Below are 57,671 nucleotides of genomic sequence, written 5' to 3' on the forward strand. Positions count from 1 at the left end.
TCGCCTCATATAACGCAAGATCAGCGCGGTGTAACCAGGCCTCCCAGCTTTCATCAGCTTTTTGCATGGCGACGCCGATAGAGGTAGTAATTTGCGCGCCGTCAGGCAGTATTATCTTGCGCTGTACGCCAGCCCGGAGCTTCTCAGCCAGGCGCTCTAAATCTGCCTGCTTAATATCGGCAACCAACACCACAAACTCTTCGCCACCAAAGCGGAATACCTGGTCGCTCTGGCGCAGCATAGATTGCAATACCGGTACTAGTTCAATTAGGATCTGATCCCCTACCTTATGGCCGTAGTTATCATTAATCTGCTTAAAATGGTCTAAATCCAGCAGGATCAAACCATATTGCCGCGACAGGCGGGCAAACTCCGAGATAGCGACCGCCAACTGATCATTAAGTGTACGCCGGTTGCCGGCACCGGTCAGGCTATCGGTGGTTGCTAAGCGCTGCAGTTCACGGCGTTGCAACTGGGCGCGATACGCAAATATAAATGCAAACAAGCTGGTAATGCTGGTGGTAACAAAAAACGCCAGCATCTGAAACCGACTGGCGAAAATAAGTTGCGGATACAAATTAGCAATAACAAACAACGACCCAAGCATCAGCGCCAGTAATACAAAAGCACGGATTGGCGCAACCAGAAAGAAAATAAACACTAAAAAGGGGTAAACCCAGAATAAGCCATCTACACCCAGGTTAATGCATACCAGCAGGGCTCCGGCACAAAATACCAAAGCCATAAATAAGCCAGGTTTTACCGTATCGCCACTGCGCCAAGCCATGCGGGTTGCAGCAATAGCGCACAACACCATAATCAGGTCGGCTGCACCAACAATGTAATTGCCACTGTATAACCTATATATCCCGTAGGGAGTGACACAAAGCACTATGATGCAGCCAACCAGTGTCAGCATTGCCAGATAGAAATCGTTTTTCAGCCGCTCTAACACTTAGCTATCCCCGACAGGCATTTTATTCTTATTAATATAGAAGCATCCTAGCGTATAAACTAACCCTAAAGCAAAGCCGGCAATTGGCAGCTCGTTGTTATGTCACCGGACTAACATACTGCTCAGTTCATCAAAATGATAAAATGACCAACTGGCCTGCGGCGCAAAATGACTATTATGTTCATTAAGATACAAACAGGACCGCATACCTGCATTGGCAGCTGTTTGTAAATCGAACAAGTAATCGCCAACGTAAATCATTTCGCTGACATCCAGTTGCAATTGCGCAGCAATACGCAGCAACCCTTCCGGGTCAGGTTTTGCTGCGCAATCTTCCCGGGTAACAATGTGCTGTATTGGGATATTCAGCCTTGATACCGTCAGTTGAGTCGCTGCACGCATATTACGTGTCAAAATAGCCAGCGGTATACCGGCCTCGCTTAACTGTTCAAGGCATTGTTGCGCACCCGGCATCCAACTGGCTAGCTCGGCACCGCGCATTTCATGACGACAAATAATGTCCGTAATACGCTGCCTTTCATGGAGCTCTTCAACCGTAGCGAGCTTCTCGAGCAATGGTGTGCCTCGCGGCCAGCCAACATCATCACAGATCAGAGCAAAATCTAACGCCGAGTCAACCAAAGTACCGTCTAAATCAAATACCACTGCTTTTATACCGTTAAATACCATCACTCTTCCTGCTGCTTCGTGTTTTTCACCACTCAGTGGTGAAATAGACCTCTGCCGTAAAACCAGAATAAATATAAAGCTTTGATTTTAAATTAATTTAAATATGGCACAAGCCGTGCTTCTCACTACCAGGCTATATCACAAAGGACATAATACATGAGTGTACTGCGTTTAATCTTCAACATACTGTGGTTTGTAATGGGTGGCTTTATTATGGGTATACTGTGGTGGCTTGCCGGGATTATCAGTTTCGTCAGTATCATAGGTATTCCATTCGGTCGTAGCTGTTTTGTGATAGGAGAGATGGCGTTCTGGCCATTCGGGCAGGATGCCGTTAACCGGCGTTACATTAACCGCTATGATGATATTGGTACCGGTGGCTTAGGTATACTGGGAAATATCATCTGGTTTTTATGCTTTGGTATCTGGCTGGCACTTGGGCATATAGGTCACGCCATAGTGTGTTTTGTCAGTATTATTGGTATCCCTTTTGGCATACAACACTTAAAGCTGGCATTATTAACGCTGGCTCCAATTGGTAAAACAGTCATTTCGCGACAAACTGTATAACAGCTCAGGAATAACCATGGATGAAAGCAAATACCAACGTATCTGGCAGACCGTACTGCAGATCCCAGCCGGCAAAGTAGCAAGCTATGGCCAGATTGCCGATCTGGCGGGGCTGCCGGGCAGAGCCAGATTAGTTGGTAAAGCTCTTGGTAAAGCACCTCCTGAGTTGGAGGTACCGTGGTTCAGAGTACTCAGAAGTAACAGAAGCCTAGCTTTCACGCCAGGCTCAGAAGTTGCCGAGTTACAACGTCAGAGTTTGTTAGCGGAAGGGGTATTAGTGAAAAATAATCGCGCACCGCAACAGGATGTCTGGCAACCAGATCTGGCAGAGTTGCTATTTAAGCTAAATTACTAAACACGTTTTAAACGACTTTTTGCGCGTAACAATGCTTCCTGCTCAAACTCTTCCATATACTCTGCCAGGTCGCCTTTCCATTGTTCATCAATAGTTTCTGCACCATCTTTGAGCAAACCTACCTCCAGCTGATCCCGGCGCACCAGCAGTTGATGCGCACGGCTATGCATCTCAAGTTCTACCTCTGCCTCAATCTGACTGATTGAGCGCAGTAGCAGTAGCTTTCTGTATGCTTTAATTGCAAGCACATTGATCAATAACAGTATCAGTGTAAGTAATAAATTCATCCCATGACCGCCTGGGCAGGTTTGTGTTCAGCTTTAATGTTTGCAACCCATAACACGACAATCATTGGCACCAACATGATGTTTATCAGCGGTACGCCATACTGATACACAGACTGCAACAACTCAGTGTTACTGACAAAGCGATCAACAAACCGCAGTGATTGAATTGATGCCAGCATCAGAAATGCCAAACCGATGACATTAGCAATAAGACTGACATTCTGTCGTAGCATTGCATGAAATTTATAAAGAAGAAAAATCGCTATCCCGTCAATGCAAACAAATACGGCGTACCAAAGAAATTTGTATATCAGGCCCTGAGAGCTGGCGAGCTGATAAAGCAACGGAGTTAAAGCCGTCATAGCCCCGTTTGCCACAGCCAACACCATCAGCGAAATAACAAGAGATGAAACCTTACGCTCGAACGCTACGGATAAAACAAACAGAACAAAATAGGCTATGAAGACACTTTTCCCAAGCTCAAATAGTAATGCTTCAACGGTATCCCATCCCATAATACCCTCTCAATAATCAGTTTGTTAGGTTTTCGGTGGCTCTATGCCTTCGCCATTACCTAAAGTTACCGGAGGTTCAATACCTTCGCCATTGCCGGTAATCGTTTTTGGTGGTTCAATACCCTCACCATTTCCCAGTGTTACCGGAGGTTCTATACCTTCGCCATTACCGGTAATTGTCTTGGGTGGTTCAATGCCTTCACCATTGCCCTGAGTTACTGCTGGTGTATCTCTGGCAAGCAACAACCGGGCTCTGTCACTAATCTGCACGGAATCACTACCAGATGCTAATGCTGTTGCTGGAGTCTGTGTTGTTTGTTCTGCTTTAGTACTTATTGCATTTTTTTCCTGAGCATAAAATTGCAACTGTGCAGCACCATTATTATTAACATTACCGATCGACATCATTAACCTCGTATCTGAGTTGTTGACAACTCCATACTAAGTACTGGTCAACAATAACGCCAGTAAAGATGACAAGTTAAAGTTGACAAAAAAATGATATTTAGCAGAGCATTGTATTAAAAGCTAACAAGGACTCATCGTGAACTATCTGGCGCATATTGCACTGTCGCAGCCGAATTCATATTCACTGGTTGGCAACCTGTTGGGGGATTTCTGTAAAGGAGTACAGATCGATATGTTGCCTCAGGCGGTGCGTCAGGGTTTAGCGAATCATCGTGCCGTGGATCATTTTACTGACCACCACCCTTTGGTGCGCAATGCTAAAACGCATTTCTCAGCGCAGCGCCGTCGCTTTGCCGGTATCGCGCTGGATATGCTGTTTGACCATTTTTTGATACGGCACTGGCCGGCGTTTTACAGTCAGCCATTTGCCGCCGTCAAACAGCAGATATACAGCGATATTGCCGCAGCAGAACATCTGATGCCGCCTGAGATGGCTGCCACTATGCGAAATGTGTATCAGAAAGACTGGTTCGCCAGCTATGAGCAGTTACCGAGTCTGGGCTATGCCCTTGACAGAATTGCACAGCGCATACGCTTCACCAATCAATTCAGTGGCGTGATTGAAGAGATAGAGCCAGTATATTCTAAGCTGGAGCATGATTTTCTGCAGTTCTATCCGCAACTGCAACAGCATGTTCAGCAACTGGCGCTGGAGCAGAACTAAGCATGCTTTTACTACAGATTTATCATAAGCGTTGTTGCGTTAAAAGCCTGCTATTGGCTAGACTAGCGCCCTGTTTGTTTTGATAGCCACATATACAGGAGCGCAACAATGGGCGCACAATGGAAAGCCAAACACAAAATGGATGCCGCCAATGCCAAAGGTCGCATTTTCACCAAGCTGGCAAAAGAAATCGCCGTAGCTGCGCGTAATGGCGCCGACCCGGATATGAATGCCAAGCTACGCTCAGCCATTGAAGCGGCTAAAAAAGCCTCAATGCCTAAAGATACGCTGGAACGTGCGATTAAAAAAGGTGCAGGCTTGCTTGACGGCCCGGCCAACTATGAAACAGTCGTCTATGAAGGCTTTGCACCTCATCAGGTCCCGGTCATTGTTGAGTGTCTGACCGATAACAAAAACCGCAGTGCGATGAGTATTCGTCAGCTGTTTCGCAAAGGTCAGTTGGCAACATCGGGTGCAGTGTCGTGGGATTTTAAACATTTAGGCCAGATTGAAGCCGAAGCTGACAATGCTGATGCTGATATGGAATTAGCCGCCATCGAGGCCGGCGCACAGGATTTTGAACAAGGCGAAGACGGCGAGGTGGTATTTTTAACTGAAGCGACCGATTTGGATGCCGTAGCTAAAGCCTTGCCGGAATTTGGTTATAAAGTTCTGACTGCTAAGCTGGTATACCGAGCCAACAACCCGGTAGCGCTGGGTGATGCTGAACGGGCGGAAGTTGAAGCCTTTTTAGATGCGATAGATGCTGACGATGATGTGCAAAACGTATACGTTGGTTTAGCGGGCTAAACCTGCAAAAGTATATTAAAAAGCCATCCGACAGGATGGCTTTTTAATTTGTTACATCAGCCAAACAGTAGCTGCCAGAAACTGACTTTTCGCTGCTTATGGTAATCCTTACGCAACGTATCAACCTCACGTAAGTGGCTTTTCGCCGCCTCAATATTGTTGTGCTGAGCTTCCGTTTTAGCCTGTTGCAGCTGTGTCAGCACCTGCTGCAAGCCGTGTTTAAATGATTCGGCTTTATCTTCAGCAAAGTTGCCCTGTATAGCTTGCTCAGTCAACGCAATCAGGCGTTCCAGATGCGGCGTCATGTTGCTGCCATCCGTAGTGTCGTAGGCCTGCTTATATTCAAAGGCCATCTCTTTCATCGTTTTTTCCAGATCAACAGCAGCCGTGACGGAGCAGGCACAAAACAGACATAAACTTAACCAGACAGCTCGCATAATAAGTTCTCAAAAATGGCGTTAAAAATGGCACAGCATTGTAGCGGAAAATGTCTGGCGCTTAAATCAGCAAACCGGTCTGACAAATCTTGCTGTTTCGTTTTAAAGCTGTTGAGATAAGTGCCTGAACAGACAAGAGGCAACAACATGAAACAACAAACGACTCTTTTACTCCTGACATTGTGTGCAATCGGCATATCTGGCTGCAGCAGCACAGCAAAGCAGACATCTATTAGTGCTGACAAAGCCAGACAACTGGCGCAACAGCACATTATTATCGATACCCACATAGATGTGCCGTATCGCCTGCATAAAGACTGGGAAGATGTCAGTGTGGCAACAAAGCGCGGCGAGTTTGATTATCCGCGGGCCCGTCAGGGTGGCTTAAACGCGCCCTTTATGTCGATTTATATACCGGCTTCTTATGAGCGCACAGGCGGCGGCTATCAGTTAGCGAACCAACTGATTGACAGCATGGAAGCATTAGTTGGCCGAGCACCGGGCAAATTTGCCATGGCACACAGCACGGCAGATGTAATGTCACAATTTGGCAGCGGCAAAATATCGCTGGCGCTTGGCATGGAAAATGGCACACCTATAGAAGGCAAGCTGGAGAACCTGCAGCATTTTTATGACAGAGGTATCCGCTATATCACCTTATCACACTCAGAAAGCAACCATATTGCAGACTCAAGCTATGACTTGCGCCGCCGCTGGCATGGTTTAAGCCCGTTTGGCAAAGAGCTGGTGGTTGCAATGAACAATATCGGCATGATGATTGATATTTCACACGTGTCCGATCAAGCTTTTTATCAAACAGTTGAGATCAGTAAAGTACCGGTTATCGCCTCACATTCGTCTCTGCGCAGCTACACGCCGGGCTTTGAGCGCAATATGGACGATGCCATGATTAAAGCGCTGGCAAAAAATGGTGGTGTGGTGCAAATAAACTTTGGCTCTTCATTCGTGACGCAAATGGCCAATCAGTATGGCGCCCTGCGAAAAGCTGCAGCCAAACAGGCTGGTGTGGCAGACGATGAAGCCTTTGAGCTGCAGTTTAGAAAGCAAAACCCCTATCCGTTTGCCACTTTAGATACCGTGCTGGATCATATTGACCATGTAGTAAAACTGGTTGGCATCGACTACGTTGGCATAGGTTCAGACTATGACGGTGTCGGTGATTCATTGCCAATTGGGTTAAAAGACGTTGCCAGCTACCCCAACCTGATTGAGGGCTTGCTAAAACGCGGTTACAACGAAGCAGATATTGAAAAGATTCTGTCTGGCAATTTACTGCGCGTATGGCGTGAAGTAGAAGCTTACGCCGCTAAACAAAAAGCCTGAGTGTGTTAACAAAGACCGCACCCAACGGTGCGGTCTGGTGTTGGCTTACTGCAATACTCCTGCTATCAGGCCAATAATGCCGCCAAACACGCCGCCCCAAACCACCAGCCAACCCAAATGCTGCCTGATCATCTGTTGAATAATATCTTTTACCAGCTCAGGCGTAAGTTCATCCAGACGCTGGCGCACTATGGTATCTACTTTATTACGAACCCCTTCAAGCTGCTCAGGCTGGTCCAGCTGAGCTAACACCAGTTGACGGAACTGCTCGGACTGGGAAATATCCGTCAGCGACAGCTTAAGTTTAGCGATAAATGGCTCTTTCAGCGGTTGTAGCGCTGCACTGCCGCCAAACATTCCCAGCATGCCACCAAAAGAAGACTGCTCGACAACCTTTAACAGTGAATCAAATGCCGGCGATAAATCTGTCTGTGCAATAACAGGCTCAAAATCAAATACCGGCTCAGCGCTCTTCTGCTCATCGGCTAAGAAACGATCGATATTGTCACTGCTGAAAAACTGTGTCATTACCAGCTGATAAATACCGCTTTTAAACTGTTCGAAACGCTGTGGAATCACCCCTGAACCGTACAGAAGCGGCACTTTTTCAAATAACATGTGCACAGCCAACCAGTTGGTTAGTGCGCCTGATAACGCAAAAAGCCCGACACTGAACAGCAATGGCTGCAGTAAGTACCATCCAGCAAATGTGGCAAGCGCTGCCACCCCGTTTGTAACAACATTTTTATTCATCTAAGCCTCAACTGCGCATAGAAACTCTGGCCAGGTTAACCAAAGTACCGGATACAATGCGCCGATTCTAATCAGCAGCGCTTACCGTAGCAAGTGTGCATGTTAACGCTGCATAGTTTCGCCTGATACTGCTTCGCGTTATGCTATCAGCAGACAGCCTGAACAGAGATAAAACATGAAAATTATTGTTGCCTCAGCCAACCCGGCGAAAATTCGTGCCGTGCAGGACGCATTCTGCCAGATATTTAGCGGGCAGCCACTGCAATGCAGTGGCCAGAAAACCGTGTCCGGCGTAGCTGCACAGCCAATGACAAGTGAGGAAACCTTACAAGGAGCGCTCAACCGGCTGCAGGCAGTTGCAGCTGCCGCGCCGGGAGCAGACTATTATGTTGCGCTGGAAGCTGGTTTGGATACCGACAGCAGCTTCGCCTGGGTCTGCGTATCACATCAGGGCAGGATCAGTAAAACCCGTTCCGCCAGTTTGCCACTTCCGCCTGCTGCCCTCATGGCAATGCAACAGGGAGAAGAGCTGGGTGATGTGATGGACCGTATGTTCGCGCAGCATAACGTCAAACAACAGGGCGGGGCCATTGCTATGCTAACCAACCATCTGCTGACACGTTCTGGTGTTTATCAGCAGGCGATTATCCTGGCAATGATCCCGTTTATTCAGCCGCAATTATTCAGCAGTTGAACGTTAAACAAATTAGTTGTAACCCAGCACGGCACAGTGAGCCGTGTCTGTATCCTGACGAGCTGACTTAGATAACTCCGTGTCATCTTCGGTCCATACCAGACTTAACGCCTTACGCTCTTGCTGGGTTAAATCGACCGTCTTTTGCTGCTGAAAGAAAAAACGTTGTTGCTGAATATGGCTTTGTTTAACGGCACTCATAGCAGACTCCTGCATTAACAAAATAGTGGCTGGTCAGTACTTGCTTGCAGTACATAACGGCGAATACGTGTTAAGCATAAGAGGGTCAAGCTGAGCAGCAGCTGAACTTAGTCAAAACAGGTAAAAAATAAGTACGGTTATTACAGGGTAAGATACCGCGCTTATAAATAAGCGCGGTTAAATGACTCTTTTGATTGCTGCAGGTAAGTACGCGCCTTTTGCGCATGGCTTTCCCATAACTGCTTGTCGTTATCGTCGGTAAACGGGTTCTGACTGGCATTTACCGAACGCTCGAAGCGGTCGTAGTACGTCAGCATTGCCGATGTGATCTGATTAAACTGGTCTTTATAACTTTGCGTCTGCTCAAGCTGCTCAGAAGTTTTGAGTACAAAGCGTACCAATTCGGTATTATTGCCACCATTAAGATAGCTGTTTGCCTGTAGGCTGATATTTCCCGCCACTTCCTGCATCAACTTCTGCCGTATGGTTTCATCCTTACTCAGCGCCCTGCTTAAGGCTTCCTGCGAGCGCGCCATACTGGCGTGCTGCAGCGTGTCGCGCAATTGCTTAGTCAGATGACGGCGGAAATCTTCAATCGAAAGCTGAATTTGCAGCAGTTCAGCTTCTAAGCCGGCTACCTGCACCAACTCCTTCTCCAGTTCAGATAAAAAGCGCTCAGCATCCTGATAAATTTTTAGCCCATTTTGCTCGGCAAACTTTCTGTCTGAACGGCTCAGCCCGGCATCGCTGTAGCTTGATTTATCAAAGCTGGATGCCAGAAACGATTTAAAAGGCTCCGCAAAAGCAGAATAAGCACCACCACTGACCACGTTCAGTGTTGCGGTAGCCAAATCGCCAAACGGCTTTAACATCGAACTCAACCTGGCTTGCTGCAACGGTGTGGTAACACGTTTGGTGTCATTGATAATGCTGCGAAAGCTGGCATAAGCCATCGGGTTTGCCATGCGGTTACGTTCGCCGCTGGCCAGCACCAGCGCGTTGCCGGCATAAAGAGCGTTAGCGTATTCCAGGTACTGGCGCTGCATATCCAGCTGAGCGGCGTAATTCACGCCAAGCGTACGAAACGATTCGGCCTGTAAAGCCACATTCTGATCCTGACGCAGCTTATCCAGAATACCGCTGACTATGCGTTGTTCATTCTTCTGCAGCGCAGTCGCCAGTAAAATACGTTCAATCTGCAGATCATCAATATCAATAAGGCCGTTAACGGCTTCTATATCCAGCCGTAAATAGCGTTTTGCCGGGTCATCAACCGATACCCGGTGTGCTTTATAGCCTTGCTCACCACCGTTATATTCGATAAGCGCCACTGGCTGCCACAGCGCATTGACCGATGGCAGATCCGACACCAGCACCTGAATGCGGTAAGACGTGATATCACTCTCTGGCCTTACCCACAGCTCTAGCACCCCCATTTCACTTAGTGGCTGATTGCTAAACAGCACACTGGTCCCCGCCTTACAACGCAAGGCCAGCTCACCTGAACGTGGTGTGCCCAGCAGCGCCCGACAATCGCCTAGCTGACGCCAGTGCAGCTCGCTGCCCTGCTCAAAACCATCCTGCAACACAGCCGGATAGGCCTGCGCAGCTGCTGCCGGCAACCAGGCAGCAAAAAACAACGCAATCAGATTACGCATTGATACTCCGCAAACAGTATGGGTAAACAGATCACCGGACGGTGATATTAAAGACGGGTTATTTTACCAGCAGTAAGTACTAAAACAAGTACAGCACTTTTTAAGTTTCTACAGAGAGTCAGTTGTGACTGAAGCAATATTAGACTTCAAAATCGCCGTATCGCTAAATTGTTCTTTATGAAGCAACTTACGATTTAAATCAAAGAGCTCGACACTCCAAGTAGACCCCGTTTGTTTTAAAGGCTGCATCGAGGACCATTTTTCCCGTGGGCTGCCGTAAAGCAAACCATACTGTATATACACAACATTATTATTGGCATCCCGTTCCGTCCAGCGTGATATCAAAGCCAGCTGGTGAGTGCTGTGGTTAATACCGTCAATATCAACTTTAAAAGATACCCCAAAGTACTTATTCGATAAGCTTTCCGCGTGCACATCAGTCGTGTCTTCGACTTGCAGATACCCTTCAGCTGTTTTTTCAAAGACACCAGATGAAAGCTGGTCAAAAGACGATATATGGCTATTAAGTTGATAAGTTTTCCAAACAAACTCCTTGAGTTTCTGCAATTCGTCGTCACTGAAACTACTACCTTCAATCAACGTCGCAGCAATAACTGACTTAAATGTAGACTCCAGCCCTGTATCATCCTTTCTTTTTGCCGCTGTATTGTCCTGCAAATAAGCAAGACACCGCGAGAAGTCTCGCTCTGTTCCCGGAGCCGTACAATACCATCGTCCCAGATACAGGCTGGCTTCAGCGTTGTCTTCTGTTAGACGTAAAACCTCCGCAAGGTGATATTTGGCTTTCGCAAAATTCTGAGGTAAGAACACGCCCTCCAGATATAGCTTCCCTAACCTAAGGTGCGCGTCGACATAACCTTGCTCAGCGCTTTTGACATAAAAATGTTCAGCTTTCTGCGGATCGATAGAGACTGCCTCACCGCGGTGGTAATAAGCACCAATATTAAATAGAGCTCTTTCCTCTCCAAAGGCAGCAGCTTTTTTATAGTAATGCAGGGCCTTTTCATGATCATGTGTCAAACGTTTTTCATAACTGTAACCATCTGCAAGCACTATCTGATCTTCAGCTAAAGCGCGTTTCGCATTATCACTCCACCCCGCAGCTGGCAACTCAGGAAGAACTAAAATACGTGTGATGTAATCCACTTTAGCAGCAGCTTCATGTCGGTCTCCCCACCAGTCTCTATGACCATGCCCGGTGTTATCGTAAAAGATGGTTTCTACCGGGTGTTGTTTACGTTGCAACACATAGTGAAAACGATTGGTGTGCTCGAAATCTGCAATATTGTCTTTTTTGCCGCCAAATAACAGAATGGGCGCATGCAACTTCTCGGATAAATACACTGGAGAAACGTTTATCAGACTTTCACTATAAGCACCCACTGTTTGCTCAATATGTTTGGTATAGCTATCACCGCTACGGAAGTTGCTGGTGTTAAACAACAACATAAGGTCATAAATACCAAAACCCGCAATGACACACTGATATTGCTCAGGGTGGGTCATTGCCAACATCGTTGCAGAATAACCGCCATAGCTATTTCCGACAGCACACTGATATTTGAAAGAATATTGTCGATTCACCTCATTTACTACTGCTGTAATATCACGCTCTATTAACTGGCCGAATTGGCCGACCCCCTGTTCCATAAAACTTTTGCCATAACCAGCTGAACCGCGGAAATTAACTCTGAGAACAGCAAATCCTCTGCTGGCTAAATACTGTACTTCAGGATTAAAACTATCGTTATCCCTTATATTTATCGGTCCGCCATGCGGCATAACAAGAAGCACAGAGCGGTTAATATCCTGTGGTAAAGTTAAAAAAGCCTCTATTCTCGTGCCATCTTCGGACGCAACGGTTAAAGGCTTAGACCGGATAAGCTTCTTGTCTTCCAGCTTTTTAAATGACACATCAAGCAACACAGCTCTGTTATCTGCCGGAGTGTAAAGATAGTATCGGCCTGGCTCATCTGAGCCGTTGGCATACAGAACTTCTAATCTGTCATCAATTGTTCTATCAATGACATATATCTCCCTATCCGCGAATGCGTTTTTGATTCTGGTACTTTCTTTAATACTGTCATTATCGAAATAATGGTACTTAACCAGCCCATGCTGTATGTATGTTACCCACTCCAGCTTGCCATCTGAAGTATATTTTGCTGCTTCTAAGTCATAAAGAGGATGCTGATAAACAACATTGCCTAATGTCTGGCTTGCGATATCAAATAACCTTAATACCTTTTTATCAGTGTCTTTATTGGTAATCACGGCTAGCTGGCTTTTGCCCGCAAACCCTATTGGCAGAAAGTAGTAGTCTTCCCGCTTCAGCGTAATTGCTTTGTGCCACTTGGCTTCAGTTAAGCTTTTATAAACGAAGTTAATTGAATCATCTGCATCGAACGTTTCCAGCGCAATAATTCTTTTAAACTCATTGTCATAAAAAAATCTACGTAAATTGTCATCGCCTTTAGCCAACACTTGTGCTGATTCAAAATTATTGAGCAACAAGTCATTTATATCGATTTTGTATAAGTCGAAAATATCTTTTCGCTTTGGATTGGCTCGCTGATACATCACCGTATCGGGCTGTTCTTCCAGAACGTCGACCAGTTCACCTTCGGCTCTAACTCTCTTGAAGTTAAATTTTCCACTGGAATCATCTTTAAGACCTATCAATTGAAAGGCTTTTCCACGAATCCTCACCAGTAAAAAAACAGACTTCTCATTCAGCCATTTGTAGTCAATTAAATACTGGTTCTGTTCTAACAACATTGTTGCTGCAACAGTAAGATCATCACTACTCAAGATCAGAATAGATTGACGACCTTTCTCACGCTGTAAAAATGATACATAAGTGCCTTGAGGAGATAGCTGAAAATTATCGTTATCGGGTGATGTAAAAAGGTCAGAAAGTGCTAGCGGTTCAGCGTAAGCAGAATAGTAACTGAAGAAAAAAAATATAATAAAAGTAATGATTCTCATGCTACAGAACCTCACGTCCACTCTTCATATACTCAAAAAATGGGTCCTGCCCCGGCCCTTTGTATACCAAGTTAAAGCCAGAAAGGATTTCAGGAAAGTTCTGCTCCATAAAAACTAAAGCTTCTGAAGATCTGTTCACCAACTCGAGCCTTGCAAACATGTTCCACCAAACACCGTTACTGACAAATTCGAAATGCCCCACATAGCTGATTTTTTGAGCCTCTATGCTAAATTGCCAGTAATCAGCTTCGTCTAAATCAAACTTCCAGTATCTGGCGAGACGCACTTTTTCAATGGTGTAAGTTCCTGCGGGTAAGTCGACCAACAGATAGTTAGTCCCAGCTCTTAAATCATCACAACTCAAACGGATTCTTTTTGGCCCATCAATAAGAATATAATCAAGATCGTTATTGGTTTCGATGCCTAACAACACATACCCCTGATTATGCGCAAGAGGCGCGAAAACATCTGTTTTTATACTTCTAACCTGGCTGGAGCAACCTGTCAGCAATAATACCAAGAGCAAAAAAAACCTAAACATATACATCCTTGCAACCTAACACAGCACACTCAGCAACAGTAAGACTTTGAATTAACAAAATCAAATAAAAACAGCATTGTTAGATTGCGAGTTAGCTGTGGAGGAGTTAGCAATTTAGAATGAGTAAAAAACTTAAGACCACAAAAATCGCAATCGCAATGTAACTGATGGGGTAATAGCGTAGCGGCGAGTTCTTATTCGTCCTTTAAAACAAAAAAGACCTTTAAAATAAAGGTCTTTTTTGTTTATATGGCGGAGAGAGAGGGATTATTCCGGGCTTCCTGCCCTCCCCCCCTTCGGGGCCGCACTAACGTGCGTTCAAATTCTCTCCCGGAGAATTGGTCGAACCGAAGGGTTCTCATCAAATCCTCTCTCTCCGCCAGATTAAAACAAAAACCCCGAGCTTTTGGCTCGGGGTTTTTGTTTTAATCTGGCGGGAGAGAGTCACTCGAATAATATATTTAACATACTGATTAAAATGAGTTTTTGATTTAGAGCAAACATGGGATGCCCCCAAGAAAACCCCTTAAACTAGCGTTTCTGTCCGCCCTTGGAGGATTGCTCCATGACTTTACGCTGGGCATTGTTAGCTTGCTGCAGTACAGATAAAAACACTTCTTTTTTCTGGCTGTGAGTAGCATTGCGGAAAAAATCAGAGATAGAAGCAAACCCCGCGTTGGGCGCCGTTCTTACATCTGCCATAGTAAATTTCTCCCGTTGCAAAACACTTATACGACCGTTTTAAGCAGGTCTTCTTTTAACTGGCGCGCATTATAATTCCACTCAAGGTGATCATCAATGCGCTTATCTACATTAATATACTCGGTACTGTTTATGTCAAGGTCTTTCATTAACAGCGTGACATTTACTGCATCAGCAAAGTCATGCTTAATTTGATCAATCACTTGTTTAGAGGCTAAAAATTGATCGATAAAGGTATCAAGCAAAATTCGCCGCCCTTCCTGCTGCTCTCTTGCTTCAACAAAGCCCCAGGACACTATCGGACTCTGGAATACGTACATTAGTTCAACTACGTGGCCATGGCGCAAAGCTCGGTCCACGTTTTTCCTGGCAACTTTTAAGCTAGAAAAGGTGCCATCAAGAATAAAGCTCTGCTTATTTTTGAATACCTTATCCAAAATACGCTCGACTAACAGCGATACAGCACCCTGAAACAGATGAGAGTTGCTACCATCATAACCAGGCAACAAGCTACGGTATTCATCCGCATCTATGCGTAATGTATTAGAAAACTGGGCAGCTAGAGCTTGTGAAACTTCAGTTTTACCCGCACCGGGCGCGCCAGCCATAAATACAGCAGTCGGCTGCTCCATAGTAGGATATAGATTTATATCCGTGAGTTGTTTTGCAATCCGCTCACGATTTCTCTTAGCAAATTCACAAGCCGCGTTGATTATCGCTTGTTCTTGATGCGAGTACATTAAACCAACTTTTTCAAAACGCAGGTCTCCAATGATCTATTTTGTCCACGAGTTAGACAATGTTTCAGCCTGCTTTAATACAAGCTCTACTGCCTCGGCTGCTCTGTCTGGTGGATATTTGTAACGCTGCAAAGTGCGGCGCACGAGTATTTTCAATTTGGCACGTACGCTATCACGCACTTGCCAGTCGACAGTGGTTGATTTTCTCAGCTTGTCAGTTATCTCTATGGCGATCTTTTTCAAGACCTCATCACCAAGCTCTCGCACGGCACTCTCGTTATTAGCCAAGGCGTCGTAAAAAGCAACTTCATCAGGTGTTAACCCCAGATTGGCTTCTCGTAACATTTCTTGCTGAAACTCTTTAGCTAGCTTGATAAGTTCTTCAATAACCTGAGCAGTTTCAATTGCACGATTGTTGTACTTTCTAAGCGTTTCTTGCAAGCGATCGGCGTATTTCTTTTCCTGAACGACGTTGTTACGCGTTTTCGCTTTAATGTCATCTTTCAGCAATTTTTCAAGCAACTCAACCGCTAGGTTGCGCTCCGGCATCTGTCGCACATCTTCTAAAAACTCGTCCGATAACAAGCCAATGTTGGGTTTGTCCAAGCCACAAAGCGCAAACACGTCAGCAACACCTTCAGCTATAACCGCATTATCAAGGATCTGTTTCAGTGCAGAGTTCTTCTCTTCCTGAGTGCGCTTTTTATCAACGCTGGTAAATTTGCTGATTGCGGCCTTAATAGCTGAGTAAAACGCAATTTCTTTCCTTAACGCTTTAGCCTCATCCAATGTGCTGCATAGTGAATAAGATTTTGTTGCTGCCAACACTAAATCTAAGAAACGCTTTTTACCATCCTCTAAGCCGAGTACATAGTTGGCGGCAGGCACCAATAGCTTGTGGGCTTGTGTTTCATAGCCAGAAATATCTATGCCAGCTGACTTCGGTGTTTTACCAAACATGCCTCGGATAGCGTCAATTTTTTCTAATAGAATAGAAAAAGCCTCTTCCGCATTAAGCGTAGGCTCGCCTTTACCTTTTGAGTCCGTGTAAGTTTTTAGTGCTTGCTTAAGCTCATTGGCTATACCGATGTAATCAACAACCAGGCCGCCTGGCTTGTTTTTAAAGACACGGTTAACCCGAGCGATAGCCTGCATTAGGTTATGCCCCTTCATAGGCTTATCGACATACATTGTATGACAACAAGGCGCATCAAACCCCGTTAACCACATATCCCTTACAATGACTAATTTGAGCGGGTCGTTAATATCTTTAAAACGCTTTTCTAAACGTTTTTTTGTCTTTTTGTTGTATATATGAGGTTGCAGCAATAGCTTGTCCGAAGCCGACCCTGTCATAACAATCTTTATAGCCCCTTTTTCAGGATCATCAGAATGCCATTCGGGGCGTTGCGCTACTATTTCGTTATAGAGATGAGCACAAATATCACGGCTCATCGCCACGATCATGGCTTTACCGTCCATAATAGCGTTACGTGTTTCAAAGTGTTTAATAAGGTCGGCAGCAACCTGTTTTAATCTTGGCGTGGCTCCCACTAACTTTTCAAGACGACTCCACTCCCCCTTCGTTTTCTCTCGGTTGCTAACGTCTTCTTCATCTTCAACTACTTCCTCAACCTGATCTGACAGCTGGGCGATTTCAGCATGGTTTAAGTCAAGTTTCGCTAAACGAGATTCGTAGTAGATGGGAACGGTTGCGCCATCATCCACAGCATCTTGGATGTCATAAATGGATACATAACCACCAAATACAGCGCGAGTGTCTTTGTCTTCTTGGGATATGGGCGTGCCTGTAAAGCCAATAAAAGAAGCAAAAGGCAAGGCATCTCGCATATGCTTGGCGTAACCAAACTTATATTGGCCGTCGGCACTCAGTGTAGCTTTAAGGCCATATTGGCTGCGGTGTGCTTCGTCTGAGATAACAACTATATTGTGACGATCATTGAGAACTGGATGATATTTCTCGTCGTCAAGCAGGGCAAACTTTTGTACTGTGGTAAAAATGATACCGCCAGACTCTCTTTCAGCTAATAACTGCCTTAAGGCATCTCTATCAGCTGCCTGAACAGGTGTTTGCTTCAATAGCTCTACTGCATTACAGAACGTGGCATAGAGTTGGCCATCTAAATCATTTCGGTCAGTCACCACTACTAACGTCGGGTTGTTCATTGGCTTTTGCTGAAGCAATTTGCCTGCATAACAACACATCGAAATACTTTTTCCGCTGCCTTGTGTATGCCACACCACGCCGGCTTTTTTACTGCCAGGCACTACCTCATCGCCATAGGTTGCCCGTTTTTCGCTCACGCCATCCAGTTGTTGTGCGGCTACCACAGTAGCTTTTACCGCTTCGCGCACCGCATGGAATTGATGATAGCCAGCAATCTTTTTAATAATGATTTCGCCATCTGTTTCAAACAACACGAAAAATCGGATGTAATCCAGCAGCAATTCACGGTCAAAGAAACCGCGCACCATGGTTTCCAACTGCCATTCCAGAAGCGGCCTATCATCTTCATTCTTAATGGTACGCCATGGCATAAAGCGTTCTTGATTGGCTGTTAACGAACCAACTCTGGCGGTATAACCATCACTGACCACTAACGCCTCATTGAAAACAAACAGGTCTGAGATTTCATCTTTGTAGGTTTGCAGTTGATTAAAGGCGTCCCAAATATCAGCGTTTTCATCGCTAGGGCTTTTAAGTTCAATAACAGCGATAGGTAAACCATTAATAAAACATATAATATCAGGCCTACGAAGCTGTTTAGTGCCAGTAATAGTGAACTGATTAATAACTGAAAACGTGTTGTTATTTAGATTATCGAAATCAATAATAAAAGCATGATCTGAAACTGGCTCTCCATCTTCTTTTTTGTATTCAACGGGGACACCTTCCAATAACAATCGATGAAATGCGCGGTTATTGGTGATCAAATCCAAACTTTCAGGTTTTAAAACAATCGCTTTAAACTGCTCGAAGCAATGTTCAATTTGCGCAGCAGGAAGGTGTTGATTAATCGTTTCAAATGCTGCTCTAAATTGACCATCTAATACCACTTGCGCGTAGTCATTACGAAGTGGGTTATCGCTATCTGGGGCAATATCAGGGCCATGTAAAACATCCCAGCCACCTTCACTAAACCAATATAAGCAGAGGTTTTCTAGTTGATCTTCGTTCATTTTATACTCCTAGACCTTAGCTTTACCGGTCGCGCAAGCGACTGCGAATTTAATCAAATCTTCCAATTGAGAGTGATTTTGCGTGCCGCAATCATCAATGGCAACTTGATACCAAATAGGGTGAATTTTTGCGTTAGCTAGCAAGTCTTCTTTCTCAAGCTTTTTCTGGTGATCAAAGGGATCCGGTAAAAAAGCAAAATGTGTCGGAATATCAAATGCTTTTGAACTCACAACATCAATAAAAAGTTCTAATGTTTTATCCGCCTCTAAGCTACAACCAAGGAAAAGAAGCGAATGGCTGATGAAAATTTGTCTTAATACTTTTGCTAAAGGCTTGGTGTAATCTAGTTTTTCTTTACCATATGCATCTTCATATTGAGCTTTAGAAAAAATATAAGTTTCAGGCGCATTATAATTTCCATGCAACTTTAATATACACCGCTCCCCCTGTATCAATTTTGAGGCAAATTGATTTTGTGACTGAGTACCATACATGTAACCTTCAATAGAGCGGTTTTTATCTATGTATAGCCTTTCAATCAAATTATCAAAGTTAGTCGTAATAATACAACCATCGCTTAATTGAGGAAGCAACTCTAGTACACCAAAAAATTTTGGCACCTTAGAGCCATCAAATGTATTAAATACAAAACTCTCAAATTGCGTTTTATTTTTATCGTAGATTAACTGCGCAGCTTCTAGAAAGTTACATTGAGCAATAAGACTTTTGACATCATCAAGATAATGAAGGGCTGGAAGCATCGCTCGCTCATCTGATTTTGAAGTGCCCTCAAGTTTAGTTACCAAATTATTTAGCGCCTCTCCCCATAAAGGTAATTTATAAGGATATGACACACCAGCTCCCACAAATGGTGCTGTGCGGTTACGCTTTATCGACTCAACGAGTCGATAAAAAAGGTTGATTTGATCACTTTTCTCCAAATACTCTTTGGTCAAAAGGTATTCATCAGATACCTTTTGGCCTTCCCATCGATCCAATTCATCTAAATATGCAATAGGATCATGCCAAAAAAGAACATCGCTTGGATCTACAAAATATTCACTTTTATCACACTCAAGGCCAACACCATTGAACTTTAAAGGTTTATCGCCATTCAATGCCTCATGAAATTCACTATTTTCATTATCTAGTTCTTTTTTCACTACATCTTTAAATTTGTGAACTGCTGATGCTAATCCCTCATACTTATTGGACATTATATATTCTTCCTTGATATTTCAGGATTTTGAAAGTTGCTCCACTGGCGGGTAACATCAAAGCTTTTCTTTGGGTTTTCACTATTCCAAAGAGGTATTTTTCCCCAGTAAGGAGTTGTTGAAGTTATCATGCAACAACCTCATTCATTACATTTATTTCACCTGAAAGTAATTTTGGCAGAAGTGTGTCTCGGGTCTTAGCTAGTTCCTCATTCTCAAGGCGAGCCTGATGCGCTTTTTTCAACATAGCACCTGTAATCTGCCAGAACTTTTGTGCAATATTCTTTGTAGGGAATACACATGGAGTATCAGCAACAACTTCAGGTTTAATAGCAGGGTATGCTCCACCATCAGCTAAACGTGCATATTCATCGATAGCGTCATCATTGGTAATAGCAAGATAAACAAATGAGGTCCAAAACTCCTCCTTGGGCGATAACACTGCAAAGCCAGTACTGCCTGTAAGTGGTTTCTCTGTTTCACCAATAAATGCAAAAGCTCGGTTTCCCGGACGCACAGTGCCAATAATGGTATCACCAGAGTTCAAAATTCTTCTAGCTCGTGATGGTGCTTCATCGAAACCATAAGTAGTAACCGTCTCTATTAGACCATTCTTTGTGTTCGAGAGGTCAACATAGTGAACCTGCTCTGGCTGGTTTTTCTTTGTCCATGAGTTTGCATTGAGTTTAGCGATATCTGCGATAACACCTGAATTCCAACCGGCGGGGGTGCCGGTTTCACTATCTAGATTTTTAGGAAACAGCGCGGCGGTTTTGGCAAGTTTGTTAAAAGCCCCAGGATTAGTGGCTTTTAAAGTGTTCAGCTCATCAAGGGTTTTGGCAGAAATAACACTCATTGCAGCGAGTTCTGCATCGTCAGCGCTGCCACCCGCTGCCAAGGTTTCAATTTTGGCTTTGACCGGATCAAAATCAACAAACCAGCTTTTGAAGATGGCTTGCGCGATTTGCTCTAGGGTTTGGTTTGCTTGGGTGTTGAGGTCTATTTTGTCATCAATAGCTTTCAATATGCCGACAATTCTATCTTGCTCCGACCTAGTTGGAGTTGGGACAGGAATTTTTTCAACCACTGCTCGTGGGGCAATGTTTAGCTGAACAGCACCTTGTGAAGCGTTTAAAATCTCTCTCTGCCCTTGTTGAGAGGTTAAAAAATAATACAAAAAATGAGGTGTGATCTTATCAACATCAGGCCTCAATACTAATAGTGCTTGACTAATAATACCCTTAGGATCTTTCTTTTCGATTATTGATATCCTGCCTACGGTGCCCGAGCAACTTATAATCAAGTCATTTTCAGACACAGTGAAACGTTTTAACGATTGATATTTCTCATCGTCAATGAAATATCTAAATTCCCGTATTCCTGATATTGCGTGTTGTTGTTCGTATACAGGTACGCCAGTATCCTTGAGCTCCGCTCTTTTTAGAGATGAACCAAATGGGCCTCTTAAATAACCCTTATCTTTCAATAGGTATTTCAGCTCAATTGAATCAAAACTCATAACCAATCCCCGCTAGATTATCCTTAATCGCTTTTTCTAATCGGTCAGACTCTTCAAACTGAGATTTTAATTGCGCGGTTAATCGCTGCATTTTTTCTGGGAATGGCTCCGCATCTTTCTCTGCATCGGCTGCGCCAACATAGCGCCCTGGCGTTAATACATAATCATGCTTTTGCAGGTCTTCCAGCTTGGCGCTGAAGCAAAAGCCTTTTTCATCTTGGTAGCCAGTACCCGATTGCCAAGCGTGAAAAACATCGGCAATTCTTGCAATATCATCATTGGTAAAGTCGCGCAGCACACGGTCTTTCATAAAACCGAGGCTGCGGGCATCAATAAACAGAGTTTCACCACGGCGATCACGTTTACCTTTTTGACCCGGTGAGGTGCCGCCTTTTTTGTTTTTGGTTAAAAACCAAATGCAGGCAGGGATTTGCGTATTAGTGAATAGCTGCCCTGGCAAGGCCACCATACATTCGACTAAATCAACCTCGATAAGCGCTTTACGGATCTCACCTTCGTTGTTGGTGTTGGAGCTCATCGAGCCATTAGCGAGTAATAGCCCCATAGAGCCGTTATCGTTAAGGTGGTGCAACATGTGTTGTATCCAGCCGTAGTTGGCATTACCTTGCGGTGGAGTACCATATTTCCAGCGAATATCGCCCTCCAGTTTGGCGTGCCACCAGTCTTTGATATTAAACGGCGGGTTGGCCATCACAAAGTCTGCACGCAGGTCGGGGTGTTGGTCATCTAAGAAGGTATCGGCGTTCTTTTTGCCAAAGTTAAAGTCGATACCACGAATAGCCATATTCATGGCAGCCAACTTCCAAGTAGTCGGGTTGCTTTCTTGGCCGTATACGGAAATATGCTTTTTTTGTTCGGCGGCGTTGTAGTGCTTTTCTTTTGCGTGCGCCTCAATAAACTTGTCGTTACTCACAAAAAAACCACCTGCACCCATTGCCGGATCATAGACTCGGCCTTGGTAAGGCTGGAGCATCTCAACTATCAGCGTAACGATACTTTTCGGGGTGTAATACTGCCCACCTTGTTTACCTTCCGCCAAAGCGAATTGCCCAAGAAAGTATTCGTAGACGTGACCCAAAATATCTTTACTGTGTAAATCTAGCTTTTCGCCGTTGTATTCAGGGTTGCGAAAGCTGGTATCAGAGAACTTATTAATGAGTTCGATTAAATTAGGGTTGTCTACTTCATAACGACCGATGCGAGGAAGAACGCCCTTAAGCTTTGGGTTGGCAAGCTTGTCACCGATTTTATAAGTTTCGATTGCTTCTAAAGCATTGTCGATTAGCTTAGAAATAGAGCTGAGCTTAAAGCTATCTTTTTCACCATTAGGCCCGTCGATTTCTATATCTGTGCCAATTGGCAGAGCTGCAGTACTTTTAAGAAAGTCCCAACGTGACTGTTTTGGCACCCAGAACACGTTTTTTTCTTGGTAGTATTCGTGCAGTTCTAACTCTGTATTTACTGCTTCGTTGTATTCTTCTTCAGAGTTGTAATCTTCACGCGGCATAAAATAGATGTTGTCGTCGCTATTGTCCTGAGTGAACAACTGACGTAATTCCTGTTGGCGCTCTTCAAAGGCGTCTGACACATACTTTAGAAAAATGATCCCTAGCACTACATGCTTATAGTTGGCGGCATCGAGGTTGTTACGTAACCGATCGGCTGCCGACCACAACTTCACATCGAGTTCTTTTAAAAACTGCTGTTCTGAATTATTCATGTTCTTCCCTAAAATAAACAACAAACCACACAGAGTTCACCAATTAATCACTCTGGCATTAAATATCAGTAATTTAACGCATTTAGAAACAAAGGGGTAGTTGTGATTAGCCTTAGTTAAACCCTGTTATACCGGCAAACTTGCTACACTGTAGCCAGACACGGGAGGTGTGATGACAATACATATTAGTTATGAAGAGCGCATGGCATACCTGCATGCACTAAAAACCCGCCAGGCTACGCCGGCATCCAGCGCTGCCTTTCGCAAGATCTTGCAGCATGCGAGGCAGCTAGCTGATGCTTGCCTGCCGGTGCAACTGGAATTGTTTAAAGATATTCCAAACAAAAAGCGGGTTTAAAAGTCAGGTTTTATAAGGTTATACACTTACGTACGTAAAGTCCTTAACCAGGTATTCGCAGCCTTAATACCTGCGCCAGCTTTTTGATGTTCAACCGCAATAATGGCTGCCGCTTGTTGCCATACCGCGCGATATTGCGCCAGCAGTTGCAACTGTTGATAACGGTTGTGCTGCTCTAGCTGCTGACAAACAAAACGTATATCTTCGTAAGTTGCCCCAAGCCCTTGTAGCAGGGAGGGCACGATGTCTGTTGTATCTGTATAAATAAGCCAGTTAAGTATATTGGGCTGCTCTAGTTCGGCTTGTTGCAATAGCGCAAGCGGCACCGCAGTGCCAAACAGCTTTAGCGTTAACGGCGGCTGCAGTGTAATGCTGCAGCCATGTTGTGCCAGTGCAGCAACGATAGCGGGGATCATTGCTCGTCCTTTGGCGATGCAGTGCTACTGGCTTGAGATAAATTGTTAGTTGATGTCGTGCAAGTCGTCATGTCTTGCTGTGGGTTTGCTGCTACGACATCACGACATGCACGACTTGGTAATATGTCTTTTTTTTCAATGCGCCATTTTACGTGGCTGCCCACCTTACCAAGCGAGCGGCATTCAATGCCAAGCTGACGCAGGGCTGCACCCGAACGCCTGAGTGTGTCGCCAAGCCCCTTGGCAGTTTTTGGCCAAGCATCCGTTCCGTAGGGTTTAAACGCACTTAACGCCAGCATAATGTCTGACAATGGGCATTCGACGACGGTACTTTTTTCCATCAGTGCCACCACAGCTAAACACACGGGGCTAGCTTCAATAGTGCGGCCGATAATATCTTTACGCTCTTCAATAAACCGCTGCAGAAACAAGTCGGCATCGCCGTACAGGTGCTCTGTAATTGCCATGCCCAACAAGCAGAATTCAATTAACCGCGGGCGGTTTTCCTCGGGAAGCGTTATGCCAGGTATATGCTTAAGCGCAGCGCATGCGATGTCCAGCAACGCGCCGAATATTGCAGGCCATGCCTGTAAAAACAGGTCGCGTTGCTCTCGTTCAATGCTGCGAGTTTTAATTACTGGGCATTCGATACTAATGGTGCGGTCCACTAAGTCTTGCTGGGTAACGCAAGCAGATATACCGTTTATTAACCAGGGCCGTTTAACATTGATCACATGCTCGTCGCTGTCGCTATAAAGCTTGCGTTTTGCATACCCTGCCCCGGTTGTTAGAACGCATAACGTGTCTTGCATGCCGCTGGGCAAGTGGCTTAGGTTTTCATACGCAACAACATGGTTAACGCCTGCGGTAACAAAAATATCCTCATTGTTTTTCGGTGCGCTGCGTAAGTTACATGAGCTGGGGTCAATAAGCCGGCGAGCAATATCAGCCGTGGTACTTTTACCGCTGCCCTGCTCGCCAATAAGCTCTAGCCCGGGGTAAACCGTGTCCGGCCGCCAGGCATCAATAACCCAGGTCACAAATAGCCAGCGTTGCGCCTGCGGGATATTGCACACTTGCCAAAGTATGTTTAAATTGCCACCTGCTTTAGGTTCAGGCAGCGCCTGCATGGCATCGGTGCGCACAAAGTCGACTGGGGGTTCATTTATCAGTTGCCAGCCCGCTGCCCCCCAACGCACTGCCCGCGTGCTGTTGCTCTCGCATAAATCGATATAGTAATCGCCCGCATGCTCGGCAACCCGGCAATGTACGTCGCGTCTTTCGCGCTCACAGCGCGCTATAGCGCTAAGCTGGTTTATTACCTCGGTGAGGTTTTGCGAACGCAGGGCTTTGTCGAAAGTGTGATGAAATGCCGCAGATAAATAGTCCTTAAACGCCTGGCTGGTTAAACGCCAGACATAGCCATTATTAAGCCGCTTGGCATAACACACCTTGTTGGCATCATGGAACAATTCAACCTGCTCCAGTGCAAAACTCAATGCGATGTCGAGCTGAGATTTACGCTCTTCCGTTTCAACCTCAGCTGCAGGCACTAGCTCAAGTGGGGGTATTTTTAGGGTATTGCTCATTCGATACCCCCATGCTGCAATAACCAAAGGTACAAGTCGCTGAAATCCGTTAGATCCAGCGGTGCATCTTCAGGCCATTTTGGTATAAACATCGAACAGCCCATCGCTTGCTGTGCCTGTTGCGCATAGTACATACCGGGGTTACCGGTGGTTTTACGATCGTCATCCGGGCAGATGATAAGCTCAATGCCTGGGTAGCGCGCACAAATTGCCTCGGCTACCGCTTTTAAGTTCATCGCAGACATGGCACAGAACACCGGCATGCCATACCACTTATGCAAGGTGGCGCCGGTTGCCCAGCCTTCGCATAGCATTATTTGGGGTGCATCGTTTATGTCACCAAAGCGGTAGTAACACCCTTTTACTTTGCCATTCTTTAAAAAGCGCTTGGCGCCACTTGGCAATATGCGCTGCAGGTTCACTAGCTGGTCACCTTGATACAGCGGGATAAGCAGCTCATTATTGAGCGTGCGCAGGTCAAAGGCTGGTAAGTGCTTCTTAACCAGATAAGCGTTATCTTCTGGTGCAGGCTTTGCAAAAGCCCAAATACTTTGCGCAGCTAACGCGGCCAATTCATTGCGGGCTGCAGTATCCGCATGTTGCTTTTTACTCTGCTCGATAAGTAATTTTCGAAATGGTTTAACGTTTTTAAAATCAGGTTTTCTCAGGTCAATGTAATAGTTCTGCCCATAGCGCCAGCTGCCAAACACAGCAAAACTGCCGGGCTGCGGATAATATGCGTACCAGCACGCCTGGTTGCCAGGTCGGCCAGTTGGGTCGTCTAAACGGTGAATCAAGCCGTCGGCAATAAACTGATGATCTACCGGGCCAAACACCCGGGCAAACGCATTAGCCAGGCTGTCACTCTGCACGATGGTTGCTGGCTGCTTACTGTTGCTAAGCGCTAAGCGGCTAAAACTATTTTTGTTTAGTTTTGAATGATTAAAAGACATAGCCGACCCCCTATGCCTGATCATCATTGGCGGCAGCACGACGCTGCTCAATCCATTGGTCTATGTCAGACTCCAACCACCCCACACTCTTGCCTCCAAGTGAAATGGATTTAGGAAAGGTACCGGCATTGATGCGGTTATAAATGCTGGCTTTGCACAAGCCAACCTTATGCTGCAGCAGCGGCATGCGTAAGATACGTGGTGGAACGTAGTTTAATGTTTTCATTGATAGCCCCCGATGGCTTGGTTTGGAACACGGGGGCTATGTTGAGGAATTTATCAGAGCTAGTGGCGCGGTTAACGGGAATTATCTTCTTATCTGCGCGGTTAACTCTTAACCGCGTTGTTTCTCTCGCTTTATTTGTACTTTTAACATCAACTCTTCAAATGCTCTTTGTGACATTATATTGGCATCGATACTTGGTTCATGTTTCAGAAATCGCTTCTGCAAATCTGCATACAACCTTGTTGATTGATTTAGTAGTGGGTCATCGTACTTATATACCAACTGTAATAACCCATAGATAAGTTCAGCGACAGTGCCCGTTACTCTCTCACTTATTCTTGGTTCATTTTCAAATTCTTTAGCTTCACGCTCAACTTTAAATTGCTCATCTGCAACGTCAGACGTAACGAAAACTTTTTTACCAGTGAGGTGTTCATAAACTTTAACTATCTCGCTTTCAAAAATAATGATCTGCTCAATACCTAACGAATACTCAATTCTGATATATGTTTCTGACAGCCCCCTCATTAGCAGCCCACCGAGTGCATAAAGCTGAGTGAGCGAAACCTTTGCTTCGCCGAAATATATCGTTCTCAAATCCCATTCATTTATTGCCCAAAAACCCTTTACAAAGGCAGGAACGTTTTTTTCTGAGAGCTCTTCGCTTTCCCGACTAGTCTCTTCCAGCACAAGGCTGTCCAAAGCTAAAATTCTCTCTTCGAATGAATAACCAAACCTGAAGTAAGTATGTGAGCCATAGCTACTGAACTTGAAGAACTCTTTCATTCTCTTAAGATTTTCATGCGATATATGAAAATTCGATGCTGTTACACTGTCATAGAAAACATGCAGCCGAATATTCCGGGACATTGCAAAATTTAGAACATCATCTACCTCAACTTGGCAGTCAGTAAATTGATTTAGCAATCTTACGGCTCTGTCTAGCCTGCAAAACTGAAAAGGAACCTTGAATTCTTTTTTTGCCATGAAAAACTATCCAAATTTTGCGTTAATTACATTACCAGAAAGCGCCGCAGCTTTAAGCTCATCCAGGTAATCTGCCCAGCGTTGCATCATTTCAAAGCGCTGCGGTAGGTGCTTGGTGCGGTTATATGCCCGGCCGTTGGCATCTTTAACCGAATGCGCCAGCTGTTGCTCTATCCACTCCACCCGGTAGTTCATAACTTCGTCCAGCAAGGTTCTAGCCATGGCTCTAAAGCCGTGTGCTGTCATATCGTCATTGCTGTATCCCATCGTTCTTAACGCCACCCTGATGGTGTTCTCGGACATAGGCCGGCTCATGCCGCGGTTTGAGGGAAAGACGTATTTGCTGTAACCACTGATGGGCTGCATCGACTCGAGTAACTCGATAGCCTGAGTACATAAAGGAATGATATGTTGCTGCTTGGTCTTTTCAGCGATGATCTCAATTCGCTTCTCGTCCCAATTTACGTTTGCCCACTCTAACGTTCTAAGCTCTCCTGGCCGGCAAAACCATAGCGCTGAGCACTTAAGAGCGGCCTTAACCGTGTAAGAAGCATGGTAACTATCAATGGCCAGCATTAAGCCGCCAACCTGTTTAGGGTCTGTAAGTGCGGAGAAATGGCGTTTCTTCGGTATTTGCAAAGCCCCTTTTAAATCGGCTGCCGGGTCGTGCTGAGCCCTCCCGGTGATGATGGCGTAACGAAATACCTGGCTGGCGGTTTGCTTGGCACGCCTGGCGGTTTCAACAATGCCTTTGGCTTCCATCTTACGCAGCGTATCCAGCAGCATAAGCGGGGTAATCTCTTGAATAGGCTTGCGGCCAATAAAGGGAAACAGATAGTTGTTTAGCATGCTACGGGTGCGAACTTTGTGGGTTTCACTTTTTTCCTGCATGCGTGCAGCAAACCACTCGTTAGCGATCACTTCAAAACTGTTCTCGGCGGCAAGAACACTGCTGTACTTCTTAGCTTGTTTCTCTGCTGAAGGGTCGATGCCCTTAGCCAGTTGATTACGTGCGGCGTCGCGTATTTCACGCGCATCTTTCAAACTAAGATCCGGGTAGGCGCCAATTGCCAGCGCTTTTTCTTTACCATCAAAGCGGTATTTCAGACGCCAGAGTTTGCCACCGGCCTTGGTGACCAATAAGAACATCCCGCGCTCATCACTGAGCTTGTAGTCTTTGTCTTTTGGTTTGGCCTTGTCAACCTGAAGCACTGTTAATGGCATAGCATTCCCCTGAAGCCTTATGCAGCGTGGCCTGAAGCGGCTATTGGGGGTATGCAGTTTCACACTTTGGCTATAAACCCCCAATATACCCCCACAATGTGGTGGTACTGGTTGGTTTAAGATAGACCAGTTTAAACTTAATGCCAATAAAAAACCCCGCAATTACGCGGGGTTATGGACCATTTTAGACTTGGTCAGTCTCGAATCTGGCGGAGAGAGAGGGATTCGAACCCTCGTTAGGGGTTAACCTAAACACACTTTCCAGGCGTGCGCCTTCAGCCACTCAGCCATCTCTCCGGAACTTGCGTTGCAAGCGCGGCTATACTAGGGAAATTCCCCGCCTGCTGCAACTGTTATATCGAAAAGCCGGTTGTTTCTGCCGGAATTTTCACCACAGCCTAGCCTTTGGCGATCAGGCGTTACCTTTAACCTGCTTTTTAAGCTCCGCCGCGAACCCCAGCATCCGATTTAATGGCACCAACGCTTTTTCGCGAAGTGCCGCATCAACAAAAATCTCATGCCCCGTAGTATCGGTTAATGCCGCTTCTATCGCTTTTAAACCGTTCATTGCCATCCAGGGGCAATGAGCGCAGCTGCGACATGTGGCGCCGTTACCGCCGGTTGGAGCTTCAATAAAGGTCTTATCCGGCATCTGCTGCTGCATCTTATAAAAGATGCCCTTGTCGGTTGCGACGATAAAGGTATCGTTTGGCAGTGTTTGGCTGGCTTTAATCAACTGGCTGGTAGAGCCTACCGCATCGGCTAGCTGCACTACACTATCAGGTGATTCAGGGTGTACCAGTACTGCAGCCCCCGGATATTGCTTTTTAAGCTCTATCAGCGCGTTGGCTTTGAACTCATCGTGTACGATGCAGGCTGCATTCCACAGCAGCATATCGGCGCCGGTTTGCTTTTGTACATAAGCGCCTAAATGCTTATCCGGGCCCCAGATAATTTTTTTACCCATGCTATCGAGGTAATCCACTACGTCTAAGGCTATAGATGAGGTTACCACCCAATCTGCGCGGGCCTTAACCGCAGCAGAGGTATTGGCATACACCACCACAACCCGATCAGGGTGCGCGTCACAAAATGCTGAAAATGGCTCTGCCGGGCAGCCTAAATCTAACGAGCAGGTGGCTTCCAGCGTCGGCATTAGTACGGTTTTATTCGGCGTTAAAATTTTTGCCGTCTCGCCCATGAACTTAACACCGGCGACAATCAGGGTTTTCGCCGGGTGTTCGTTACCAAAACGGGCCATTTCTAAGGAGTCAGATACACAGCCACCGGTTTCTTCCGCTAGCGCCTGAATTTCAGGGTCGGTGTAATAATGGGCTACCAGCACAGCGTCTTTTTGCTGTAACAGCTTTTTAATACGATCCTTGTAGGCTTGCTTGTCATCGCTGCTTAATGGCAGCGGCTTTTTAGGGAAGGCAAAATCTTGCTCTGTGAAATACAACGCTTGTTCCATAGGGCTCACCCGCTGGCTTAAAAGGGCGGCTATTATAGCGCTGCGTGTTGGTAAAATACAGAACATTGCATGGTGGGTCATGATGGATTCGAACCATCGACCAACGGATTAAAAGTCCGCTGCTCTACCAGCTGAGCTAATGACCCATGCAGGAAAAACGAGAATAAGTGGTGGGTCATGATGGATTCGAACCATCGACCAACGGATTAAAAGTCCGCTGCTCTACCAGCTGAGCTAATGACCCAAACAGGTGGTGTCGAAGTGGTGGGTCATGATGGATTCGAACCATCGACCAACGGATTAAAAGTCCGCTGCTCTACCAGCTGAGCTAATGACCCACTTCGATAACTTTAGTTTGTGCGCTTTGGTGGGTCATGATGGATTCGAACCATCGACCAACGGATTAAAAGTCCGCTGCTCTACCAGCTGAGCTAATGACCCCCACTGCGGACGCATATCTTACTGATTTACGGCTTTTGTGCAACCAAAAAGTGTTAAAAACCGGCTGATACTGGTCTGACTGCTCAAAATGCCAGCGGATGCTAACATCTTGTGCACAGAAAAAACCCGGCTAACGCCGGGTTGAGTTACTTAAGTGCGTCAATCCTGTCTTGCGCCAGTTTCGCTGATGTCGCAGTTGAATGCTTATCAACCAGCTGACGGTAATACCGCAGGGCTGCGTCTTTTTGGTTCTCGCGCTCGGCCACCTGACCTAATTTCAGTAAGGCGTCGGCAACTTTATTTGACTGAGGAAAATTATTCACTACCCGCTCAAAATGCGTTTTTGCCTTGGCAAGTTCGTTATTGTTAAACAATAACTGGCCTAACCAATAATGAGCATTAGGTGCATAACCTGAATTGGGGTAGTTTTGAATAAAGTTCTCGAACTCCGGAATTGCCGCTTCATAGCGCCGGTCTTTCAGCACCATGTTGACAGCTTTGTCGTACGCGTCGTTCTCAGAAACATCGCTGGAGTAGCTAGGCGTCGCCACAGGCGTGTCTACCGGCATCACAGCTGCATTGTTATTAGCAGTTGGCTGCTGGATAGCACTGACCCGACGGTCTATTTCCTGATACAAATCGCGTTGGCGTTGCAGGATTTCGTCAAGCTGATACGTATGTGTTTCAGTTACCCCCCGCAACTCACTTACCTCATCCAATAAGGTTTGTAATTGCTGTGCCATACGAAGCTGGGCCTCGGTACGGGCTTCCACAATACGCTCCAGCGTCGTCAGACGCTGCTCCAGCGAGCCGGATGGCTGCGCCGCAGTCATGGAAGTAGAGGAAGCGCGGTTACGATTAATATCAGTAACAGGCGCAGGGTTAGCACTAACACCGGTATGAACCAGTGTCAGTGCAGCGAGCAGAGTATATTTAACAGTCATGCGTATCAATACAGTAATTAGTCTGGATTAGTAGACTAACACTGCACGACGGTTTTTAGCAAAACCTGCTTCAGTACGTGACATATCAACCGGCTTCTCTTCACCGTAGCTAACAGTAGAGATTTGGCCTGCTGAAACGCCTACGTTTTGCAGATATTGCACAACAGCCTGAGCACGACGCTCACCCAGTGCGATGTTGTACTCTGGAGTACCGCGCTCGTCTGAGTGGCCTTCAATTGTTACACGTACGCTTGGGTTAGCAGTTAAAAATGCACCGTGCGCCTGCAGAGTTTCGATGAACTCAGGACGTACAGTAGCTTTGTCGAAGTCGAAGTAAATGGTGTTTTCCTGGCGCAATGCTTCCAGTTTCTGACGCATTTGTTCTGCTGGGCTCATTACCTGCTCAACAGTTTCAACCTGTACAGTCTCTTGCGGCATGTTTGATGTGTCCGCGCCTGACTGATCAGTAGATGAAGTTGAGCTACAAGCAGCCAAAGTCAGCACTGGTAATGCAATGAATAAACCTTTTAACACTTTATTTAATTTCATGATGTTGTCCTTAGTATTTAAATGTAATAACTATCTTGCTTTTCTATAAAAACGGCGACCACGCCGGCGATTTAACCTGTCCTTCGACTGCCGGCAGTCGTGCTTTAAAACGACCATCCATAGAAACCAGTGCTAACACCTGCGTTGAACCGTGCATGGTGCTGTATATGATCATCGAACCGTTCGGCGCCACACTTGGCGACTCATCCAGATTAGTCTTGGTAAGCACCTGCAGAAACCGGGTCTGACGATCCATTTTTGCGATACGGTACTCACCGCGGATGCGGTTGACCATCACCACCGAATTACCATCCGGTGTATAAGAGCCGGCCAGATTCATTTCACCTTCAAAAGTTAAACGTCTGGTCGTACCCGTTAACAAATTTACGCTATAAAGTTGCGGATTGCCACCACGCTCAGAACTGAACAACAGTTCCTTGCCATCCGGAGACCACGAAGGCTCGGTATCAATGGCGCGATGATTCGTTATCCGCGTTAACGCTTTAGTGGCAATATCCATGGTGTAAATCTCGGTGTTACCGTCTTTGGACAATACCATCGCCATCTTTCTACCATCCGGTGACCATACAGGCGCACCGTTAATGCCTGGTGTGCTGCTAAGCATAGTACGCCGGCCAGTGTAAATATCCTGAATATAGATTTGTGACTGACGTTTCTCAAAAGTTACATACGACAGTTTAGTCCCATCCGGTGACCAGCTCGGAGACATCAGCGGCTCTTTTGAGCGCAGCAGGATCTGCTCGTTGGCTCCATCATAATCTGCAACCACTAGCTGGTAAGGGAATTCCAGTTTGCGATTAACCAGCACATACGCAATTTTTGTCAGGAAAGCGCCGCGCTCGCCCGTTAGCTTTTCATATACAATATCGCTAATGCGGTGCGCATATTGACGGAACTGGCTGCCATTAATCGTTGTTTCGCGGCTATCCAGAATATGCTCGTTACTGCCACCTAAACGACCGGCATTTAAAGACTGACGGCTGGCGGCATTACTGCCTTTTAATACATCAATAAGCTCAAAACTTACGGTGTAGCGGTCAATACCAATTTCAGTGATCTGGCCGATAACAATGGCTTCTACCCCTTCACGTGACCAGGCCGCATAATCAATCTGTGCTGCGCTTTGTGGCCGCTGCGGCATTTTGATACTTGCCAGCGGACTGAACTTACCACTGCGCATTAAATCAGCTGCGATCACTTCATCCAGACGCTGACTGGGTAAGGTTGCGCCTTTAAAAGTAAAAGGTAAAATAGCGACCGGCCGAGCCGAGTCTATACCTTCTGTAATAACAATTTCCAAAGATGCCTGAGCCTGCGCACTTAGCACCGCGACGAACAAAAATAAGGTATTTCGAATAAATTTAAACATAATCAAAGTTCTGGGCTTACCGTTAAGTTAATGTCTTTTAACTGGTTATACACATCCGGGTCTGCCGATACCGGCAAAGTCCCCGCCCGATTTACGGCCCTGACTGTTGCATCACACACCGTTTGGTCACCGCTTATCACGCCAACCCGCGTTACAAAACCATTACTTGCCAGCCGTATATTTATGCGGCACGACTTTCCTCGCATCCCTTCATCAACCAGCAAGTTGCGCTGAATGGCATCACGGATGAGTGCCGTGTAGCGCTGCACCTCTGTCGCCGCTTGCTGAGCTCTTGCTGCTGCCCGTGCCTGGGCTTCTTTTGCCATTTGCTCTTGCATTGCACGTTCCTGCTCGGCCCGCTGTCTTGCTTCTGCCGCTTTACGCTCACGTTCTGCGGCAGCTTTTTCTGCAGCTTCCTGCTCGGCTTTGCGTTTTTGTTCAGCAGCTTTAGCTGCCTCTTCGGCTTTTTGGCGCTCCTGCTCTTTCGCTATCCGCGCCTGTTCAGCCTGCTTAGCTTTAGCATTTTCCTGCTCCTGGCGCTTTTTCGCTTCAGCCGCCGCAGCTTTCGCTTTTTGCGCTTCGGCATCAGCTTTGCGTTTTTCCTCAGCCACCCGCTTCAAGCGTTGCTCTTCCGCCGTACGGTTTTGCTCAGCCTGAGCTGCTCGGCGCTCCAGATCGCGAATTCGCTTTTCTTCTGCCGCTTTAGCCGCATCACGCTCGCGTTGCATTTGCTGCACGCGTTCATTCAGTAGTTTCTCGTCCACCGCCACGGCTTCAACCGGCGCCTGGCCCTCAGATTGCAAACTTACTGTCACCATCTCAGGCTTGCTGGAAAAGTCAGCACCAAACACCAGCAACACCAGTATAGCCAGATGTAAGCCAAGTGATTTTGCCAATGATGGTTCTATTACCACTGCCATATCAATTCTATTCCAGGTTGTCTGTCATCAGGCCAACAGCCGGGGCGCCCGCGCCTTTGAGCACATTGATAAGGCGAATCACTGCATCGTAACTTACTTTGGCGTCACCTTTTACAATCACCTGAGTGCCAGGCTCGATAGTCAGCCAACTGGCAACTTCCACCGTCAGTTCAGCCGCAGTAAAAGGGCCTTGCTGTTTGCCGTCTTTCTCAAAATAATACAGCCCATCCTGATCGACCGTGGCAACAAGCGGCGTTTTACCATTCTGCATCTGCTTTATAGGCTCAGCAGCAGATTTTGGTAGCTCTACTTTTACCCCTTGGGTAATAAGTGGTGTTGTCACCATAAAAATCACCAGCAAAACCAGCATAACGTCGATATAGGGCACCACGTTTATTTCGGCCTTTAACCGGCGTTTCTTACGTACATACATCAGGCAGCGTCTCCGTTATTCGATACGGCCTGACGGTGCAGAATGTTAGAAAACTCTTCAACAAAGTTGGCGTAACTGCTTTCCAATGACTCAACCTGATGCGAGAACTTGTTATAAGCAATAACTGCCGGTATAGCGGCAAATAAGCCGATAGCTGTCGCAATCAGCGCTTCAGCAATACCAGGTGCAACCATTGACAATGTCGCCTGCTCTACCGCACCCAGTGCAATAAAGGAGTTCATAATGCCCCAAACCGTACCAAACAAACCAATGTAAGGACTAATAGAGCCAACCGTAGCCAGAAAGGGTAAATGCATCTCTAACCTTTCAACTTCTCGCGACAAACCAACACGCATTGCGCGCTGTGTGCCTTCCATTACTGCAGCAGGCTGGCGGCTGTTGGTTTTATGTAACCTGGCAAACTCTTTGAAGCCTGACTTAAACAATGCTTCTAATCCGCTGTTGGCGGCACGTGCGCTGACTTCGTTATATAACTTAGATAAATCCACACCCGACCAAAACTTATCTTCAAACTTTTTCGCGTCGGTTACAGCATCACTTAATGCTTTACGACGGCGGAATATAATGGTCCAGGACATCACTGACATCGCGAGCAATATCAACATCACCAGCTGCACAACAAAACTGGCTTCAATTAACAAACTTAAAATAGATATCTCACCTGCCACGTAATAAACCCTCTGTCACTTCGGCCGGAATTGCCCTGGCCTTCATTTCCTGCAGCGAAATACAGGCCACTGTAATTTGCGCTGTGCAATTTAACTCGCCGGCGCTATTGTGTATTGTTTGCTGAAAAACCATACTAGCGCGTTTTAAGGTACTGATTTGACTGGATACCGTCAATAATTCATTAAATTTAGCTGCTTTTTTGTTATCCATTAAAACCTGAGTAACAACAAAAGCGACATTTTTTGACAATAAAAAATCCTGCTCAATACCCAAGGCACGCAACCATTCGGTGCGTGCTCTTTCAAAAAATTTCAAATAATTTGCATAGTAAACTATTCCTCCGGCGTCGGTATCTTCATAGTACACGCGCACTGGGAATGTAAAGACTGTTTCAGACATGATATTCGCTTTAATTGCTGCATATGATAAGTAACGCCGAACAACAACTCAATCATCTGTACAGATGAAACCCAACTATATTTTTCTGCGTCGCCTACTTGTATTTTTTATTAATTTCTGTCGACTGTTATTTCAACAGTAAGTTCCCGCATTTTGCACAGAATCGACTAATCCCCTTCCACGCAGGACAAACAGTAAACTCTGACCAAAACCTGACAAAAAGTAATGCTGCCCATAATCCCGATTGTACATTAACCTTGCATGAACAAAAGCCTGCAACGCTTACCACGCCTGTAATTGAACACTTTTAATACAACAAGGCCAAATCATCGCATTAATTTTTCTAATACCTAAATAGCAGTTTTTCTCGTTTGAAGTAAATACTCCAAATCTCTATCATACGCATGTGTTCTGAGCTAGCGCAAAGAGGCAGCAAAGTTTTGCTGAGTCTTAGTAAGGATCACAAAGTAATGAAATTTGTGTTTGAACCGAATTTTGTTGCTGTTTCAACATGTTCCCTGGATTTTTTGAAGCACTCCTTCAACTTGTTGCTGCCCGCTCCTTTGAGCGGGCTTTTTTTTTATTCGCGTCCAGGCTCTGACACTACAGCGTTGTTGCCTGCCAGGACGTGGGTACATGCTTTCAACTTAGTCTGATTTTGGTAAGTCGAAACCAAAATGCTTATAAGCACGTGGCGAGGCTATGCGCCCGCGTGGTGTGCGTTGAATAAACCCTTGCTGAATCAGAAACGGCTCTATCACATCTTCAATCGTATCTTTTTCTTCACCGATAGCAGCAGCTAAGTTATCCAGCCCTACCGGGCCGCCCATAAATTTTTCAATAATGGCCAGGATCAGCTTTCTGTCCATATAGTCAAAACCTTCGGCGTCAACATCGACCATCTGTAACGCAGCAGCCGCTACCTCTGGTGTAACCTGTCCATTATGTTTTACCTGGGCATAGTCCCGCACCCTGCGCAGTAGGCGGTTAGCAATACGTGGTGTGCCGCGCGAGCGACGGCCGATTTCTGTTGCACCGTCTTCATCAAGCAGCAGGTTGAGAAAATGCGCCGAGCGCAAAATGATTTTGCTCAGCTCTTCTACTTTATAAAATTCTAACCGTTGTACGATTCCGAAACGGTCACGCAGTGGTGATGTTAAAGCGCCGGCACGGGTGGTTGCGCCAACCAGCGTGAAAGGCGGTAAATCCAGTTTAATTGAACGCGCAGCAGGTCCTTCACCAATCATAATATCCAGTTGATAGTCTTCCATCGCTGGGTACAAAATCTCTTCAACAACCGGGCTTAAACGATGTATCTCATCAATAAACAGCACATCGTTTGGTTCAAGGTTGGTCAGCAGCGCAGCCAAATCACCGGCTTTTTCCAGCACCGGACCAGAGGTAGTTTTTATATTCACGCCCATTTCATTAGCTACTATCATCGCCAGTGTAGTTTTACCCAAGCCTGGCGGGCCGAAAATCAGCAAATGGTCCAACGGGTCACCACGGCCACGGGCGGCTTCAATAAAAATGGCCATCTGCTGACAAACATGCTCCTGACCGGTATAGTCAGCCAGTGTTTTCGGCCGGATAGCACGATCTATGACTTCATCTTCGCGCGTAGCAGCAGTTTGAATTAAACGGTCAGCTTCTATCATCTTTACATCATGCTCCGCAGTGCAGCTTTGATCAGCTGTTCGCTGCTCATGTCATTTTGCTTCACTTTCTGCACCGCTTTATCTGCCTGTGCCTGACTGTACCCCAGAGAAACCAGCGCACCAATTGCATCATGCTCAGCACTTTCCTGCGGGCTATATACTGCTTCATCACCTTGCAATATCAATGCATCTGTCACCGGGGTGTTGGGCGCTATACCCCAGTCTTTTAAACGGTCGCGCATTTCTATTACCAGCCGTTCAGCCGTTTTTTTACCGACGCCCGGCAACTTCACCAGCGTGCTGACGTCATCCAGTTGCACACAGCGGACAAACTGCTGCGCCGTCATACCAGACAGAATTGTCAGCGCCAGTTTGGGGCCAACGCCATTGGCTTTAATCAATTGCCGGAACAGGGCACGCTCGTTTAGATTAACGAAGCCATATAATAGCTGCGCATCCTCTCGCACGACAAAATGTGTATAAATAGTGGCTTCTTCGCCAGTGGCGGGCAGTTGATAGAAACTGGTTAGCGGCAATTGTACTTCGTAGCCAACACCGGCTACTTCAATTAATAAATCCGGTGCCTGCTTTTCCAGCAGGATACCGCGTAAACGTCCGATCATAAAATCTGCTTATTGGTTAGACCGTTATATGCAAAGCACTAGCGCAGGCGTCCACGCACGGTTTTACGTGCTTGCCCGGCCAGACTAACTAAACTTTGCTGAGTATGCCCATGACATAACGCAACTGCAAGGGCATCGGCAGCATCGGCCTGAGGGTTAGCAGGCAGTTTAAGTAAAGTGCGCACCATATGTTGCACCTGAGCTTTGTCGGCGGCGCCGGTGCCGACTACAGACTGTTTAACCTGGCGGGCGGAGTATTCGAACACTTCGAGTCCGGCATGTTTGGCAGCAACAATTGCCGCACCGCGGGCTTGTCCCAGCTTTAACGCGGAGTCTGCATTACGAGCCATAAACACCTGCTCGATAGCGAAAATGGTCGGCCGGGTTTGAGCAATTATTTCACTGACACCATTAAAAATATCCAGCAGCCGCTCAGGTAATAAATCATCCGTGTTTAAACGGATACAGCCGCTGGCAACATATTCGAACTTCATACCGCTTTGACGCACGACACCGTAGCCCGTTAACCGACTGCCAGGATCGATGCCCAGTATAACGTTCACGCTCAGCTATGCTCAGCCATCAGCTCATCACTGATATCGGCGTTATGGTAAACGTTTTGTACATCGTCACAGTCTTCGAGCTGATCGAGCATTTTAAAAAACGCAGCAACATGATCTGCATCCACCTCTGCCCGGGTTGCCGGCACCAGCGTGATTTCGCCGCTGTCGGCAATAAAGCCAGCAGCGTTTAGCGCGTCTTTTACATCACTAAATGTCTCTGCGGTGGTAAACACTTCAATACTGCCATCATCATCTGTCACAACATCTTCAGCACCTGCTTCCAACGCGGCTTCCATTAATGCATCTTCATCAGCACCGGGGGCAAATACCAGCACACCACGACGGGTAAACAGATATGCTACTGAACCGGAAGTACCAAGGCTGCCGCCCGCTTTAGTAAACGCATGCCGTACATCGGCCACTGTACGTTTATGGTTATCCGTCATTGTTTCGACTATCACGGCTACACCATTCGGGCCATAACCCTCGTACACCAGCTCTTCGTAGTTTTCACCGTCATTCGCACCAGCTCCGCGCTTAATGGCGCGGTCAATGGTGTCGCGGGTCATGTTTTCCGACAGTGCTTTGTCTACGGCTAAGCGTAGCCTTGGGTTGGCGGTTACATCAGGGTTTAACCTTGCTGCAACGGTAAGTTCGCGGATAATCTTGGTGAAAATTTTATTCTTTTTCGCATCCTGACGGGCTTTGCGATGCTTCATGTTCGCCCATTTACTATGGCCGGCCATCAGTTACTCCTTAGTTGTGGCAGCAAAGCTGCTGCCACGGTATTGCAGATAACACAGACGTGATTAAATTTATTGTGGCTTAGCGACCACACTGATGCCAAGCTCTGCCAGTTGCGCCGGATTAGCCGCCCCCGGTGCATCAGTTAATGGACAGGCTGCAGTAGCCGTTTTCGGGAACGCCATCACATCACGGATAGACGTTGCGCCGGTCATCAGCATCACTAGACGGTCCAGACCAAAAGCTAAACCGGCATGTGGCGGTGCACCGTACTTTAACGCCTCTAACAGGAAGCCGAATTTCTCAGCCGCCTCTTCATCACTAATGCCCAGCAAGGTAAACACTTTGGCCTGCACATCGGCGGTATGAATACGCACCGAACCGCCACCTAACTCTGTGCCGTTTAGTACCATATCATAGGCATTAGACAACAGCTCACCCAGTTTAAGCTCGTTGTTGGCGGTATTTAAGAATGCCGCTGTATCCAGTGGTGAGGTAAACGGATGGTGTACGGCCGAGAAGCTACCATCATCGTTCTCTTCAAACATCGGGAAGTCCACTACCCACAGCGGCTTCCAGCCTGGCTGTGTAATGGCTAAGTCTTCGCCCAGTTTCAGACGCAGCGCGCCCATGGCTTCACACACCACTTTGTAGCTGTCAGCACCGAAGAAAATTAAATCGCCGTTCTGTGCTTCGGTACGGCTGATAATGGTCGAGATGATCTCTGGCGTTAAAAACTTCGCCACCGGAGATTGCACACCCTCTGCGCCTGCGGCAATGTCATTGACCTTCATCCACGCCAGGCCCTTAGCACCGTAGATGCCAACGAAGCTGGTGTAGTTATCGATATCTTTACGCGATACCTTCTCAGCAGCGCCAGGTACTTTCAGTGCTACCACACGGCCTTTGGCATCATTGGCCGGGCCAGAGAACACTTTGAAATCAACGTCTTTTAATAAATCAGCGACATCGACAAATTGCATTGGGTTACGCAGATCCGGTTTATCCGAGCCGTATAAGCGCATCGCTTCCCAATATTGCATGCGTGGGAACTGGCCTAAATCAACACCCAGTAGCTCGTTAAACATCTGATGCACCATTTGCTCGGTAACTTCCATTACCTGCTCAGCGCTCATAAACGAGGTTTCAATATCGATCTGAGTGAATTCCGGCTGACGATCAGCACGTAAATCTTCATCACGGAAACATTTAACGATTTGATAATAGCGGTCCAGACCCGACATCATCAGCAGTTGTTTAAACAGTTGTGGCGATTGTGGCAGCGCAAAAAACTGACCTTTGTGGGTGCGGCTTGGTACTAAATAATCGCGTGCGCCTTCTGGTGTAGCTTTGGTCAGAATGGGCGTTTCCACATCCATAAAGCCATGACTGTCCATAAAGTTGCGCACGAAACTAGTTACTTTAGCACGAAACTTCAGCCGCTCCGTCATCATAGGCCGGCGCAAATCCAGATAACGGTATTTTAAGCGCTGCTCTTCGCTGTTGTTCTGGTTTGAGTCCAGTGGTAACGGCGCGGCTTTGTTCAGGATAACCAGTTCACTGGCATAGACTTCCACTTCGCCGGTAGCCATGTCTTTATTAACCTGAGACTCCGGGCGCGCACTTACCTGGCCTTTAATCTGAATACAGAATTCATTGCGTAATGTGTAAGCCACATCGAACAGGTCTTTTAAGTCCGGGTCACACACCACCTGCACCATGCCTTCGCGGTCGCGCAGGTCTAAAAATATCAAACCACCCAGATCGCGGCGACGGTTCACCCAACCGCATAAAGACACTTGTTGCCCAACATGTTGTGCAGTTAACAAACCGCAATAATGGCTACGCATTAAACCTTCCTTCTACCTTGCTAATCAGCGGCACTAAAATGACGGCTAATTATATAGAATTGACGCTTAATGTCACTGCCCGCTTACGAATTCACTGCCCGGGAAAAACAGTACTGATTTTTACCCTGCTGCTTCACGCGGTACATCAAACTGTCCGCCACTCTGAGCAACCGTGCGCAGTCAGTGCCATCATCCGGGTACACTGCGATGCCAATACTGGCACCCACCTGCACTTCACCGACAGACAATGTCACCGGCTCCGAAAGCTGATGCAGAATTTTCTCTGCAACGATGGCGGCATCGTCCCGGCTTAATAAACCGGTTAGCAAAATCGCAAACTCATCGCCGCCAAAGCGTGCCACGGTGTCGCTTTTACGTATTGCAGTACCTAAAATGGCCGCAAGTTTTTGCAGTAACTCATCACCAACCTCATGGCCAAACTGGTCATTTACTTCTTTAAAACCATCAAGGTCGATAAACAGCAACGCCAAAATTTCATTATGCCGGGCATGTTGCAACAGCGCCTGCTCTATCCTCTCTTTAATCAAAGAGCGGTTAGGGATCTGAGTCAGATCATCATGTGTCGCCATAAATCGCATTTTTTGCTCGGCCTGGCGGCGCAGCGACACCTCCCTGCGCAGCGATAAATTCCAAATCACGACAAACGTCAACAGCAAGGCAGCTACACCGCCAATCTGCCACATTGTTTGCCTGAACTGGGCCTGATTTATGCCCTGCGTTACCTGAAAGCTGAACCAATTCTGATATAATTGCTGACGCTCTTCTTTACCGATGCTGCGCAAGCCTTTATTCAGCATAACCACCAGCGGTGCATAGTCTTCCCTTACGGCAATAAGAGACGGGTAAGTGGGTAAGTCCTCCAGAATTTGAACGCGCAGATACAAATATCCAGCCTGGCGAACCATCTCACTGGCCGCCTCAACCGAATCCAGAGCATAATCAACTTTACCCTGCTGCAATAACTCCAATCCGTCACGCAACGAATTTACCGGCACTACGTTAATTTGCGGGTAAATATCATTTAAATGTCTCGCCAGTTTATAATCTTTGTATATGGCCACCTTCATTCCGTTTAGCTCACTGGTGCTTATTACCACACCTGCGTCGTGTGGCCCGATAACGGCCCATTGTGTCGACCAAAATTCGTCTGTAAAACGAGCATAGCGGCGCCGTTCTTCCTGTTCAGAAACATTAGCAATCACGTCAATCTCTTTGCGCTCCAGCGCCTCAAGCATGTCATTGAAGTTGCTGTAAATCTGGATGTTGAAATCAACTTTCAGCCGCTCAGACAACAGGTTAAACATATCAACGGTAACACCGGCCGGGTTACCGGCATCATCAACGAATTCCATAGGCGGCCAGTTATCTAACATGCCGACACGCAAATCCGGGTGTGAATTCAGCCAACTAAGTTCAGTCTCGGTTAGCGGTATTTGCTGACGAAATTGCGGGAAATACCAAAGGTCAGGTTGCACAACCCATTTTTTCTCCAACTCGATCAGCCAGTCCAATGTGAAATTTGAAAAGCCCTGACGGATTTTTTCCGCCAGCTCTGTATTGTCATCCCGGATCAGGCTGTATATCGGAGCAAAAACCATGGAATCCGGCTGGGCGACAAAAACATCATTCTGATTTAATTGCTGTAACCTGAGGGGTATGATCGCAGAAGCACCAAAAAAGCCACTTAGCTCACCATTTAAAGTAGCCTGTACCATATCTTCCAGTTGGCGGTAAGGTATAAACTCTGCGTGAGGGTAACGCCGGCGCAATTCAGCCTGATAAGGCGCATTGCCAAAGACCCCAACTTTACTTTCTGATGCTGACGTCAAGGGCGCCAACTTACGTTGGTTCAATGTGAAATAATGGGATTTAAAACCATACAATTGATACGCAGGGCCAATCCCCTGGGGTAAATTACTGTTATCCGGGAAGCCAATAACCACATCTATCCGGCCTTTTTTAAGATTTTGCAGATTGTTGGATGACGTATCAGGCACGAAAACCACTTTGGTTCCGGTTTGCTCTGCCCAGTGCTGCCACAGCTCAACAAATAGCCCCTGCGCGTCCCCTTGCGGCGACACGTGCATGTAAGGTTGATTATTAACTGACACCCCCAGTATTAAAGTATCTTTATCAGCCGGAACGCCAAGCCATTTCCGCTCCAGCTCGTCCAGGTAACTTCGACTTAGCTGTGCTGTGGCCTGGGACAATTGTTCTGCCAATACCTTATTCTGCGGCATCACTGCAAATGCCAGCTCCATGCGGCTTAATGCAATACGCCGGTGCATCGGAAATAAACGTCTGAGCTCAGTATGGCCATTAAACTGTTCCGGTAGCCGATCAAGCCCGGCAAAAGCTGCAATCTGCCCATCCAGTGCAGCCTGATACAGTGCAGAAACATTAGGAAAATACTTGAAGTTGCCTCGCGGCAATTGCTGTTTCAGCACAGCAAGATGACCAGTGTTTTCGATAACCCCTATGACAAGCGGCTGCAGGTCTTTTATCGCATTAGCCCCCACCAGATCCCGCATAACGTAGAGATTACTGAACGCATCGATATTTAAGTCAGTTAGCAAAAAGGTGGCCGCACGCGCCGGGGTACGCCCGACAGCGCCGTGCAGGTCAACCTCGCCGGATTGCAGCAGCTTCAATGTGTCTGGCCAGTCAGCCGCGACAAACTTAATACTGATATTCTGCTGACGCCCGATTTCGTGCCAGTAGTCTATAACCAGCCCTGCTACCTCACCGTTATCATCAGTAAACATATAAGGATAAGAGTCTACACTGACGGCTACCTTTAACTGCTGCGGTAATGGCGCTGCGACCGCACCTGTTATGCACAGCAGAAAAACAAACACTGATACCAAGATAGATTTACCAATCATTATGTTATGCTTCCTGACTGCAGTACCTTTAGTTTTACGCCGCCACTTTCATAAGGTCAAGTTGCTGATGTTATATCTTGGTTGCCCGGTATGGGCCAACCCGAAATGGAAAACAAGCCTGCTTAGCGCCGATGCCAAGCCGGCAGATTTCCTGGCGCAGTACGCCCGTTTTTTTAATTCAGCAGAAGGAAATACTACATTCTATGCAGACCCGTCTTCGGAAACGCTGCAACGTTGGCACCAGGATACACCGACACATTACCGCTTTGTCTTGAAGGTACCACAGCGCATCAGTCATGCTGATAGCGGTGATCACGCAGAACAATTAACCGATTGGTTAAACCGTATGACAGCACTGGCAGATAAGCTGGCGCTGGTGCATTTACAACTGCCAGCAAGTGCCGGGCCTTTGCAGCTGCAGCGGATAAGCCAGATGGTACAGCTGATTAGCCAGAACAGACGCTGCGCGCTGGAGGTACGTCATCCGGCATTTTTTGATAAAGCCACTTATGAAATTGCGCTGCACAAGATGTTACAACAGTTTGATGCCGAGCGCGTCGTTATTGACAGCCGGGCGCTGTTTGCCGTCGCCCCCACCACACCAGCGTTAGTGGATGCGCATGCCAAAAAACCCAGGGTACCGGTGCATGCCATCAGTTTTAGCTCTACACCTTTACTGCGCTTTATTGGTAGCGACGATATGGCGCTGAACAGGCAGTTTTATCAGCCCTGGCTTAAAAAAGTGCAGCAGTGGCTGGATGAGGGTAAAACCCCGTTTTGCTTTTTTCATACGCCGGATAACGATTTAGCCCCACAACTATGCCGTCAGTTCGCCCGCGATTTGAATTACCCGCATCAGTGCCTGGCCACCTGGCCGGGTGAGCAACAATTCAGCTTGCTGTAGTGTTTAACAGATTTGCGTTAAACTAGCAGCCATTTTTATCGCCATACTTAACATGCACGCCAGATAACCCTATGCAAAAAGATGACATTTTCGCCGAGCCGCTGGCTCAGGTACCCGACTTCAGCTTTGATGCTCAGGTCGCCGACGTTTTCCCGGATATGATCCAGCGCTCTGTACCCGGTTACCAGACAATTATTCAGACCATCGGTAAACTCAGCAGCAGGTTTCAGCAGGCTGACAGTAACTACTACGACTTAGGTTGTTCATTGGGTGCAGCAACGCTGGCCATGCGGCGTAACATTGACGCGGTAAACAGCAATATTATTGCCGTCGATAATAGCAGTGCGATGGTGGAGCGCTGCGAGCGACATTTGCAGGCGTTTCGCTCTGAGGTGCCGGTACAGGTAAAACTGGCAGATATCCGTGAACAAAGTATTGAAAACGCTGCCATAGTGGTAATTAACTTTACGCTGCAGTTTTTACCCAAAGCCGACCGTAGCGCGCTGTTGCAACGGGTTTATCAAGGCCTGAAACCGGGCGGTTTACTGCTCCTTTCAGAAAAATTTGTCAGTGCTGACAGCACAGCAAACGACTTACTTGTCGAGCTGCACTACGACTTTAAACGCGCCAACGGTTACAGTGAGCTGGAAATCAGCCAAAAACGCAGCGCGCTTGAAAACGTGATGAAACCGGATACGCTGGCCGAGCATCAACAACGTTTAACTGCAGCCGGCTTTAGCAGCCAGACACTGTGGTTTCAGTGTTTTAACTTCTGCTCTATGGTGGCAATCAAATAAGGTCAGCTATGCTCGATTTCACTTCGTTTTATGCCCAACTGGCCAGCAACAAACTGCACAAGTGGCTGGAATCACTACCAGCGCAGTTAGCCAGCTGGAGCAAAGATGCGCTGCACGGTGATTTTAAACAGTGGCAAAAAGTCATTGCTAATTTACCCACAACAAAAAGCAGCCTGACTGAATTAAAAAGCGCTGTGCAGTTTGGCCATACAGACGATATCAGCAGCGGTGAAGCGCAGCAGATCCGTTATTTGCTGCAACAATTAAAACCCTGGCGTAAAGGCCCATTCAGCATTCATGGTATCGATATTGATACCGAGTGGCGCTCTGATTTTAAATGGGACAGAGCACTGCCGCACATTGCCCCGCTGCATAACCGTTTTGTGCTCGATGTGGGCTGCGGCAGTGGTTACCACTTGTGGCGCATGCGTGGAGAAGGCGCAGAGTTTGTGGTAGGTATTGACCCGTCGCAACTGTTTTATGCCCAGTTTCAGGCGATAAAACACTTTAACCCGGATCCGGCAGTAAACCTGATCCCAATTGGGATAGACGATATGCCAGTGCTCAAACAATTCGATACCGTGTTTTCGATGGGGGTACTGTACCACCGTCGCTCGCCGCTGGACTTTTTACAGCAACTAAAGAACCAGTTACGACCGGGTGGCGAACTGGTTCTGGAAACCCTGGTGGTTGAAGGTGATGAGCACACTGTACTGGTACCCGGTGAACGCTACGCCAAAATGCGTAATGTCTGGTTTATTCCAAGCGTTGCGGCGCTAACGCACTGGCTGCAGCGGTTAGGTTTTAGCAATGTTCGGCTGGTGGATTTAAACCATACCAGCCTGGCAGAGCAGCGTAAAACCGAGTGGATGGAAAACGAAAGTTTGATTGATTTTCTTGATGCAACTGATCATAGTAAAACCATTGAAGGCTACCCTGCCCCGCTGCGGGCGGTGCTTATTGCCGATAACTAGAATTAAAGAGTGGTATTAGCGTTATGCCCTATCGTCCGCGCTCAACCCTGGAACAATGGCGCATACTACAGGCTGTAGTGGACGCCGGTGGCTATGCTCAGGCTGCAGAGTTACTGAGTAAAAGCCAGTCATCGTTAAATCATGCTGTTGCCAAGCTACAAACCCAGCTCGGCGTAGAGCTGTTAGAAGTACGGGGACGCAAAGCCTATCTGACCGAAGCTGGTGAGGTGATGCTGCGCCGCTCACGTTTACTGACGCAACAAGTAGAAGATTTAGAGCTATTGGCGGCAAACATTGATCAGGGCTGGGAGCCGGAGATCCGGGTAGCAGTTGAACTTGCCTACCCGCGACGTTTTTTAAATGCAGCGCTGGCCGCTTTTTACCCGCTAAGCCGCGGTAGCCGTATTCAACTGATAGACAGTGTTATTACCGGTAGTACCGAAATTATTCAGCAGAAAAAAGCCGACCTGGTCATCGCCGCATCCGCCATTATTCCCAAGGGCTATCTTGGTGAGCCGCTGTGTGTTACCCGTTTTGTACCGGTAACCGGCCGCGATAACCCGCTTGCGGGTATAACTGAACTTGATCAAAACGAGTTGAGCCAGCATTTGCAACTGGTTATTCGCGACACCGCACAAAAGCCACTGGATAATGTCGGTTGGCTGCGCGCTGAACAGCGCTGGACCGTCGATAATTTTTATGAAGCCATTGAAATTCTGCAGCTTGGTCTTGGTTTTTGCTGGTTACCCGACTTTATGGTTGAAGACGCCTTACAACAAGGCAGCCTGATACAACTTAATATGAAACAAAGCAGCGAACGTATTGCCGCCATCTCACTGGTTACGCCCAAGGAAGAAACCCTGGGGCCAGGCAGTAAACAGTTACGCCAGTTAATCCTGGCAGCCCATCAGAAAAGCTGAGGCCACTATGCAACAATCAGAACTGAATCAACTTATGCAAGATGCTGCCGCCGATGCAGTATCCTACGCAAAAGAGGAACATCAACAAACGCTGGATGGCAATATTGACAGCTTAACTGCTGTAGATAATGTGCTTAGCCAATTACATGCAAGGGAAAAAGCCAAACACCATTCAGCAGAAATGCTGTTTACGTTATCAAACATTCTGGGGGCTTACATAGGTGAGTTGTTTATTGCTCATGTCGGCGGCCATTGGCAACACAACCAGCAGGATGAAACTGCACCTTTTGTTTTTGTGCAGTTCCAGGATAAGGAATTTCCATTTGCATCAGTGTGTTACCATAAAATAACCCGTGATGACAGCATCAGTTTGCACGGTTATGTCAAACAGGCAATGGCAAATGCTATGCAGTAAGGCTTTTGTCGGCGGCGTTAAGCAGGTAAAATGCCGCCAATTTTAAGCCTTTCCACTTTCAGCCATTCGAGGATAGCCGTGAGCGAGCAGAAAACATCTTTAAGCTACAAAGACGCCGGAGTAGATATTGACGCAGGAAACGCGTTAGTAGAACGAATTAAAGGCGCCGTTAAACGCACACGTCGTCCGGAAGTTATGGGTGGTTTAGGCGGCTTTGGCGCGCTGTGCCAAATCCCTGCCGGCTACAAAGAACCGGTACTGGTATCGGGTACTGACGGTGTCGGCACTAAGCTGCGTTTAGCTATGGATCTGAAACGTCATGATGGCGTGGGTATCGATCTGGTCGCCATGTGTGTAAATGACTTAGTGGTACAAGGTGCAGAACCGCTGTTTTTCCTGGATTATTACGCCACCGGTAAACTGGATGTCGACACTGCTTCAGCTGTGGTCAATGGCATCGCCGAAGGCTGTTACCAGTCAGGTTGTTCACTGGTTGGCGGCGAAACCGCCGAAATGCCGGGCATGTACCACGGCGAGGACTACGACATCGCGGGCTTCTGCGTTGGCGTAGTAGAAAAAGCGGACATCATCGATGGCAGCAAAGTGCAACCAGGCGACCAACTGATTGCCCTGGCATCATCCGGACCGCATTCAAATGGTTTTTCGTTGATCCGTAAAGTATTAGAAGTGAGCGGACAAAGCCCGGATACACAGCTCGAAGGCAAGTCAATCGCTGACCACCTGCTGGAACCGACCCGCATTTATGTGAAAAACTTACTGGACCTATTCAAGCAAACTCCGGTGCACGCACTTTGCCACATCACCGGCGGTGGTTTTTGGGAAAACATCCCGCGCGTGCTGCCAGAAAATACCAAAGCCGTTATCGATGGCACCAGCTGGCAGTGGCCGGCAATTTTCAACTGGCTGCAGCAGCAGGGTAATATCAGCCGTCATGAAATGTACCGCACCTTTAACTGCGGTGTGGGCATGATCGTAGTGGTACCGCAGGATAAACTGCAAACCGCCCTTAGCTTATTAAGTGCTGCCGGTGAAACTGCCTGGCATCTGGGCGAAATTCACGCTGCCGCTGCCGGTGATGAGTTAGTGGTAATAAACGAATAAGGCCTGTCATGAAATCTATTGTTGTACTGATTTCGGGCAGCGGCTCCAACCTGCAGGCCATTATCGATGCCTGCAGCAGCGGCTTTATCCCGGGGAAAATTAGTGCCGTTATCGCCAACAAAGCGAATGCTTACGGCCTGGTACGGGCCAGCGATGCCGGCATTACCACTCAGGTGTTAAGCCACAAAACCTATGCCAGCCGTGATCATTATGACGAAGCGCTGATAGACGCTATCGACCAGCACCAGCCTGATCTGGTGGTGCTGGCAGGTTTTATGCGTATTTTAACCCCGGCTTTTGTGCAGCATTATGCCGGCCGTTTGCTGAATATTCACCCCTCGCTGCTACCTAAATACCAGGGCCTGAATACTCACCAGCGCGCCATTGACGCAGGCGATACCGAACACGGTTGCAGTGTGCATTTTGTAACCGAACAGCTCGATGGCGGCCCGGTAGTACTGCAGGCGAAAGTGCCTTTATTCAGCGACGACGACGTGGCAACACTGTCTGAGCGTGTTCATGAACAGGAACACCGAATTTATCCGTTAGTTGTACGCTGGTTTTGCCAAAACCGTTTACAACAGCAAGCAGATCAGGCATGGTTGGACGGCAATATTTTAGCAGCCAACGGTTACGCCAATGATGAAGAAGATTAACTGGCGCTTATGGGCGCCTTTTATTGTAGTTGCAACCTTATTTACCAAAAGCCTTTACGCCGAAACGCCCAAGCTGAGTAGTTTCAATGCCGACTATATCGTCTATCGTGCCGGTAAAAAGCACGGTGAAGCTAACCGCTATCTGAAAGTCACAGAGCAAGGCTATCAGGCGGGTTATAGCAGCGATATCAGCTGGATGATATTCTCTGATTCACGTCGTGAAACTTCTGATTTTATACTCGAAGATGGCAGAATAAAGCCACTGCGTTACACCATGCAGCGCTCAGGCACCGGGCCGGACCGCTACTATGAACTTAACCTTGACCGCCAGCAGAACATACTGCGCGAAGGTAAAAACCGTAAGCCAAAAGATGTTAGCTGGCAAGACGACTGGCTGGATCAAATAAGCTATCAGTTGCAGCTGGCGCTGGATTTAAAAGCCGGCCAGACAGAGTTTCATTACAACGTATTAAACCGGCATGGCGACAGTAAAATGTACCACTACAAAGTCGTCGCTGAAGAAATGCTGCCTTTACCTTATGGCAATATCAAAACACTGCGTATTGCCCGTATCGAACAAAACAGCGACAAACAAATTTATGCCTGGGTAGCGCCTGAGCTTGACTATATGCTGGTAAGGCTGTGGCGCGGTGAAGACAACGTTGAGCAATTCGACGTCCAGCTGCATAAACTGGATTTTACGCCGGCCATTCAGGCCAGCGCTTCACCATAGCGAAACAGCTGACTTTCACCACTTTGCATTTGATGCCACTGCTCATTATTCGTCAGTGGCTCAGTGGCAATAATGGTCACAACATCATCCGGCGTGGTTTCACGGCTGAAATCAATATCGACATCCACATCTGACAAACGGGCCATGCCAAAAGGTGCCCGCCGCGTGATCCAGTGCAGCTTGGTGCTGCAGTAGGTTAATAAGTACTCACCATCGGTCAGCAGCATATTAAACACGCCGAGTTTTTGCAGTGTTTTGCATTGACGCTGAATAAACTTAAACGCCACTTTACGGCTTGGCGGTTTGTCCGGATAACGTTTATCCAGCGCACTGAGCAGATAACAAAACGCCCGTTCACTGTCTGTGGTGCCAACCGGCGTGAACCGGTCTACCGGCAGCTGCTGGTAATCACTTAACTGACCATTATGAGCATAGGTCCAGTAGCGCCCCCACAACTCACGACTGAACGGGTGGGTGTTTTCCAGGGCGACACGGCCACGGTTAGCCTGCCTGACATGGGCGATGACAGCACAGCTTTTTATCGGATAATCCGACACCAGTCTGGCGATCTCTGACTGATAGCTTGGCAGCGCATCTTTAAAGGTGCAAACGCCTTTGTTTTCATAAAATGCCACGCCCCAGCCATCTTTATGCGGCCCGGTGCGACCGCCCCGCTCCTTCAAACCTTTAAAACTAAAACAGATATCGGTTGGCACATTGGCTGACATGCCAAGTAGTTCACACATAGTACATCTTACCTTAAGCAGACTAAGCCGCGTCGACCGGCTATGCTTAAGCGTATAAGTTGCCACTTCAGCTGACAATCACTTTCTGTGTTGTACTGTTCAGGGCTTGCAACTTTGTGCAAAGCGTTCTACTCTAGCCGGATAGTGGTCAGACCTCTGATTGGGAGTAAAAAATGGAAATGTTAATTCTATGCGTGGTGCTTGTTGCCGCCATTGCGGCTCTGGCATATAACCGGGCCAGTCTTACCATGTTTACAGCAGCCATCGCCATTATCCTGGCTATTGGCACAGCGCTAGACGTGGTTTCTACCTTGGGCTGGGTTATATTTTTGTTAGTGGCTTTGCCACTGAATATTGCCAGCGTGCGTCAGCAATACCTGACGAAGCCGCTGCTGAAACTGTACCGCAAAATTATGCCGGAAATGTCCAGCACAGAAAAAGAAGCGATTGATGCCGGTACCACCTGGTGGGAGTCAGATCTGTTTCGCGGTAACCCAGACTGGCACAAGATGCATAATTTCCCGGTTCCGCGCTTAAGTGCTGAAGAACAAGCGTTCCTCGACGGTCCGGTAGAAGAGCTACTGGCCATGATGGACGACTGGCACACCACGCATGAGCGGGCAGATCTGGCACCTGAAGTCTATCAGTATCTGAAAGACAAAGGTTTCTTCGCCATGATCATCAAAAAGCAATACGGTGGTCTGGAATTTTCTGCTTATGCCCAGTCTTGTGTGCTGCAAAAATTAACCAGTAAAAGCATGGTGTTATCAAGCATTGTCGGTGTACCTAACTCGTTAGGCCCGGGTGAGCTGTTGCAACACTATGGTACTGATGAACAGAAAAAACACTACTTACCGCGCCTGGCTAAAGGCCTGGAAGTACCCTGTTTTGCGCTGACCAGCCCGGAAGCTGGCTCTGACGCTGGTGCGATTCCGGACACCGGCATCATTTGTAAAGGCGAATGGGAAGGCAAAGAAGTCATCGGTATGCGCCTGACCTGGAACAAACGTTATATTACGCTGGCGCCTATCGCGACAGTATTGGGTCTGGCATTTAAACTGTACGACCCGGAAAAACTGCTGGGTGACAAAGAAGAGCTGGGGATTACCTGTGCCCTTATTCCGGTAACCACACCAGGCGTCAAAATTGGCCGCCGTCACTTCCCACTGAACGTACCGTTCCAGAACGGTCCTACTCAGGGTGACAATATCTTCGTGCCGCTGGATTACATTATCGGTGGCGCAAAAATGGCCGGCCAGGGCTGGCGCATGCTGGTTGAATGTTTGTCGGTAGGCCGTGCTATTACGCTACCCTCTAACAGTACCGGCGGTATTAAAGCCGTTGCTATGGCGACCGGTGCTTATGCCCGTATCCGCCGTCAGTTCAAACTGCCTATCGGTAAAATGGAAGGCGTTGAAGAAGCAATGGCCCGCGTCGGCGGCTATGCCTATATGGCTGAAGCATCAACCACTATGTCGGTTGGCGCTATCGATTTAGGTGAGAAACCGTCGGTTATCTCTGCCATTACCAAATACCATATGACCGAACGTATGCGTCAGGCCATTATTGATGCGATGGATGTGCATGGCGGTAAAGGTATCTGTATGGGGCCAAATAACTATCTGGCCCGTGGTTATCAGGGTGCACCGGTTGCAATTACCGTCGAAGGTGCCAATATTTTAACCCGCAACATGATTATCTACGGTCAGGGTGCTATCCGCTGCCATCCTTATGTACTGGCTGAACTCCAGGCAGCGCAGCTGGATGATGAAGCGGCAGCAGTCACTGCTTTTGATAAAGCACTGTTTGGTCATATTGGCTTTGCTATCAGTAACTTCTTCCGTACGTTCTGGTTATCGTTAAGCGGTGGCGTGTTTAGCACTGCACCTTACAGCGATGCTACTGCAAAGTACTATAAACAGATGAACCGCTTCAGTGCTGCTTTAGCCCTGATGTCGGATGTAGCAATGGGCACCCTGGGTGGTGATTTAAAACGCCGCGAGCGCATCTCTGCCCGTCTGGGTGACATCTTAAGTATGCTGTACCTGACATCAGCAGTGTTAAAACGCTTTAATGATGAAGGCCGTAAAGCTGAAGATCTGCCACTGGTGCAATGGTGCTGTGAAGACAACCTGGCTAAAGCCCAACTGGCTTTGGACGAACTGTTTGATAACTTCCCGAACCGTATCGTCGGTACAGTGTTAAAACGCGTGGTGTTCCCATGGGGCCGTACGCTGCGTAAAGCCTCTGATGTTACCGAGCATAAAGTTGCCCGTATCATGCAGACACCAGGCGAAGCCCGCTCACGCCTTGGCCATCACTTATACCTGAAAAACGAGCCGCTGAATCAGCTGGGCAGAATGGAGCAGGCATTAAAAGATGTGCTGGTTGCCGAGCCTGTGTTTGATAAAGTCAGCCATGCTGCCGGTAAACGCCTGCCGTTTTACCGCCTGAATGAAGTGGCCGACTTAGGTTTAGAGCTGAAAGTTATCAGCGAAGCCGAAGCCAAGCTACTGCGTGACGCTGAGCAAGGCCGACTGTTCGCTATCAATGTCGATGACTTTGAGCCAGAGTATCTGGCAGCAGATAAAACCCTGACCCAGCAAGGCGCCGGTGCGGTGGAGAAAGACAAAAAAGATAAAGCAGCCTGATCTCTCGCTGCTAACAAAACGCCGGCTTAATAGCCGGCGTTTTTATTGTGGGTAACAATGTTTGTGTTAATCGAAGTTTACCTGCAGCTCTGCTGAGCAGCTGCCGGTAGCCGGCTGACAAATTTTATAGCTGAATGACACTGCCTCTGAGCGGAAGCTATCGTTGATTAAACCGGAGCGGTTCAGCGGTTTAATTTGCTCATTGTCACGGTACAACATTAAACCACTGCCCTCACCTGACCAGCGTAGCTGCGTCAGCTTCATGCCAAAGCGGGCACTGACAGTACGCTGTAATTGCAGACTGACATCCAGCTCAGGTATCGCAGCTGGCAGGTCAAATGCCACTACAACTGGATCGTGATCTGATGAGCGGTAAGCATCAGCAGCATAGTAATCAACCAGATGCTGCTCTGACTTGTTCTCAGTGTTGTAATCCAGCACTATCGGCTCGTCAGCATTAATATTCCACTTGGTGGCATCGGCCAGATGCTGCAGAGCTACATCATTAAGCAGTGCATGGTCGAGTGAGCCAGACATACCCGAGAACACATAACCGTGGCCGGGTTCTTTACCCAACGCTTCAAACACATTGATGTAACCTGCTTGCGCCAACGCCATGATAGGATCTTCCTTAGCATAAGCATTCAGATCACCAATCACCAATGCCGGCACCTGTGCAAAATGCTCTGCGGCGAACACGCCTATAGCCTGCGCCGCACGGGTACGCGCTATATTGCACTGGCCCTGGCCATCACCCTTATCGCCATCAGCACTGCCACAGCCTGAACCTTTCGATTTCAGGTGATTCACCATCACAGCAAACTCCGCATCGTTTTCCAATAAGCGGAAACGCTGCGCCAGCATAGGCCGGTTGCGGCTATCATCAAACAAAGCTACACCCTGCTCGTCCAGCGCTGAATTGGCTGAGTTCAGTATCAGCAGCTCTGCAGCAGGCTCCACCAGGTCGCTACGGTAAATTAGGCCAACCGCAATTTGATCGCTGCCGACCGGGCCACCGGCGTTAATATACTGCCAACTGTCATTACCTGTTGCCGTGCGCAAGCCCCTGACTAAATCAGCAATAGCCGACGAGCTGTTGTAGCCATCGTTTTCAATTTCCATTAAACCGATAACACTGGCATCAAGTGCACTCATCGCTGAAAGAATTTTTGCCCGCTGGCGTTCAAACTCAAATGCTGTATGCGCGCCACGTGCCGTTGGGAAACCGCCGCCAATGCCGTCACCATTAAAGTAGTTCAGCACGTTAAAGCTGGCGACTTTCACATTGCCTGCTGCGGCCAACTCTGGTGCTGCAGTGCGCGGGTTGGTCTGGATAAAGGTTGGTGCTACAGTTGGCATTACGCGGTATTCATTGAAGCTGTAATGCACGGTACCCGCAAGCCCCGTTACCGTATCGCCGCTGCGTACCGTATTAAATGCCGATAAACCGCCGGTTGGGTAAGGTACTGTTGCCGGGTTTTGTACCGTGCTGGCATCATCGATTAGAATCTTGTTCAGCGCATGCTGGGCGTCCAACGCAATTGCTTCTGCGCCTGGCATAACCACCTGAGTTGGCGTATAACGGCGACCGTTTGATAAGGTAAGCTCGCCATAGCGGCCCAGCGTGAAGGTATCATTTACTGTCAGTGGCTGACTAAAGCGCACCAACATACCTTCCACCGCTTCAAGCTCGGTAAGAGAGGCTACCGGCAGGCTCATTTCTACCGGCTCTGGCAATGCACTGCTACCACAATCCAGCGTGGCTGTAATATCCGCCAGCTGTGTCTGGGTGAAGTATTCACCCACAGTGCCTTGCAGGCGTACGCGCTGACCAACATCAACAGCAAGCGCGCTGTTATTGACATAAACAAACAAGCCTTCAGAGGTTGTTGCATCGCCATCCTGCTCGCTACCAACTGCCTGCACTGTGTAGCCTTTCAGACCCGGCAGAGTTTGGGTAACCACGGCTTCTATCTGCACCACCTGGCCCACTAACGGGCTGGCACTGCCAGCGCCCTGAATAGCTGAAATGGCCGTCGTGGGCTCACCACAATTTAATATCGGTTCAGGATCCGGATCCGGATCACCCGGGTTGCCGCCTTCACCATTAAATAAGCCAAGATCGTCAAAGCTGTTGGTAGCAAAAACGTCCCACTGAACAGCCGGATCAAATACATCGCCGGTATTGGTGTCATACGCGACATTTTTACGCCGCAAGGTGCGGTCTATTGTCGTCACATCACCGCTTGTCCAGGCAGAACCCGGATCAAAACCGATCTGACCGAATGAGTCGATAACCACATCATTCTTAGTCAGTACTATGGCGTCATCGCCATTCCACAGGCTTTGGCCTGAAGTCTGATCAGCCAGCGCAACCAGCTCAGCCACGGCGGCACTGGAGGCATAGACAAAAGTACTTTTTGCCGCCACGCTGCCTTGCAGATTAACCGTTGTACCGGCAGAGTTATTGCCGTTGAAATACACTTTAATCGCATAGCCATCAAGTGAAATGGCAGCATCGGTTGGGTTATACAGTTCAAGCGCTTTATTATTGCCTGAACCTTCCACGTATTCTGAAATAAACAGCTCGGCATTCACTGCCGGTGCCAGTAACATGGCGATAGTTGCTGATAGCGTCCTGAGTTTCATGTTTTCTCCCTGCTTTATTATTAAGGACAAGCGAATATAAAACGCTTTTATGGCAGAATCATTAACTTTAGATAAATAACCTGGTCTATTTTTTTACACAAAATCGTCAGTAAATTTTACTCACCTTCAGCGCAGCGGTTACTTAAGCCTGCCAGGACAAAATCAGCCGTAAAGACATCTAAATTTTTAACTGCTACTTCCATCCGCGTAGCGGATCGGGTTTACTAAAGCCCGCCCTATTAACGGAGAAACCCCATGTTTAAAGTAAACCAGTATTTTGACGGCAAAGTTGCCTCTATCGCCTTTGCCGGTGAGCAACTACCCGCCACGGTAGGTGTAATGGCACCGGGCGAGTACGAATTTGGTACCAGCCAGCACGAAGTCATGACCGTGATTAGCGGCGCACTCACTGTACTGCTGCCCGGCAGCAATGGCTGGCAAACCTTTAGCCGTAACCAGCAGTTTGAAGTACCGGCCAACAGCAAGTTTCAGTTGCAGGTGGCAGTAGATACCGCGTACCTTTGCACCTACGCCTGATACAGCTATAAGGACAACGCAATGCGCGGTATGCGCTCTGCAGCAAAACAACCGGCCCCGACCAAGCGGCCGGAAGCCACTAACCTGAAACAAACGCTAACAATGCTCTGGCCCTATCTGTGGCAGTTTAAGTACCGCGTATTGCTGGCCCTGCTGGCGCT

At 47.4% G+C, this 57,671-nt stretch carries 57 protein-coding genes and 5 tRNA genes (2 of these 62 only partly in view); 18 read left to right on the forward strand and 44 right to left on the reverse strand.

What is annotated here, in order from left to right; genetic code table 11:
• Both LHL18_RS10430 and LHL18_RS10435 read right to left on the reverse strand, forming a co-directional pair.
• A protein-coding gene (locus tag LHL18_RS10430) for a GGDEF domain-containing protein (RefSeq protein ID WP_226767039.1) crosses the window boundary here: on the reverse strand, window positions 1–955 show its 5' portion. It extends 35 nt beyond the left edge of the window; the window shows 955 of its 990 coding nt (coding positions 1–955); it begins with the start codon at window positions 953–955; its stop codon lies off the left edge, out of view.
• A 102-nt stretch (window positions 956–1,057) separates the two neighbouring features.
• Complete coding sequence (locus LHL18_RS10435; protein ID WP_226767328.1) at window positions 1,058–1,645, reverse strand: HAD family hydrolase; 588 nt, start codon at window positions 1,643–1,645, stop codon at window positions 1,058–1,060.
• Between the two features lie 156 nt (window positions 1,646–1,801).
• Between LHL18_RS10435 and LHL18_RS10440 the strand changes: the two genes are divergently transcribed.
• On the forward strand, window positions 1,802–2,215 hold the full coding sequence (locus LHL18_RS10440; protein WP_134056379.1) for a YccF domain-containing protein: 414 nt from the start codon (window positions 1,802–1,804) through the stop codon (window positions 2,213–2,215).
• A gap of 16 nt (window positions 2,216–2,231) precedes the next feature.
• Window positions 2,232–2,570 carry an MGMT family protein gene (locus tag LHL18_RS10445; RefSeq protein WP_226767040.1) on the forward strand — a complete coding sequence of 113 codons (339 nt, stop codon included), beginning with the start codon at window positions 2,232–2,234 and terminating at the stop codon, window positions 2,568–2,570.
• Here LHL18_RS10445 and LHL18_RS10450 read toward each other — a convergent pair.
• From LHL18_RS10450 to LHL18_RS10460, 3 genes are all read right to left on the reverse strand, one after another.
• On the reverse strand, window positions 2,567–2,857 hold the full coding sequence (locus LHL18_RS10450; protein WP_134056384.1) for a hypothetical protein: 291 nt from the start codon (window positions 2,855–2,857) through the stop codon (window positions 2,567–2,569). The genes LHL18_RS10445 and LHL18_RS10450 overlap by 4 nt on opposite strands.
• Complete coding sequence (locus LHL18_RS10455) at window positions 2,854–3,219, reverse strand: hypothetical protein (RefSeq protein ID WP_226767041.1); 366 nt, start codon at window positions 3,217–3,219, stop codon at window positions 2,854–2,856. The genes LHL18_RS10450 and LHL18_RS10455 overlap by 4 nt, the downstream gene beginning before the upstream one ends.
• A 177-nt stretch (window positions 3,220–3,396) precedes the next feature.
• Window positions 3,397–3,780, reverse strand: a complete 384-nt coding sequence (locus LHL18_RS10460; protein WP_134056388.1) for a hypothetical protein — start codon at window positions 3,778–3,780, stop codon at window positions 3,397–3,399.
• Window positions 3,781–3,916: 136 nt separating this feature from the next.
• Between LHL18_RS10460 and LHL18_RS10465 the strand changes: the two genes are divergently transcribed.
• Together LHL18_RS10465 and LHL18_RS10470 are read left to right on the forward strand one after the other, a co-directional pair.
• Window positions 3,917–4,504, forward strand: a complete 588-nt coding sequence (locus LHL18_RS10465; RefSeq protein WP_226767042.1) for an acyl carrier protein phosphodiesterase — start codon at window positions 3,917–3,919, stop codon at window positions 4,502–4,504.
• A gap of 108 nt (window positions 4,505–4,612) precedes the next feature.
• Window positions 4,613–5,314, forward strand: coding sequence for a YebC/PmpR family DNA-binding transcriptional regulator (locus tag LHL18_RS10470; RefSeq protein ID WP_134056392.1), 702 nt, complete (start codon window positions 4,613–4,615; stop codon window positions 5,312–5,314).
• Window positions 5,315–5,370: 56 nt separating this feature from the next.
• Here the strand turns inward: LHL18_RS10470 and LHL18_RS10475 are convergent, their stop codons facing one another.
• A complete protein-coding gene (locus tag LHL18_RS10475; RefSeq protein ID WP_134056394.1) occupies window positions 5,371–5,751 on the reverse strand; it encodes a cytochrome b562 in 381 nt (126 codons plus the stop codon).
• Window positions 5,752–5,898: 147 nt separating this feature from the next.
• Here LHL18_RS10475 and LHL18_RS10480 point away from each other — a divergent pair, with 147 nt between their 5' ends.
• Entirely contained in the window at window positions 5,899–7,095 is a 1,197-nt protein-coding gene (locus LHL18_RS10480; RefSeq protein ID WP_226767043.1) for a dipeptidase, read from the forward strand.
• A gap of 45 nt (window positions 7,096–7,140) precedes the next feature.
• Here LHL18_RS10480 and LHL18_RS10485 read toward each other — a convergent pair whose 3' ends face one another.
• Window positions 7,141–7,848 carry a DUF445 family protein gene (locus tag LHL18_RS10485; RefSeq protein ID WP_226767044.1) on the reverse strand — a complete coding sequence of 236 codons (708 nt, stop codon included), beginning with the start codon at window positions 7,846–7,848 and terminating at the stop codon, window positions 7,141–7,143.
• Between the two features lie 175 nt (window positions 7,849–8,023).
• Between LHL18_RS10485 and yjjX the strand changes: the two genes are divergently transcribed.
• Complete coding sequence (gene yjjX, locus LHL18_RS10490) at window positions 8,024–8,542, forward strand: inosine/xanthosine triphosphatase (protein WP_134056400.1); 519 nt, start codon at window positions 8,024–8,026, stop codon at window positions 8,540–8,542.
• Window positions 8,543–8,554: 12 nt separating this feature from the next.
• Here the strand turns inward: yjjX and LHL18_RS10495 are convergent, their stop codons facing one another.
• From LHL18_RS10495 to LHL18_RS10540, 10 genes are all read right to left on the reverse strand, one after another.
• Entirely contained in the window at window positions 8,555–8,743 is a 189-nt protein-coding gene (locus tag LHL18_RS10495; protein WP_134056401.1) for a hypothetical protein, read from the reverse strand.
• 161 nt (window positions 8,744–8,904) lie between these two features.
• Entirely contained in the window at window positions 8,905–10,401 is a 1,497-nt protein-coding gene (bdpA, locus tag LHL18_RS10500; protein ID WP_226767045.1) for a BAR domain-like protein A BdpA, read from the reverse strand.
• Between the two features lie 108 nt (window positions 10,402–10,509).
• Window positions 10,510–13,410: a prolyl oligopeptidase family serine peptidase gene (locus tag LHL18_RS10505; RefSeq protein ID WP_226767046.1), complete on the reverse strand. Its 2,901-nt coding sequence runs from the start codon at window positions 13,408–13,410 to the stop codon at window positions 10,510–10,512.
• A 1-nt stretch (window position 13,411) separates the two neighbouring features.
• Entirely contained in the window at window positions 13,412–13,951 is a 540-nt protein-coding gene (locus LHL18_RS10510) for a hypothetical protein (RefSeq protein WP_226767047.1), read from the reverse strand.
• 531 nt (window positions 13,952–14,482) lie between these two features.
• Window positions 14,483–14,653 (reverse strand): hypothetical protein, encoded by a 171-nt coding sequence (locus LHL18_RS10515; RefSeq protein ID WP_226767048.1) that lies wholly within the window; start codon window positions 14,651–14,653, stop codon window positions 14,483–14,485.
• 26 nt (window positions 14,654–14,679) lie between these two features.
• On the reverse strand, window positions 14,680–15,393 hold the full coding sequence (locus tag LHL18_RS10520; protein WP_226767049.1) for a zeta toxin family protein: 714 nt from the start codon (window positions 15,391–15,393) through the stop codon (window positions 14,680–14,682).
• A 36-nt stretch (window positions 15,394–15,429) separates the two neighbouring features.
• Window positions 15,430–18,594, reverse strand: coding sequence for a type I restriction endonuclease subunit R (locus LHL18_RS10525; protein ID WP_226767050.1), 3,165 nt, complete (start codon window positions 18,592–18,594; stop codon window positions 15,430–15,432).
• A 9-nt stretch (window positions 18,595–18,603) separates the two neighbouring features.
• The gene (locus LHL18_RS10530; RefSeq protein ID WP_226767051.1) at window positions 18,604–19,812 is read right to left on the reverse strand and encodes an SIR2 family protein; all 1,209 of its coding nucleotides are present in this window, start codon (window positions 19,810–19,812) and stop codon (window positions 18,604–18,606) included.
• 127 nt (window positions 19,813–19,939) lie between these two features.
• A complete protein-coding gene (locus LHL18_RS10535) occupies window positions 19,940–21,331 on the reverse strand; it encodes a restriction endonuclease subunit S (protein WP_226767052.1) in 1,392 nt (463 codons plus the stop codon).
• Window positions 21,321–23,072 (reverse strand): type I restriction-modification system subunit M, encoded by a 1,752-nt coding sequence (locus LHL18_RS10540; RefSeq protein WP_226767053.1) that lies wholly within the window; start codon window positions 23,070–23,072, stop codon window positions 21,321–21,323. The genes LHL18_RS10535 and LHL18_RS10540 overlap by 11 nt, the downstream gene beginning before the upstream one ends.
• 172 nt (window positions 23,073–23,244) lie before the next feature.
• On the opposite strand from LHL18_RS10540, the gene LHL18_RS10545 reads away from it, so the two are divergent.
• Window positions 23,245–23,430: a hypothetical protein gene (locus tag LHL18_RS10545; RefSeq protein ID WP_226767054.1), complete on the forward strand. Its 186-nt coding sequence runs from the start codon at window positions 23,245–23,247 to the stop codon at window positions 23,428–23,430.
• A gap of 26 nt (window positions 23,431–23,456) precedes the next feature.
• Here the strand turns inward: LHL18_RS10545 and LHL18_RS10550 are convergent, their stop codons facing one another.
• From LHL18_RS10550 to LHL18_RS10670, 25 genes are all read right to left on the reverse strand, one after another.
• Entirely contained in the window at window positions 23,457–23,846 is a 390-nt protein-coding gene (locus tag LHL18_RS10550) for a hypothetical protein (protein ID WP_226767055.1), read from the reverse strand.
• Complete coding sequence (locus tag LHL18_RS10555) at window positions 23,843–25,435, reverse strand: hypothetical protein (protein WP_226767056.1); 1,593 nt, start codon at window positions 25,433–25,435, stop codon at window positions 23,843–23,845. The genes LHL18_RS10550 and LHL18_RS10555 overlap by 4 nt, the downstream gene beginning before the upstream one ends.
• Window positions 25,432–26,388, reverse strand: a complete 957-nt coding sequence (locus tag LHL18_RS10560; protein WP_226767057.1) for a toprim domain-containing protein — start codon at window positions 26,386–26,388, stop codon at window positions 25,432–25,434. Before LHL18_RS10560 ends, LHL18_RS10555 begins: the two co-directional genes overlap by 4 nt.
• A 10-nt stretch (window positions 26,389–26,398) precedes the next feature.
• Entirely contained in the window at window positions 26,399–26,614 is a 216-nt protein-coding gene (locus LHL18_RS10565; RefSeq protein WP_226767058.1) for a helix-turn-helix transcriptional regulator, read from the reverse strand.
• Between the two features lie 108 nt (window positions 26,615–26,722).
• Window positions 26,723–27,601, reverse strand: a complete 879-nt coding sequence (locus tag LHL18_RS10570; RefSeq protein ID WP_226767059.1) for a hypothetical protein — start codon at window positions 27,599–27,601, stop codon at window positions 26,723–26,725.
• A 6-nt stretch (window positions 27,602–27,607) separates the two neighbouring features.
• Window positions 27,608–28,825, reverse strand: a complete 1,218-nt coding sequence (locus LHL18_RS10575; RefSeq protein WP_226767060.1) for a tyrosine-type recombinase/integrase — start codon at window positions 28,823–28,825, stop codon at window positions 27,608–27,610.
• A gap of 207 nt (window positions 28,826–29,032) precedes the next feature.
• Window positions 29,033–29,122 (reverse strand) — tRNA-Ser (locus tag LHL18_RS10580).
• Between the two features lie 115 nt (window positions 29,123–29,237).
• Window positions 29,238–30,296: a quinolinate synthase NadA gene (gene nadA / locus LHL18_RS10585; protein ID WP_226767061.1), complete on the reverse strand. Its 1,059-nt coding sequence runs from the start codon at window positions 30,294–30,296 to the stop codon at window positions 29,238–29,240.
• 70 nt (window positions 30,297–30,366) lie between these two features.
• Window positions 30,367–30,442: transfer RNA gene (locus LHL18_RS10590), tRNA-Lys, on the reverse strand.
• A gap of 22 nt (window positions 30,443–30,464) precedes the next feature.
• Window positions 30,465–30,540, reverse strand: a tRNA-Lys gene (locus LHL18_RS10595).
• Window positions 30,541–30,558: 18 nt separating this feature from the next.
• Window positions 30,559–30,634 (reverse strand) — tRNA-Lys (locus tag LHL18_RS10600).
• A 27-nt stretch (window positions 30,635–30,661) separates the two neighbouring features.
• Window positions 30,662–30,737 (reverse strand) — tRNA-Lys (locus LHL18_RS10605).
• Window positions 30,738–30,883: 146 nt separating this feature from the next.
• Window positions 30,884–31,681: a tol-pal system protein YbgF gene (gene ybgF, locus LHL18_RS10610; protein WP_134056413.1), complete on the reverse strand. Its 798-nt coding sequence runs from the start codon at window positions 31,679–31,681 to the stop codon at window positions 30,884–30,886.
• Window positions 31,682–31,708: 27 nt separating this feature from the next.
• Window positions 31,709–32,230: a peptidoglycan-associated lipoprotein Pal gene (pal, locus tag LHL18_RS10615; RefSeq protein WP_226767062.1), complete on the reverse strand. Its 522-nt coding sequence runs from the start codon at window positions 32,228–32,230 to the stop codon at window positions 31,709–31,711.
• Window positions 32,231–32,273: 43 nt separating this feature from the next.
• Window positions 32,274–33,620 carry a Tol-Pal system beta propeller repeat protein TolB gene (tolB, locus tag LHL18_RS10620; RefSeq protein WP_134056417.1) on the reverse strand — a complete coding sequence of 449 codons (1,347 nt, stop codon included), beginning with the start codon at window positions 33,618–33,620 and terminating at the stop codon, window positions 32,274–32,276.
• 2 nt (window positions 33,621–33,622) lie between these two features.
• Window positions 33,623–34,540 (reverse strand): cell envelope integrity protein TolA, encoded by a 918-nt coding sequence (tolA, locus tag LHL18_RS10625; protein WP_134056419.1) that lies wholly within the window; start codon window positions 34,538–34,540, stop codon window positions 33,623–33,625.
• Between the two features lie 7 nt (window positions 34,541–34,547).
• Window positions 34,548–34,973, reverse strand: coding sequence for a protein TolR (tolR, locus tag LHL18_RS10630; protein ID WP_226767063.1), 426 nt, complete (start codon window positions 34,971–34,973; stop codon window positions 34,548–34,550).
• Complete coding sequence (tolQ, locus tag LHL18_RS10635) at window positions 34,973–35,662, reverse strand: protein TolQ (protein ID WP_134056423.1); 690 nt, start codon at window positions 35,660–35,662, stop codon at window positions 34,973–34,975. Before tolQ ends, tolR begins: the two co-directional genes overlap by 1 nt.
• On the reverse strand, window positions 35,652–36,062 hold the full coding sequence (ybgC, locus tag LHL18_RS10640; RefSeq protein WP_134056425.1) for a tol-pal system-associated acyl-CoA thioesterase: 411 nt from the start codon (window positions 36,060–36,062) through the stop codon (window positions 35,652–35,654). Before ybgC ends, tolQ begins: the two co-directional genes overlap by 11 nt.
• Before the next feature lie 647 nt (window positions 36,063–36,709).
• A complete protein-coding gene (gene ruvB / locus LHL18_RS10645) occupies window positions 36,710–37,720 on the reverse strand; it encodes a Holliday junction branch migration DNA helicase RuvB (protein ID WP_134056427.1) in 1,011 nt (336 codons plus the stop codon).
• Window positions 37,721–37,722: 2 nt separating this feature from the next.
• Complete coding sequence (gene ruvA, locus LHL18_RS10650) at window positions 37,723–38,343, reverse strand: Holliday junction branch migration protein RuvA (protein WP_134056429.1); 621 nt, start codon at window positions 38,341–38,343, stop codon at window positions 37,723–37,725.
• A 38-nt stretch (window positions 38,344–38,381) separates the two neighbouring features.
• Window positions 38,382–38,906 carry a crossover junction endodeoxyribonuclease RuvC gene (gene ruvC / locus LHL18_RS10655; RefSeq protein ID WP_134056431.1) on the reverse strand — a complete coding sequence of 175 codons (525 nt, stop codon included), beginning with the start codon at window positions 38,904–38,906 and terminating at the stop codon, window positions 38,382–38,384.
• Window positions 38,907–38,908: 2 nt separating this feature from the next.
• Complete coding sequence (locus tag LHL18_RS10660) at window positions 38,909–39,652, reverse strand: YebC/PmpR family DNA-binding transcriptional regulator (RefSeq protein WP_226767064.1); 744 nt, start codon at window positions 39,650–39,652, stop codon at window positions 38,909–38,911.
• A 69-nt stretch (window positions 39,653–39,721) separates the two neighbouring features.
• Window positions 39,722–41,500, reverse strand: a complete 1,779-nt coding sequence (aspS, locus tag LHL18_RS10665) for an aspartate--tRNA ligase (RefSeq protein WP_226767065.1) — start codon at window positions 41,498–41,500, stop codon at window positions 39,722–39,724.
• An 83-nt stretch (window positions 41,501–41,583) separates the two neighbouring features.
• Entirely contained in the window at window positions 41,584–44,406 is a 2,823-nt protein-coding gene (locus tag LHL18_RS10670; RefSeq protein ID WP_134056438.1) for a transporter substrate-binding domain-containing protein, read from the reverse strand.
• Window positions 44,407–44,473: 67 nt separating this feature from the next.
• Here LHL18_RS10670 and LHL18_RS10675 point away from each other — a divergent pair, with 67 nt between their 5' ends.
• The 8 genes from LHL18_RS10675 to LHL18_RS10710 all read left to right on the forward strand — a co-directional run bounded on the left by LHL18_RS10675 (window position 44,474) and on the right by LHL18_RS10710 (window position 50,927).
• Window positions 44,474–45,310: a DUF72 domain-containing protein gene (locus tag LHL18_RS10675; protein WP_226767066.1), complete on the forward strand. Its 837-nt coding sequence runs from the start codon at window positions 44,474–44,476 to the stop codon at window positions 45,308–45,310.
• A 71-nt stretch (window positions 45,311–45,381) separates the two neighbouring features.
• The gene (gene cmoA, locus LHL18_RS10680) at window positions 45,382–46,107 is read left to right on the forward strand and encodes a carboxy-S-adenosyl-L-methionine synthase CmoA (protein ID WP_226767067.1); all 726 of its coding nucleotides are present in this window, start codon (window positions 45,382–45,384) and stop codon (window positions 46,105–46,107) included.
• An 8-nt stretch (window positions 46,108–46,115) separates the two neighbouring features.
• Window positions 46,116–47,081 carry a tRNA 5-methoxyuridine(34)/uridine 5-oxyacetic acid(34) synthase CmoB gene (gene cmoB / locus LHL18_RS10685; protein WP_226767068.1) on the forward strand — a complete coding sequence of 322 codons (966 nt, stop codon included), beginning with the start codon at window positions 46,116–46,118 and terminating at the stop codon, window positions 47,079–47,081.
• Between the two features lie 23 nt (window positions 47,082–47,104).
• Entirely contained in the window at window positions 47,105–48,001 is an 897-nt protein-coding gene (locus LHL18_RS10690; protein ID WP_134056446.1) for a LysR family transcriptional regulator, read from the forward strand.
• Window positions 48,002–48,008: 7 nt separating this feature from the next.
• Window positions 48,009–48,416, forward strand: a complete 408-nt coding sequence (locus tag LHL18_RS10695) for a hypothetical protein (RefSeq protein WP_226767069.1) — start codon at window positions 48,009–48,011, stop codon at window positions 48,414–48,416.
• Window positions 48,417–48,494: 78 nt separating this feature from the next.
• Window positions 48,495–49,538: a phosphoribosylformylglycinamidine cyclo-ligase gene (gene purM / locus LHL18_RS10700; protein ID WP_134056450.1), complete on the forward strand. Its 1,044-nt coding sequence runs from the start codon at window positions 48,495–48,497 to the stop codon at window positions 49,536–49,538.
• Between the two features lie 8 nt (window positions 49,539–49,546).
• Window positions 49,547–50,194, forward strand: a complete 648-nt coding sequence (gene purN, locus LHL18_RS10705; protein ID WP_134056452.1) for a phosphoribosylglycinamide formyltransferase — start codon at window positions 49,547–49,549, stop codon at window positions 50,192–50,194.
• On the forward strand, window positions 50,178–50,927 hold the full coding sequence (locus tag LHL18_RS10710) for a DUF3108 domain-containing protein (protein ID WP_226767070.1): 750 nt from the start codon (window positions 50,178–50,180) through the stop codon (window positions 50,925–50,927). The genes purN and LHL18_RS10710 overlap by 17 nt, the downstream gene beginning before the upstream one ends.
• Here LHL18_RS10710 and LHL18_RS10715 read toward each other — a convergent pair.
• Complete coding sequence (locus tag LHL18_RS10715) at window positions 50,906–51,673, reverse strand: class II glutamine amidotransferase (protein ID WP_226767071.1); 768 nt, start codon at window positions 51,671–51,673, stop codon at window positions 50,906–50,908. The two genes, LHL18_RS10710 and LHL18_RS10715, sit on opposite strands and share 22 nt — an antisense overlap.
• 173 nt (window positions 51,674–51,846) lie before the next feature.
• Between LHL18_RS10715 and fadE the strand changes: the two genes are divergently transcribed.
• Window positions 51,847–54,324 carry an acyl-CoA dehydrogenase FadE gene (gene fadE / locus LHL18_RS10720; protein ID WP_226767072.1) on the forward strand — a complete coding sequence of 826 codons (2,478 nt, stop codon included), beginning with the start codon at window positions 51,847–51,849 and terminating at the stop codon, window positions 54,322–54,324.
• A gap of 66 nt (window positions 54,325–54,390) precedes the next feature.
• On the opposite strand, the gene LHL18_RS10725 is transcribed toward fadE, so the two are convergent.
• Window positions 54,391–56,973: an ExeM/NucH family extracellular endonuclease gene (locus LHL18_RS10725; protein WP_226767073.1), complete on the reverse strand. Its 2,583-nt coding sequence runs from the start codon at window positions 56,971–56,973 to the stop codon at window positions 54,391–54,393.
• Window positions 56,974–57,228: 255 nt separating this feature from the next.
• Here LHL18_RS10725 and ppnP point away from each other — a divergent pair, with 255 nt between their 5' ends.
• Window positions 57,229–57,510 carry a pyrimidine/purine nucleoside phosphorylase gene (gene ppnP, locus LHL18_RS10730; protein ID WP_134056460.1) on the forward strand — a complete coding sequence of 94 codons (282 nt, stop codon included), beginning with the start codon at window positions 57,229–57,231 and terminating at the stop codon, window positions 57,508–57,510.
• 21 nt (window positions 57,511–57,531) lie between these two features.
• Window positions 57,532–57,671, forward strand: the 5' portion of a protein-coding gene (locus tag LHL18_RS10735) for an ABCB family ABC transporter ATP-binding protein/permease (protein ID WP_226767074.1). It continues 1,663 nt past the right edge of the window; the window shows 140 of its 1,803 coding nt (coding positions 1–140); the start codon lies at window positions 57,532–57,534; the stop codon falls past the right edge of the window.

Origin of the sequence: Rheinheimera aquimaris (assembly GCF_020531985.1) — a bacterium.
Taxonomy (GTDB): Bacteria; Pseudomonadota; Gammaproteobacteria; order Enterobacterales; family Alteromonadaceae; genus Alishewanella; species Alishewanella aquimaris.

Coding starts and splice junctions, on each gene's coding strand:
- LHL18_RS10435 (WP_226767328.1), bottom strand. CDS start 1,645: ATGGTATTTAACGGTATAAAAGCAGTGGTATTTGATTTAGACGGTACT.
- LHL18_RS10440 (WP_134056379.1), top strand. CDS start 1,802: ATGAGTGTACTGCGTTTAATCTTCAACATACTGTGGTTTGTAATGGGT.
- LHL18_RS10445 (WP_226767040.1), top strand. CDS start 2,232: ATGGATGAAAGCAAATACCAACGTATCTGGCAGACCGTACTGCAGATC.
- LHL18_RS10450 (WP_134056384.1), bottom strand. CDS start 2,857: ATGAATTTATTACTTACACTGATACTGTTATTGATCAATGTGCTTGCA.
- LHL18_RS10455 (WP_226767041.1), bottom strand. CDS start 3,219: ATGACGGCTTTAACTCCGTTGCTTTATCAGCTCGCCAGCTCTCAGGGC.
- LHL18_RS10460 (WP_134056388.1), bottom strand. CDS start 3,780: ATGATGTCGATCGGTAATGTTAATAATAATGGTGCTGCACAGTTGCAA.
- LHL18_RS10470 (WP_134056392.1), top strand. CDS start 4,613: ATGGGCGCACAATGGAAAGCCAAACACAAAATGGATGCCGCCAATGCC.
- LHL18_RS10475 (WP_134056394.1), bottom strand. CDS start 5,751: ATGCGAGCTGTCTGGTTAAGTTTATGTCTGTTTTGTGCCTGCTCCGTC.
- LHL18_RS10480 (WP_226767043.1), top strand. CDS start 5,899: ATGAAACAACAAACGACTCTTTTACTCCTGACATTGTGTGCAATCGGC.
- LHL18_RS10485 (WP_226767044.1), bottom strand. CDS start 7,848: ATGAATAAAAATGTTGTTACAAACGGGGTGGCAGCGCTTGCCACATTT.
- yjjX (WP_134056400.1), top strand. CDS start 8,024: ATGAAAATTATTGTTGCCTCAGCCAACCCGGCGAAAATTCGTGCCGTG.
- LHL18_RS10495 (WP_134056401.1), bottom strand. CDS start 8,743: ATGAGTGCCGTTAAACAAAGCCATATTCAGCAACAACGTTTTTTCTTT.
- bdpA (WP_226767045.1), bottom strand. CDS start 10,401: ATGCGTAATCTGATTGCGTTGTTTTTTGCTGCCTGGTTGCCGGCAGCA.
- LHL18_RS10505 (WP_226767046.1), bottom strand. CDS start 13,410: ATGAGAATCATTACTTTTATTATATTTTTTTTCTTCAGTTACTATTCT.
- LHL18_RS10510 (WP_226767047.1), bottom strand. CDS start 13,951: ATGTTTAGGTTTTTTTTGCTCTTGGTATTATTGCTGACAGGTTGCTCC.
- LHL18_RS10515 (WP_226767048.1), bottom strand. CDS start 14,653: ATGGCAGATGTAAGAACGGCGCCCAACGCGGGGTTTGCTTCTATCTCT.
- LHL18_RS10520 (WP_226767049.1), bottom strand. CDS start 15,393: ATGTACTCGCATCAAGAACAAGCGATAATCAACGCGGCTTGTGAATTT.
- LHL18_RS10525 (WP_226767050.1), bottom strand. CDS start 18,594: ATGAACGAAGATCAACTAGAAAACCTCTGCTTATATTGGTTTAGTGAA.
- LHL18_RS10530 (WP_226767051.1), bottom strand. CDS start 19,812: ATGTCCAATAAGTATGAGGGATTAGCATCAGCAGTTCACAAATTTAAA.
- LHL18_RS10535 (WP_226767052.1), bottom strand. CDS start 21,331: ATGAGTTTTGATTCAATTGAGCTGAAATACCTATTGAAAGATAAGGGT.
- LHL18_RS10540 (WP_226767053.1), bottom strand. CDS start 23,072: ATGAATAATTCAGAACAGCAGTTTTTAAAAGAACTCGATGTGAAGTTG.
- LHL18_RS10545 (WP_226767054.1), top strand. CDS start 23,245: ATGACAATACATATTAGTTATGAAGAGCGCATGGCATACCTGCATGCA.
- LHL18_RS10550 (WP_226767055.1), bottom strand. CDS start 23,846: ATGATCCCCGCTATCGTTGCTGCACTGGCACAACATGGCTGCAGCATT.
- LHL18_RS10555 (WP_226767056.1), bottom strand. CDS start 25,435: ATGAGCAATACCCTAAAAATACCCCCACTTGAGCTAGTGCCTGCAGCT.
- LHL18_RS10560 (WP_226767057.1), bottom strand. CDS start 26,388: ATGTCTTTTAATCATTCAAAACTAAACAAAAATAGTTTTAGCCGCTTA.
- LHL18_RS10565 (WP_226767058.1), bottom strand. CDS start 26,614: ATGAAAACATTAAACTACGTTCCACCACGTATCTTACGCATGCCGCTG.
- LHL18_RS10570 (WP_226767059.1), bottom strand. CDS start 27,601: ATGGCAAAAAAAGAATTCAAGGTTCCTTTTCAGTTTTGCAGGCTAGAC.
- LHL18_RS10575 (WP_226767060.1), bottom strand. CDS start 28,825: ATGCCATTAACAGTGCTTCAGGTTGACAAGGCCAAACCAAAAGACAAA.
- nadA (WP_226767061.1), bottom strand. CDS start 30,296: ATGGAACAAGCGTTGTATTTCACAGAGCAAGATTTTGCCTTCCCTAAA.
- ybgF (WP_134056413.1), bottom strand. CDS start 31,681: ATGACTGTTAAATATACTCTGCTCGCTGCACTGACACTGGTTCATACC.
- pal (WP_226767062.1), bottom strand. CDS start 32,230: ATGAAATTAAATAAAGTGTTAAAAGGTTTATTCATTGCATTACCAGTG.
- tolB (WP_134056417.1), bottom strand. CDS start 33,620: ATGTTTAAATTTATTCGAAATACCTTATTTTTGTTCGTCGCGGTGCTA.
- tolA (WP_134056419.1), bottom strand. CDS start 34,540: ATGGCAGTGGTAATAGAACCATCATTGGCAAAATCACTTGGCTTACAT.
- tolR (WP_226767063.1), bottom strand. CDS start 34,973: ATGTATGTACGTAAGAAACGCCGGTTAAAGGCCGAAATAAACGTGGTG.
- ybgC (WP_134056425.1), bottom strand. CDS start 36,062: ATGTCTGAAACAGTCTTTACATTCCCAGTGCGCGTGTACTATGAAGAT.
- ruvB (WP_134056427.1), bottom strand. CDS start 37,720: ATGATAGAAGCTGACCGTTTAATTCAAACTGCTGCTACGCGCGAAGAT.
- ruvA (WP_134056429.1), bottom strand. CDS start 38,343: ATGATCGGACGTTTACGCGGTATCCTGCTGGAAAAGCAGGCACCGGAT.
- LHL18_RS10660 (WP_226767064.1), bottom strand. CDS start 39,652: ATGGCCGGCCATAGTAAATGGGCGAACATGAAGCATCGCAAAGCCCGT.
- aspS (WP_226767065.1), bottom strand. CDS start 41,500: ATGCGTAGCCATTATTGCGGTTTGTTAACTGCACAACATGTTGGGCAA.
- LHL18_RS10670 (WP_134056438.1), bottom strand. CDS start 44,406: ATGATTGGTAAATCTATCTTGGTATCAGTGTTTGTTTTTCTGCTGTGC.
- LHL18_RS10675 (WP_226767066.1), top strand. CDS start 44,474: ATGTTATATCTTGGTTGCCCGGTATGGGCCAACCCGAAATGGAAAACA.
- cmoA (WP_226767067.1), top strand. CDS start 45,382: ATGCAAAAAGATGACATTTTCGCCGAGCCGCTGGCTCAGGTACCCGAC.
- cmoB (WP_226767068.1), top strand. CDS start 46,116: ATGCTCGATTTCACTTCGTTTTATGCCCAACTGGCCAGCAACAAACTG.
- LHL18_RS10690 (WP_134056446.1), top strand. CDS start 47,105: ATGCCCTATCGTCCGCGCTCAACCCTGGAACAATGGCGCATACTACAG.
- LHL18_RS10695 (WP_226767069.1), top strand. CDS start 48,009: ATGCAACAATCAGAACTGAATCAACTTATGCAAGATGCTGCCGCCGAT.
- purN (WP_134056452.1), top strand. CDS start 49,547: ATGAAATCTATTGTTGTACTGATTTCGGGCAGCGGCTCCAACCTGCAG.
- LHL18_RS10710 (WP_226767070.1), top strand. CDS start 50,178: ATGATGAAGAAGATTAACTGGCGCTTATGGGCGCCTTTTATTGTAGTT.
- LHL18_RS10715 (WP_226767071.1), bottom strand. CDS start 51,673: ATGTGTGAACTACTTGGCATGTCAGCCAATGTGCCAACCGATATCTGT.
- fadE (WP_226767072.1), top strand. CDS start 51,847: ATGGAAATGTTAATTCTATGCGTGGTGCTTGTTGCCGCCATTGCGGCT.
- LHL18_RS10725 (WP_226767073.1), bottom strand. CDS start 56,973: ATGAAACTCAGGACGCTATCAGCAACTATCGCCATGTTACTGGCACCG.
- ppnP (WP_134056460.1), top strand. CDS start 57,229: ATGTTTAAAGTAAACCAGTATTTTGACGGCAAAGTTGCCTCTATCGCC.